We start from the raw sequence: 57671 nt of genomic DNA, 5'->3' as shown, positions 1-57671 counted from the left end.
TGGTCTTTACCAACGAGCAATGGCGCGCGCTCCTCGGCAGCATGTTCTTCTTCCTGAGCGGGAACGACGAGGGCAACGATCAGCCGCGGTTCCGACCGACATTCAGGTCGCTGTTTTCCTACTTCGCGCGTCGCCAAAACAGCGGCGGGCTCGTCGCACCAACCCAACAAGCGAGCATGCAGCAGGCCTGGGACCAGCAGGTCGCCATATCCTACCTGCTCGGCCTCGATGCCCGTCTCCCGCAGGAGTTCCAGGAAGTCCGCACGCAGGAAAAGGCCATGGCCGAGCTGCGCAAGGCCGCGAAGGAAGGCGGCCTCGGGCGCTATTTCGGGACGGCGGCGGATCTGCGCACCCGGCTGACCATCGCCGAGGCCCGATCGCGGCGCCTCGCCGAACAGCTCGCCTCCTTCAACGTCGTTCCCGAATATGCCGAGTTCGAGCGCGAAGCCTCCGTGCTCACGCGAGACATCTCGGGCCTCAACGACGAGAATACGATCGACCGCGAGCTGATCCTCCAGCTGCGGGACGCTATCAGCAGCGAGCAGCCGCCCGCGGCCAACAACCTCGATCGCCTCTACCGCGAGGCCGGCGTCATCTTGCCGGGCACCGTCGGCCGGCGCTTCGATGAGGTTGCCGCGTTTCACCAAGCTGTGGTCCAGAACCGTCGCGCGCACCTGGCCAACGAGGTCGAAACGGCCGAGGCACGTATTGCCGACCGTGACCGCAGACGCGAGCAGCTCGACGACCGCCGTCGTCAACTTATGGGCATGCTGCGATCGGGTGGCGCGCTGGAGCACTTCGCTCGACTTCAGGAGGAGGCTGGCCGGGCCGAGGCGGAGGCCGAAGGCCTACGACAGCGTCTCGCCACTGCCGAGCGGATCGAGAGCACCAAGGTCGAGCTGGAAATCGAGCGCGCTCGCTTGCTCAAAGCGCTTCAGACCGATCTTCACGAACGGTCGGAACTCATCTCCGAGGCGATCCTCACGTTCGAAGAACTCTCGAACGCTCTCTACGAGAAGGCGGGGAGCCTAACGATCAGCGCGACCCCGAACGGCCCGACCGTTGACGTCCGTATCGATGCCCAGCGAAGCAAGGGGATCACCAACATGCAGATTTTCTGCTTCGATCTGATGCTCGCCGACCTCGCGACCCGGCGCGGAATGGGTCCGGGATTCCTCGTCCATGACAGCCATCTCTTTGATGGCGTGGACGAGCGCCAGGTGGCCAAGGCGCTCCAGCTCGGCGCCGACCACGCGGCGTCGGTTGGTTATCAATACATCGTCACGATGAACTCGGATGCGCTGCCCCGAGATGGCTTCCGTCCAGGGTTCGATGTCGACGCTTTCGTGCGCCCGACCAAGCTCACCGATGCTACCGAAACGGGCGGCTTGTTCGGGCTCCGATTCAACTAATCAGGTCTGCCAGCATGTCGCCGGCAAGCGGTTTGTCCGCGTCACAGAAATCCAGACATCGCCGCCAACCAGCCCTGAAGGGCGCGATCCCGAAAGCCCGGAAGTTGGCTGCCCGCCAACGTCCGCCCCTGCCACGTCCCACCTCCATCTCCACCCTGGCGCGCCCCCGTCCCAAGCTAGCGCCCCCCTCCCTCACCCCTTAAAGGAGAGCCCAGCCCCCCACGCTCCCGGAGCCCCCCATGATCCCCCGCTATTCCCGTCCCGCCATGGTGGCGCTGTGGGAGCCCGAGACCCGGTTCCGCATCTGGTTCGAGATCGAGGCCCATGCCTGCGACGCGCTGGCCGAACTCGGCGTCATCCCGAAGTCGGCGGCCGAGACCATCTGGGCCAAGGGGCGGAACGCGACGTTCGACGTCGCCCGCATCGACGCCATCGAGCGTGAAACCAAGCACGACGTCATCGCCTTCCTGACCCATCTCGGCGAGATCGTCGGGCCGGAGGCGCGCTTCGTCCACCAGGGCATGACGTCGTCGGACGTGCTCGACACCTGCCTCGCCGTGCAGCTCAGCCGCGCCGCCGACATGCTGATCGCCGACGTCGACGCGCTCTTGGCGACGCTGAAGCACCGCGCCCACGAGCACAAGCTGACGCCGACGATCGGCCGCTCGCACGGCATCCATGCCGAGCCCGTCACCTTCGGGCTGAAGCTCGCCCAGGCCTATGCGGAGTTCTCGCGCAACCGCGAGCGGCTCGTGCAGGCCCGCGCCGAGATCGCCACCTGCGCGCTGTCGGGCGCCGTCGGCACCTTCGCCAACATCGATCCCAGGGTCGAGGAGCACGTCGCCAAGGCCATGGGGCTGACGGTCGAGCCCGTGTCGACCCAGGTGATCCCGCGCGACCGTCACGCCATGTTCTTCGCCGTGCTCGGCGTCGTGGCGTCGTCGATCGAGCGGCTGGCGATCGAGATCCGACACCTGCAGCGCACCGAGGTGCTGGAGGTGGAGGAGTTCTTCTCCGAGGGGCAGAAGGGCTCCTCCGCCATGCCGCACAAGCGCAACCCGGTGCTGACCGAGAACCTCACCGGCCTCGCCCGGCTGGTGCGCGGCATGGTGGTGCCGGCGCTGGAGAACGTGGCGCTCTGGCACGAGCGCGACATCTCGCACTCGTCGGTCGAGCGCATGATCGGGCCGGACGCCACCGTCACGCTCGACTTCGCGCTGGCGCGCCTGACGGGCGTCGTCGACAAGCTGCTGGTCTACCCGGCCAACATGCGGAAGAACCTCGACCGGCTCGGCGGCCTGGTCCACTCGCAGCGCGTGCTGCTGGCGCTGACGCAGGGCGGCGTGTCGCGCGAGGACAGCTACCGGCTGGTGCAGCGCAACGCCATGCGGGTGTGGCGCGGGGAAGGCGACTTCCTGGAGTTCCTCAAGGCCGACCCCGAGGTGACGGCCGTGCTGCCACCCGAGGCCCTCAAGCCGCTCTTCGACCTCGGCTACCATACCAAGCACGTCGACACGATCTTCGCGCGGGTCTTCGGCTGACGGCGACACCGGCCCGTCGGCGGGCCGTCCCGCCGTCCGACCGGCGCGACCTCACCGCCGGCCGAGCGGCGTCACGCGCTGCGGCGGACCGGGAGCGTGGGCTCGGCCTGTGCCGCTTCGGGCTCGCGGCACAGCGCCGTCGCCAAGGCCCGGGCCCGCTCGGCCCAGATCTCGGCGCGGCGCGCCTGGGCCTCGCCGCGGTCGCTCGCCACGGCGAGCGCGATGCGGGCCTCGTCGAGGTCGCGGCGCAGCGCCGTGGTGCGGGCCCGCTCGGCATCGAGCGCCGCCCGCAGCACCGCGACGGCCTTGTCCTCCACGGCCGGGGCGGCCACCGGCGGCGGGGCGGGGAGGGCGGCAAGCACCGGGCCGCTCGCCCCTGTCTGTTCGGCCGCGACCTGCTCGGCGAGCACGCCGAGTTCGGCGCGCAGCCGCGCGACATCGAGCCCCTCCACCCGCTCCGGATCGCCGCGATCCGAAGCGCCGCGCGGTGCGGACGGCCGCGGCTCGGGCCGCTCGGGTCCGCGCCACGGCGCCGCGATCGCGGCCGGCTCGCCGCGCTGCGGCTCGACGCCCTCCTCCTCCAGCACGATGGCGTGGAGCGTGGCGAAGAGGGCATCGCCGTCGATGCGGCCGAGGTCGAAACCCGTGCGCCCGGCGATCTCGGCCCAGAGGGCACGGCCCCGCGGCGAATGGCCGATGAAGCTCATCGACCAGTGCGGGAAGCCGCGCTCCTCCACGGGTTCGCATTGCAGCACCGCCACGTCGCTGTGGCGCGGATCGCGCTGGATCCGCTCGAAGGTGGCTTCGACGGCGACGCGCGGGCCTTCCAGCACCTGGGCGAAATAGCCGCCGTTGAACAGCAGCGCGCCCGTCACCCCCACCCGGGCGTTGTTGGCCTGGGACCGCGCCAGGATCTCGGCCACGGCGGAGACGCGGGCGTCCTCGTCCCCCACGAGCAGGTTCCGGCTCGTGTAGACCAGGCGGTAGAGTTCGTTCATCGGAGCGCTTCCGAGGCAGGTTGGAGGACGTGGGCGGCGGCGCCCTGGCGGTCGAGCAATCGCAGGATGTCGGGAGCCGGCACGGGGCGGCTGATGAGGTAGCCCTGGACGTCGGTGCAGCCCTCGTCGCGGATGCGGCGCATCTGGTCCGCCGTCTCGACGCCCTCCGCCACCGTGGTCATGCCGAAGCTGAGGCCGAGGCTCGCGATGGCCCGGATGATGGCGACGCAGTCGGGCTTGGTGGAGATGTCGGCCACGAAGGAGCGGTCGATCTTGATCTTGTCGAAGGGGAACGAGCGCAGGTAGTTGAGGGACGAATAGCCGGTGCCGAAGTCGTCCATGGAGATGCGCAGGCCGAGGTCGCGCAGCGCGTGCAGCGTTGCCAGGTTGGCCTCGTTCTCCTGCAGCAGCACGCCTTCGGTGATCTCGAGCTCCAGCCGCCGCGGCGCCAGGCCGGAACTCGACAGGGCCGACGCCACGACCTCGACGAGCTTGCGGCTCTTGAACTGCGCCGGCGACAGGTTCACCGCCACCGACAGGCTTTCGGGCCAGAGCACGGCTTCCCGGCAGGCAGTCCTCACCACCCATTCGCCGATCGGCACGATGAGCCCCGTCTCCTCGGCGAGGGGGATGAACTCGGCCGGCGACACCATGCCCCGCGTCGGGTGGCGCCAGCGGATCAGCGCCTCACAGCCCACCAGCCTGTCGGTCGACAGGTTCATCTGGGGCTGGAAGTGCAGCTCGAACTGGCGCAGCGCCAGCGCCTTGCGCAGGTCGAGCTCGAGTTCCCGCCGCGCCCGCAGGCGCTCGTCCATGACGGGCTCGAAGAAGCGGAACGTGTCGCGCCCGTCGGCCTTGGCCCGGTAGAGCGCGAGATCGGCATGGCGCAGCAGGTGCTCGGGCGGCACGGCGTCCGGGCCGGCGAGGCTGATGCCGACGCTGGCCCCGATGGCCACGAGGTGGCCCTGCACGACATAGGCGCGCCCCAGCAGGTCGACGATGCGCCGCGCCAGCACTTCGGCCTCGCCCGCATCCGCGACGCCGACCTGCAGCACGGCGAACTCGTCGCCCCCCAGCCGCGCCGCGCAGTCCCCGTCCCGCACCACGGCGCGGAGGCGCTGCGCCACCACCCGCAGCACGGCATCGCCGAGTTCGTGGCCGAGCGTGTCGTTGACGTGCTTGAACCGGTCGAGGTCGATCGCCAGCACGGCGAAGGGCGTGCCGGTGCGGGACAGGCCGGCATGGGCCTCCTCGAGGCGCCGGCCGAAGGCGGCCCGGTTGGCGAGGCCCGTCAGCGTGTCTTCGGAGCCGCCGGCCGCGGCGCGGCGCGCTGCGGCGCGGCTCGCCGCCTCCTCGATCGCCACCGACCAGCCGCCGTCGGGCAGGGGCGACAGGTCGAGCGAGACCGGCATCGGGCCGAGTGCCGCGTCGAAGGAGACGGGTTCGCGCCCGCGCAACGCATGGCGAAGGTGGGCGGCCAAACGGCGGCGGTCGTCCCGCCCGCCGGCGGGCGGACCCAGCAGCCTGAGCACCGGGCGACCCACCACCCGTATCCCGACCGCGATGCCGAGGAGGCGGTGGGCTTCCCGCGAGCACAGCGCCACGCGGCCGTCCTGCCCCACCAGGATCAGCCCGTGGCGCAACGACTCGACATAGGCCGACAGCGCGGCGGCGTCGGGCAGGCTGGCGGCGGCGACGCCGCCGGGCCCGGCACCATGCAGGACCTCGCCATCGCCCAGGACCGGTATCACCCCGTGCATGCTGATCGCGCCCCGCTTCCGACGACGGGGCCGCGGCCCCTCGCGACAGCGAGGCTAACGACCTACGTCTGAAGAACACGTTACGCGATTGTAAAAACCATCGACAACTTATGATAAATTGATGAAATCCTGGGCATGGACCATTGCGATGCCGTGCCACCGATGAATTGAACCCAATAGGTCGAAGAACGGCCGGCGCTGCAGGCGAGCCTCGTCGCGGCCCGGCGCGAGGCGGCCGGGCCGAAGACGCTCCCGCGAGCCCGGACGGAAAAGCAATGCTGTCGGGCTCGCGGATTCCGTTACGGCACCGTCAGTCCATCGGGGCGTAGCGGCCGCCCTTCCAAACGTCGATCTCGTAGACGATGCCCTCGGCATCGCCCTTCTTGTCGAAGCGCAGCGGGCCGATCACGGTGTCGATCGGGGCGGAGCCGCGCAGCGCGGCCGTCACGGCCTTGCCGTCCGTGCCGCCGGCGCGCTTGACGCCTTCGGCCAGGGCCTGGATCGTGGCGTAGGAAAACAGCGTGAAGCCGTCCGGCACGATGCCGTCGGCCTTGAAGGCGTCGAGCACCCCCGCGGCTGCGGGCTTCTTCGACGGGTCGGGCGGGAAGGGGAAGATCGTCCCCTCGCTCGCTGCGCCCGCGATGGAGGCGAACTCGGGCGCGGCGAAGCCCGAGGTGGTGACGAAGACGGGGTGGAAGTGCTGGTCGGCGGCCTGCCGCAGGATGAGCCCGCCTTCCGGCGGATAGCCGCCGTAATAGACCGCCTCGGCCCCAATGGCCTTGAGCTTGCTCACCACGGCCGAATAGTCCTTCTCGCCCGGGTTGATGCCCTCGCGGAACGCCACCTTGCCGCCATGCGCCTCGAAGGCGGCGCGCACGCTGTCGGCCAGCCCCTTGCCGTAGGTGCCCTTGTCGTCGACGAAGGCCACGACCTTCCCCTTGAAGCGCTCCGCCATGAAGCGGCCCATCAGCTCGCCCTGCACGTCGTCGCGGGTGTAGACGCGGAAGATGTCGCTCCAGCCCCGGGCGGCTGCGGTGTCGGTCAGCTTGGCGCTGACGGAGGCCGGCGACATCATCACGGTTCCGGCTTCGGCGTAGATGGGCGAGGCCGCGATGGAGGCCGCCGAGCAGGTGTGGCCGTCGACCAGCGTGATGCCCTCGCCGACGATGCGGTTGGCGACCGAGATGGCCTGCTTGGGGTCGCAGGCATCGTCCTCGATGTCGAGCACGATGCGGCGCCCGCCGACGCCGCCCGCGGCGTTGATGGCCTTGGCGGCCTGCCGGGCGCCCGCCACCACCTGGTCCCCCGCCGTCGCCACCGTGCCGGTGCGCGGCACCGCGACGGCGATGCGGACGTCGTCGGCCGCGAGGGCTGCGGCAGGGGCGGCGAGGGCTGCGGCGGAAGCCAGCAGGGTGGAGGCGAGGAGGAGCGGGATCGGTCTGGTCATGCCCGGCACGATAGGGCCTGCCGGGCCGTCGTTGAAGCGGGGCTTCCGCCGGGGCCTGTGGATGGCGCCGCCGGGCCGGGGCGGATGCGTCGAGGGCGGAAGCGTTCCGGGCCGAGGCGGCCCGGCGCGGGAGGACGGGCCCCGTCAGGGTCTGGCGCTGAAGCGCGACGGTGCCGGCACGCCCGCCGACGACATCGCGGGATGCCGCGGCGACGTCGGAGCCCAGGGCATGCCTTCACCGTCTCTCATTCGACGACGAGTTCGCGCGGCCCCTCGGTCAGCGCCACGCGGGGCACCAGCAGGGACAGGAGCAGCGTCAGCACCGCGATGGCGAAGATGCCCCAGAAGGTCACGTGCAGCGACTGGCCGAGGGCGCCCCGCACGGCATCGGCTGTCTCGGCGAGGCTGTCGGGCGCGTCGAGCAGGCGGCGGAGCTGGTCGGAGCTCACCGAAGGGCCGGTGGCCGGATGGGCGAGGCCGTAGTTGAGCACCGTGCCGAGAACTGTGGCGCCGAGCGTCGAGCCGAGGTTCCGGGCGAAGATGTTGGAGGCGGTGGCGGAGCCGCGCTGCGCCCAGGCCACCGAGTCCTGGATGATGACGATGGCGGCCGTGGACAGGAAGCCCATGCCGAAGCCCATCACGGTGGACCCAAGCCCCGCCAGGACCGGCGACGAGGTGGCGCCCAGCACCACGAAGGCCACGGCGCCCACCGGCAGCAGCACGGCGCCGAGCAGCAGCGTCGGCCGCAGGCCGAAGCGCACGAAGTTGCGCGCCGCCAGCGTGGCGCCGATGGGCCAGCCGAACACCATCATGGTCAGGGCGAAGCCCGCCACCAGCGGCGACTGGCGCATCACGCCCTGCACGAACATCGGCAGAAAGGTTGTGAGGCCGATGATGGTCATGCCGGACAGCAGCGTCGCGGCATTGGCGGTGAGGATGGGGCGCTGCGCCCAGAGCCCGAAATCCAGCATCGGGTCGGCGGCCCGCCGCTCCTGCAGCACGAAGAGCACGGTGGCGGCGACGAAGACGAGGCTTGGCCACAGCGTGGCGGCGTCCGACGTGCCGGCCTCGGTCAGCGCCATCATCAGGGACGCGATCGCCACCGTGAACAGGGCCGCGCCCGCCACGTCGACCGACCGCGCCTGCCGCTCGACCCCCTCGTGCAGGAACAGCACGAAGCCGGCTGCCGCGATGGCGCCGATCGGCAGGTTGATCCAGAAGATCCAGGACCAGGAGATGTGCTGGATGATGAGCCCGCCGGCGAGCGGCCCCAGCACCGACGAGATGCCCCACACGGAGGCGAGGTAGCCCTGGATCTTGCCGCGCTCGTGCGCCGAATAGAGGTCGCCCACCACCGTGATGCCGATGGGCTGGATGGCGCCGGCGCCGACGCCCTGGATCAGCCTGAACACGATGAGGGACGGCATGGACCAGGCGAAGCCGCAGAGCAGCGACCCCACCAGGAACACGGCGATGCCGACCAGAAGCACGGGGCGTCGTCCATAAAGGTCGCTGAGCTTGCCGAACACCACGGTCGTGGCGGTCTGGGTCAGCAGGAAGGCCGAGAACACCCAGGCGTAGAGGTGGAGGTCTCCGAGCTGGCCGGCGATCTGCGGCATGGCCGTCGATACGATCGTGGCCTCGATGGCGATCATGAACATGGCCGCCATGACGGAGGCCAGGACCAGCGGGCGGTGGGTCTTGGATTTGTCGGACATGGGACTGGGTTTAGCGTCGGATCGCGACCTTTGCAGGGGCGGCGGCGGGCCCGGGGTTAAAAATGCTTTTAACCTTCGCAGGCTCGCCCCGGGAACCGCTGGGACGCGGCACGGGCTTTGTAATAGGCTCGGCATCCCGGCCGGGGGCGGCGACGCCGCCGTCGGGAGCGGAGCGGGTGCCGCAGGGGCACGGCCGGCGCGGACGGGAGTGCGGCATGAGTGACAGGGCCGATGTCGTGGTGCTGGGCGCCGGGATCGTGGGCGTCTCGGCGGCGCTGCACCTGCAGGAGCGGGGCCGCGACGTGGTGCTCGTGGAACGGGCACCCAAGGCCGGCATGGGCACCAGCTACGGCAATGCCGGGCTGATCGAGCGGTCGTCGATCTACCCCTACGCCTTCCCGCGCGACCTCGCCTCGCTGGCGCGCTACGCCCTCAACCGCACGACGGATGCGCATTACCACGCTTCGGCGCTGCCGGGACTGGCGCCCTTCCTGGTGCGGTACTGGTTCAACTCCTCGCCCAAGGGGGTCGAGCGCATCGCCCGCTCGGCCCGCCCCCTCATCGAGCGCTCGCTCGCCGAGCACGAGCGCCTGATGGCGGCTTCGGGCAGCACGGGCCTCATGCGCAAGGTCGGTTGGATCAAGGGGTTCCGGACGCCGCGCAGCTTCGACAAGGGCCTGCGGGATGCCGAGCGGCTGCGCGGCTTCGCGCTCGAGATCGACACGCTCGACGCCGCCGGCCTCGCCGAGCGCGAGCCGCACCTCGCCGCCGGCATGATCGGGGCGCTGCATTTCCGGGATCCCGGAGCCGTGTCCGACCCCGGCGGGCTGGTCGAGCGCTACAACGCGCTCTTCCTCCAGCGCGGCGGCCGTTTCATGAAGGGCGATGCCGCCACGCTCGAGGAGCAGGCGCCGGGATGGCGCGTGAAGACGCGCGACGGCTGGCTTCAGGCCCGCGATGCCGTGGTGGCGCTGGGGCCGTGGTCGGACCTCGTCTACCGCAAGCTCGGCTACCGCCTGCCGTTCGGCATCAAGCGCGGCTACCACCTGCATTTCCGGGCGCGCGGCAACGCCGTGCTGAACCACCCGGTGCTCGACGCGGACGGCGGCTATCTCCTGGCGCCGATGGACCGCGGCATCCGCCTCACCACGGGTGCGGAATTCGCCCGCCGCGAGGCCCCGATGACGCCCGTGCAGATGGAGCGGGCCATCCCCAAGGCCCGCGGCCTGTTCCCGCTGGCCGAGCCGCTCGAGGACATGCCCTGGATGGGCTCGCGTCCCTGCCTGCCCGACATGCTGCCGGTGATCGGGCGGGCGCCGAAGCACCAGGGCCTGTGGCTCGATTTCGGCCACCAGCACCACGGCCTGACGCTGGGACCGGTGTCGGGCCGGCTCCTCGCCGAGATGATGACCGGCGAGACGCCCTTCACCGATCCTGCGCCCTACCGGATGGAGCGGTTCGGCTGGCACGGGCCCGATAACCTCACCGTGTCCGAGGCCGCCGGCGCCGGGACCGCCCCGGCCCGTCAATAGACGTCGAGCTGGAAGCGCTTGTCCTTCTTGAGCTGGCTCACGAAGGCCACGGCCTCGTCGGTGGTCTTGTTGCCGGCGGTGGCGGCGATGTCGACCAGCGCGGCTTCGACGTCCTTGGCCATGCGCTTGGCGTCGCCGCAGACGTAGACGTGGGCGCCGTCCTCGAGCCAGCGCCACAGGTCGGTGCCGACCTCGCGCATGCGGTCCTGCACGTAGAACTTCTGGCCGGCGTCGCGCGACCAGGCGAGCGACAGGCGGGACAGCACACCCTCCTTGCGCATCTCCTCGAGCTCTTCGCGGTAGAAGAAGTCCGTCGCCGACTTCTGGTGGCCGAAGAACAGCCAGTTGCGGCCCGGCGCCTGGGACGCCTTGCGCTCCTGCAGGAAAGCGCGGAACGGGGCGACGCCGGTGCCGGGCCCCACCATGATGACGGGTTTGGCCTTGTCGTCGGGCAGGGCGAAGTTGTGCGCCTTCTGGACGTAGACCTTCAGCGCCTCGCCGGGCTCGACGGAATCGGCCAGCCAGGTCGAGGCGACGCCGGTGCGCTTGCGCTTGTTGATCTGGTAGCGGACGGCATCCACCGTCAGCGACAGCCCGCCGAGGTTCAGGTTCGGCGACGACGAGATGGAATAGAGGCGCGGCTGCAGCGGCGACAGCGCGTCGACGAAGGCTTCCGGATGGGGGCGGACGTTGGGGAATTTGTGCAGCACCGCCAGCACGTCGAGCTGCGCGGCGTCGCCGTCCGGGTCCTCGCCCTTGGCGAGGGCGCGCGCCTTCTCGCGGCTCTTGCCGCCCGAGATGTAGGAGAACAGCTCGAACAGCGAATCGGGCGCCAGCCCGAGGTCCACGTCCTCGCGCAGGACCTGGCGCAGCGTCTTGCCGGCGATCTCGGTCAGGTGCGAGGCGCCCAGCATGGCGATGATCTGGTCGACGAGGCCCTGGTTGTTCTTGGGGAACACGCCGAAACTGTCGCCGACCACGTAGCTGACGCCGCTCTGCGACAGATCGAACTCGACGTGCCAGGTGTCCTTGGCGGAGCCTTCCTGGTTCAGCCGGCGGCGCGACTTGAAGACCGCCGTGGCGGGCGCCTCGCGCGACGTGCCTGGGATGACGTCGGCCTGGGCGCTCTCGACGGCGCGCGACTTGCCGCCCTCGGCCGCGCCGACGTCGGCGGCGGTCTTGTCGCCGTTGATGTCGTTGAGCTCGACCGCGAGGCCTTTCAGCAGGCGCGCCGTGACCTTGCCGCCCGGGGCGCACAGGTTCAGCCGCTCCTCGTTGTGCAGGAAGATGGCGTTGGCATAGTCGGCGCAATTGTAGCCGCATTGCCCGCAATCCTGCTGCGCCATGGCGGCCATGAGCCGCGGCGCGATCGGCCGGTCCTTGGCCATCTCCATGCGGGCGTCGGGCTCCATGGACGGGTCGTGCCAGGGCGCCTCGTCGTTGGTGGCCAGGATCGGCCCGTCGACCGTGGTGGCGGCGGAATCGTTGGACGCCGTCGGCGGCCCCTCGGCCGCCATGGCGGCGACGGAGGCCGAGAAGAAGCCCGACAACCAGGAGCGCTGCTCGGGCGAGAACGGGGCGGTGTCGGGGATCGTGACGGTGATCTGCGGCGCGGCGCTCATGCGGGCATCCCTTCAGCGAGGCTCTTCAGGGCCTCGACCTCGTGGCGGTTGGCGAAGCTGTGGAAGCTTTCCGTCGGCTCGGCGCGGTGCGCCAGATAGGCCTTGAGCAGGGCCTCGACGCGCGCCGGCGCGTCCTCGGCCTTGGTGTCGGGGTAGATCATCTTGGCGATCGAAGCCTCGGTGCCGAAGCCGCCGCCTACGTGGATGTTGTAGCCCGGCACGGTGTCGTCGTCGCCGATCGGCACCTTGACGCCGATGAGCCCGATGTCGCCGATGTAGTGCTGGGCGCAGGAATTCGGGCACCCCGTCAGGTGGACGTTCACGGGCTGGTCCATCGGCACGCGCGGCTCGATGTGGGCCACGATCTCGTTGCCGTTGCGCTTGGTGTCGGCGTTGGCGAACTTGCAGCCGAAGGAGCCCGTGCAGGCCACGAGGCCGGCGCGGATCGTGGACGCCTCGGTGTCGAGGCCGACGGCCCTGACGGCGGCGCGCACGGCGTCGACGTCCTCGTCGCGCACGCCCGACAGGAGGAAGTTCTGCCAAACGGTCAGGCGGATGTCGCCGTCGCCGTGGCGGCGCGAGATCTCGGCCACGGCGCGCATCTGGTCGGTCGACAGGCGGCCCGCCTCCAGCACGACGCCGACGTAGTTGAGGCCCGCCTGCCGCTGCGGGTGGACGCCGATATGGCCGAGCCGGTCGTAGGCGGGGCGGGGCGCCACATGGGCGGCGTCGAGCCGGGTGAGCTTGTCGCCGAGCTTTTCCTCGACGGCGGCCAGGAACTTGTCGAAGCCCCAGGCGTCCAGCACGTACTTCATGCGGGAATGGTTGCGGTTGGTGCGGTCGCCGTGCTCCGACCACACCCGGATGATGGCGTCGGCGATCCTGATGCAGTCGCCGGGCGGCAGCACCACGCCGGTGTCGCGCGCCAGGTCCTTGTGGCCCGAGATGCCGCCGATGGCGAGGCGGTAGTAGACGCCGGCCGGGATCGGCGCGCCTTCCATCACCCGCACGGCCTGGAAGCCGATGTCGTTGGTGTCCTCCAGCGTGGCGATCTTGCCGGCGCCGTCGAAGCTCACGTTGAACTTGCGCGGCAGGTTGTACATGACGCGGGTGTTGAGGATGTGGTGGTGCCAATCCTTGGCGTGGGGCCGCGTGTCGAGGAGTTCGTCGGGGTCGATCCCGGCCGTGGCGGAGCCCGTCACGTTGCGGATGTTGTCGGCACCCGCCCCGCGCGGGATGATGCCGACATCGGCGAGCCCTTCGAGGAAATGCGAGCCGCGCTCCGGCTGGATCTCACGGACCTGGAGGTTGCAGCGCGTCGTGACATGGGAATAGCCGCCGCCGTCGCGGTCGGCGAGGTCGGCGATGGCGGCGAACTGCCAGTGCTTCAGGATGCCGTTGTGTACGCGCATGCGGCACATGTAGCTGTCCTGCGCCGGGCCCACGTAGAAGAGCCCGTGGTAGCGCCAGCGGAAATTGTCCTCCGGCTTCGGGCGCGCCCCCGTGAGCGCGACGGCCTTCAGCCTGTCGTAGGATTCGAACGGGTGTTCGGCCCGCTTCCACTTCTCCTGGTCGGCCAACTTCTTGCCGGCCGCGACCTGCCGGTCCTGGGCCTTCAGCTGCTCGGCGTCGGGCCCGGTCGGCTCGGCCGCGGCGGCGCTGGCGGGCGCCCGGCCGATCGACCGCATGGCGCCGAGGCCGGAGGCGAAGCCGTCCAGCCAGTGCTTCTGGTCGGAGGTGAAATCCATGCCCATCCTGTCAACCCTGTGCGGCTGGCGCCGTCGGTCGCGCGGCGTCCGCCGTCCGGTCCCGGCGGGCCGGACCGGACGGGCGATCGCCCGGAGTGCCCCCCGGTCGGCGGTCGCGCGCGCGGCGTGCCGTGTTGCATGATCCCTGCCGGCACGAGACTCGGGACCCGGCATTCGGCGCTAGGACGAGCAAGCCCTATGCCAGCCCCGGTCAGGCGGGCGCCGGCCCCGGCTGCCCAAGGGTCGATCAGACTGCCGCCGTTCCCAGGTCGGCGGCTGCCCAACCGGCGGGCATTGATTGTCGGACAATATGTGCCTGGGCTTTACGGCCGCGACCGATGGCCGTAATCCTGGCCGCGTCCGATGCGCGCCGAACCGAGCGCCGCGGCCGGGAGCAGACACGTGACCACCGCCATCCCCCTCACCGGCATCTTTCCCGTGGCCCCGACGCCCTTCAAGGCGAACGGCGACCTCGACCTCCCCGGCAAGCGCCGGGTGATGGACTGCATGGTCGATCAGGGCGTCGACGGCATCTGCGTCCTCGCCAACTATTCCGAGCAGTTCGCCGTCACCGATGCCGAGCGCGACCAGCTGGTCGAGGCCAGCATCGACCAGGTGGGGGGCCGGGTGCCGGTCATCGTCACCTGCTCGCACTACGCCACCGCCATCGCGGCGGAGCGCGGGCGCAAGGCGGCGGCCTCGGGCGCCGCCATGCTGATGCTGATGCCGCCCTATCACGGCAACGGCCTCAGGGCCGACGAGAACCTGATGGTGGAGCATTTCGCCCGCATCGCCGACGCCGCCAAGCTGCCCATCATGGTGCAGGACGCGCCGTTGTCGGGCGTGGCGCTGTCGGTGCCGTTCCTGGTGCGGCTCGCCAAGGAAGTGCCGCTGGTCCGCTACTTCAAGGTGGAGGTGCCGCAGGCAGCCGCCAAGCTGCGGGCGCTGATCGCGGCCGGCGGCGACGCCATCGAGGGCCCGTGGGACGGCGAGGAAGCCATCACGCTGATGGCCGACCTCGACGCCGGCGCCACCGGCACCATGACGAGCGCGCTGCTGCCCGACCTCATCAAGCCCATCGTCACGGCCCATCTCGCGGGCGACCGCAAGACGGCCGCGGCGCTCTACGCCAAGTGCCTGCCGCTCATCAACTACGAGAACCGGCAGTGCGGCCTGCGCGCCGCCAAGACCGTGATGATGGCGGGCGGCGTGATCGACAGCGACCACGTCCGCCATCCCTTCGAGCCGCTGCATCCCGCCACCAAGGCGGGCCTGCTCGAGATCGCCGAAACGCTGCAGCCGTTGGCGCTCCGCTGGGGCAAGTGATTCCTGACCGGTGACGGCGGGACAGTGACGCCGGACCTTCCCGCCTTCGCGGGCCGCTGGCTCGTCGTCGTGGCCCATCCCGACGACGAGGTGCTGGGCTGCGGCGCGCTGCTGTCGCGGCTCTCCGATGCCGCCGTCGTCCACGTCACCGACGGGGCGCCGCGGAACGGCGAGGACGCGCGCCGGCACGGTTTCGACACGCCGGCCGACTACGCGGCGGCCCGCTGGCGCGAAGCCCGCCATGCCCTGGCGCTGGCCGGCGTGCCGGCGGATCGCCACCACGGGTTCGGCGTGGCCGACCAGGGGGCCGCCTTCGCCCTCGCCGATGTGGCGCGCCGCCTCGTCCCGCGCGTGGCGGGATGCGACGCCGTGCTGACCCACGCCTACGAGGGGGGGCACCCGGACCACGACGCCGTTGCCTTCGCCGTCCACGCGGCCGTGCGGCTCGCCGGCGGCGCCACGCCGGTCTTCGAGATGCCCTTCTACCACGCGGCCCCCGAGGGCTGGGCCAGGCAGCTGTTCCCGCCCGGCGGGGGCGCCGAGCATCGGCTCGCCCTGTCGCCTGCGGAGCTGGAGCGGAAGCGCCGCATGGCGGCCTGCCACGCCACGCAGGGCGCCACGCTGGCGGGCTTCGCGCTCGACCGCGAGCTGCTGCGCCGGGCTCCGCCGCACGACTTCACCCGCCGGCCCCACGGCGGCGACCTGCTCTACGAGCGCCACGGCTGGGGCCTCGACTGGGCCGGATGGCTGGCGGCGGTGCGCGCCGCCGAGGCGGACCTCGGCCTCGCCGGCGCCGCGCCGTGAGCCTCACGGTGCTGAGCGTCTCCTATCCGCTGGCGCGCGTCTCGCCCGACAGCACCGGCGGCTCCGAACAGGTGCTGGCGGCGCTCGACCGGGCGTTGGTGGCGGCCGGCCACCGCTCGGTCGTGGTGGCGCCCGAGGGATCGCACGTCGCCGGCGACCTCGCCCCGATCCCCTGGGCGGCGGGGACGCTCGACGACGCCGCCAAGGCCGGGGCCCAGGCCGCCAACCGGGCCGCCATCGCCGGGGTGCTGGCGCGGACCCGCGTCGACCTCGTCCACCTGCACGGCATCGATTTCGCCGCCTACCTGCCGCCACCTGGCTCGCCCGTGCTGGCGACGCTGCACCTGCCGCCCGCCTGGTACGGCGCCGATGCGCTGAGGCCGGCGCGGCCCGGCACCTTTCTCAACTGCGTCTCGGCCGCCCAGCACGCCGCCTGCCCACCGTCGCCCGCCCTCGTCGCCCCGATCGAGAACGGCGTGCCGGTCGGCCGCCTCGCCGCGGCCCGCCACGCCCGGCGCGGCTTCGCGCTGGTGCTGGGCCGCATCTGCCCCGAGAAGGGCATCCATCTCGCATTGGAGGCCGCACACCGGGCGGACGTGCCGCTTCTGGTGGCGGGCGAGGTCTACGGCTACGCGGCCCACCGCGCCTACTTCGAGGACGAGGTGCGGCCGAGGCTCGACGCGCGGCGGCGCTTCCTCGGGCCGGTGGGCTTCGCCCGCAAGCGCCGGCTGCTCGCGGCGGCGCGCTGCCTGCTGGTGCCGAGCCTCGCCGCGGAAACCTCGTCGCTCGTGGTGCGCGAGGCCGCCGCCTGCGGCACGCCCGTCGTGGCCTTCCCCAACGGCGCGATCGCCGATGCCGTCGTGGAGGGGGAGACCGGCTTCCTCGTCACGGGTGTCGACGCCATGGCGGCGGCGATCGGGCGCGCCGGCGCCATCGACCCCGAGCGGTGCCGTGCCGAGGCGCGCGCGCGCTTCGACGAGGCCGACATGGCGGCGCGCTACCTCGCGCTCTACCGACGCCTCGCCGGGGCAGGGCCATGACGGCGGTGCTGCGCGCCGAGGTGCTGACCGATGCCGCGGCCCTCCACGCGCTCGAAGCCGAGTGGTGGGACCTGTTCGGCCGCTGCCCGGCCGCGACGCCGTTCCGCTCGCCGGCCTGGCTGCTGCCCTGGTGGGACGGCTTCGGGCCGGGCCCCCTGCGCACCGTGGCGGTGCGGCACGGACCGCGGCTGGTTGCGCTGGCCCCGCTCTACCTCGAGGTCGCAAGCCGGCGGCTGCTGCCCCTCGGCATCGGCCTGTCGGACGACCTCGACATGCTGGTCGCGCCCGACGTCGGGGCCGAAGTCGGTACCGACCGCGCCCCCGATGTCGGCGCGGTCGTCCTCGCCGCCCTCGCGGCGCTCGACGGCTGGGACCTGCTGTCGCTCGAGGAACTGCCGCCGGAATCGCCCGCCCTGGGATGGCGCGTCCCGGCGGGCTGGGGCGACGATCGCGCCGAGCAGAGTCGCTGCCCCGTGCTCGCCTGGGGGGACGACGCCCCCGCCATCGGGGCCGTCGTCCCCCCCGGCAAGCTGCGCAAGCTGCGCATGGCCCGGCATCGGGCCGAGCGCCGCGCCGCCGTCGTCGAGACCGCCACGCCCGCCTCGGCGCCCGACCACCTCGACGCCCTGTTCCGCCTGCACGCAGCCCGTTGGCAGAGCCGCGGCGAGGCGGGCGTGCTCGCCGACCCCACCGTGCAGGCCTTCCACGGCGCCGCGGTGCCGCGCCTCGCCGCCGCCGGCCTGCTCTACTCCACGCTGCTGCGCATCGACGGCAGGGTGGCGGGGGTGTTCCACGGATTGCGGCGCGGGTGCCGCCTCTACGCCTATCTCGGCGGCCTCGACCCGGCCTTCGCCTTCGAGAGCCCCGGCACGGTGCTGATGGGCCACGCGCTGGAGACGATGATGGCGGATGGCGCCGGGGAGCTGAACCTGCTGCGGGGCCGGGAAGCCTACAAATACGAGTGGGGCGCGATCGACCGCGTCAACCTGCGGCGCTTGCTGCGCCGGGGCTCCGCCCCGTGAGCCTCGCCGCCGCGCTGCTGGGGCGCCTGCGCGGCGACGTGCCGCCCAACGTCGCGCTGATGCACCTCCTCATGGCAGCGCCCTCGCGGGATGCGGCCGAGCAGGCGCTGGCGGAAGCGGGGCTGGCGGCGGCGGAGCTGGCTGCGGCGGAGCTGGCGGAAGGCGCGGGGCGGGGCCTCGCCGAGGTCGCCCGCCTGTTCGCCGCCCATCCCGACGCTTGGCGCACCGTCCATGCCGTCGCCGACAGCGTCGACCACGCGCCGGACCTCGCCTCGCCCGAGGCGACGCTCGCCCATTGGCGGGACGGTTTCGACAGGCTCGCCGCGGCGTCGCCGGAAGCCGGCGTCGCCCTCTACGCGCTCGGCGATGCCGGGTTGCTGGCGCAAGCCACGGCGGAGGTCGTCGGGACGCTCGAGGCCTGGGGCCTGCTCGGGCCGGAGCGCGACGCGCTCGACCTCGGCTGCGGCATGGGGCGGTTCGCGGAGGCGCTGGCGCCGCATCTGCGGGGCGTGCTGGGGATCGACCTTTCCGCCGGCATGGTGGCGGAGGCGCGACGGCGCTCCCGCCACGGCAACGTGCGCTACGCGGTCGGCACCGGGCGGGACCTCGACGGCGTGGCGGACGGGTCGCGGCACCTCGTGCTGGCCGCCGACGTCTTCCCCTACCTCGTCGAAGCCGGGCTCGCCGAGCGGCACGTCGCCGAGATCGCGCGCGTGCTGCGGCCGGGCGGCGCGGCCGTGATCCTCAACTATTCCTACCGGGGCGATCCCGCCGGCCTCACCGCCGCCGCGGCGCGGCACGGGCTGTCGCTGGAGCGGGCGGGCGATCGGCCGTTGCGGCTGTGGGACGCGACCGCCTTCGTGCTGCGCCGCCCCGCCTGACCGCCGGCGGGGCGGGGCGGGACGACGGAGCGGCATGTTCGCGGAGCGGAGCCGCGTGAAGCCGGCCGGTAAGCCGTGTCAGCCGATCGCGTCGGCAGCCCGTCGGAGCGCGAGATGGATGCGCCGTTCCCAGCCCTGACCGGTGGCCTTGAAGCGCGCGACGACGTCGGCGTCGACCAGCAGATGGTAGGGGGCCGTCAGGGGCGACTGGGTCGCCGGGCTTGGCGTCCAGACCCCGCGCGCGAAGTCCTCGTCGGTCAGTTCGGGAATCTCTTCATATTCCCGGTCCGAGATCACGTGGGCGTCGATCCGTTCCAAATCGAGCGGAATATCTCTCTTGTTCCCGTCCATTGGCTTTCCTCATCGAGATGACGTGGCGAGCCTCGCCGCGCTGCGTCCAGACGACGATGACCATGCGGTCACGCAGGAAACCGACGCTGATGACGCGCTCCTCGCCATAGTCCCGCCGTCGATCAGGAATGTCGACGGTTCCGTTCTCGAACACCTCGACCGCCGTGTCGAAATCGAGCCCTCGATCCAGGAGGGTGTCGTCGCGTTTGCGCGGGTCGAAGGTGATCGCCATCCCGGTAGGTTTGATGCCGTCACCGATGAGTCAAGGCTATTCGGTGAAGACTGGGTAGAGCGACGCGATGAGCAGCGCGCCCATCGTCCAGTTGAAGGCGCGCAGCACGGCCGGCCGCTGCAGGGCGTGGCGCAGGGCCGTGCCGAACAGGGCCTAGGAGGTGATGCAGGGCAGGTTCACGATGCCGAAGACCAGCGCCACCAGCAGCACCGTGCGGGTGTAGTCGCCGGGGTCGGTATAGGTGGCGACGCCGGTCAGCGCCATGATCCAGGCCTTCGGGTTGACCCATTGGAAGGCGGCGGCCTGCAGGAACGTCATGGGGTCGCCGCTCGCCCCGGTCGGCTTCAGCGGTGCCGCCGTGGCGAGCTTGACGGCGAGGTACACCATATAGGCGGCCCCGACCCATTTCATGGCCACGAGCAGCACCGGGAACCGGGCGAAGATGCCGGCGAGGCCGAGTCCCACCAGCACCACCATCAGGGTGAAGCCGAGCGCGATGCCGAACATGTGCGGCAGGGTGCGCCGCACGCCGAAATTCACGCCCGACGTCATCAGCATGAGGTTGTTGGGACCGGGCGTGATCGAACTGACGAAGCAGAAGATCACCAGGGCCCAGAGCAGCGCGCCGGTCACGGGATCACATCCCGTCCGGTCCGCGCGAAATGGCCGCCACGCCGGTGCGCGACACTTCGACGAGGCCGACGGGGCGCATCAGCTCGACGAACTGGTCGATCTTGGAGGGCGAGCCGGTCAGCTCGAAGGTGAAGCTCTCGGTCGTGGCGTCGACGACGCGGCCCCGGAAGGCTTCCGACAGGCGCAGCGCCTCCATGCGGTTCTCGCCCTTGCCCCGCACCTTCACCATGGCGAGCTCGCGCTCGACGAAATGGCCCTTGATGGTGAGATCGGTGACGCGGTGCACCGGCACGAGCCGTTCCAGCTGGTGGCGGATCTGCTCCACGGCCTCGGGCGTGCCGGAGGTCACGATGGTGATGCGCGACTGGTGCTCGGCATGCGCCACTTCGGCGACCGTCAGGCTCTCGATGTTGTAGCCACGCCCCGCGAACAGCCCGACCACGCGGGCCAGCACGCCGGGCTCGTTGTCGACGAGCACCGACAGCGTGTGGGGCTCGGTGTTGGAGGTGGCCAACGCCGACGAATAGGGCGAGGGCGGGGAGGCGGGCGGCGGCGTGAGCGCGTTCATGGGGTGTCTCGGTCGGTGGAGGTGGCGCCCTTCTCCCCTCCGGGGAGAAGGTGGCCCGGAGGGCCGGATGAGGGGTTCTCGGGTGCGGGTATGCGGAAGCGGTCGTGAGGGGTGAGACGCTTCTCGACCGCGGCCAGAATGGTCTCGCAGACGTCGGCGATCCCGCCGGCGACCTCATGGTTCCAGAACCGGAGGACGCCGAAGCCTTGGCTCAGGAGGAAGGTGTCCCGGAGGTGGTCCCGGAGGCTCTCCGCATGTTGCGAACCGTCGAGTTCGACGATCAGCATCGCGTCACGGCAGGCGAAGTCTGCGAAGAAGGGACCGACAGGCAGTTGCCGGACGAACTTGTAACCGCCGAGGCGGCGGTCCCTGAGCTTGCTCCAGAGCCAACGCTCGACATCGGTCATGTCGCGCCGCAGGGAGCGGGCGCGTCGGGTGGCCGATGCTGGACGTTCCATGCCCCCCGATCCCCTCATCCGGCCCTTCGGGCCACCTTCTCCCCGGAGGGGAGAAGGGCGGCGCTTCCCCGCGTCAGACCCGGCTTCGCCGGGCCACCTTCTCCCGTTTCACGGGAGAAGGAGCATCAGCTAGACCAGCATCTTGCCCTTCTCGTCGATGACGGCGCCGAGGTCGGGGGCGCCCCAGTCGTCGATGCCGGTGGGGAGGAGCATCTCGTTGTGGGCCTTGCCCGACGGGATCATCGGGAAGCAGTTCTCTTCCCGCTCCACCACGCAGTCGAAGATCACCGGGCGGGGCGTGTCGATCATGCGCAGGATCGCGGCGTCGAGCTCCCCCGGGTCGTCGCAGCGGATGCCGACGCCGCCATAGGCCTCGGCCAGCTTCACGAAGTCGGGCAGGGCTTCGGAATAGCTTTCCGAGTAGCGCGAGCCGTGCAGCAGCTCCTGCCACTGGCGCACCATCCCCATGTAGCTGTTGTTGAGGATGAACACCTTCACGGGCAGGCGATACTGCAGCGCCGTCGACATCTCCTGCATGTTCATGAGGATCGAGGCTTCGCCCGCCACGTCGATGACGAGCGCCCCGGGATGCGCCATCTGCACGCCGATGGCGGCCGGCAGGCCGTAGCCCATGGTGCCGAGCCCGCCCGACGTCATCCAGCGGTTGGGCTTGTCGAAGCCGTAATGCTGGGCGGCCCACATCTGGTGCTGACCGACCTCGGTGGTGATGTAGGTGTCCCGGTCCTTCGTCAGCTCGTAGAGGCGCCGGATGGCGTGCTGGGGCTTGATGGTGGTGCGGGAATTGGTGAAGCCGAGCGAGTTGCGGCGGCGCCAGCCCTCGATCCGCTCCCACCAGTCCGCCAGGGCGGCGCGGTCCGCCCCGTGGCCCTCCGAGCGCCACAGCCGCACCATGTCGTCGAGCACGAAGCCGCAATCGCCCACGATGCCGAGATCGACCTTGACGACCTTGTTGATCGACGACGGGTCGATGTCGATGTGGATCTTCTGCGAGCCCGGCGAGAAGGCGTCGAGCCGCCCGGTGATGCGGTCGTCGAAACGGGCCCCGACGGCGATCATCAGGTCGCAATCATGCATGACGTGGTTGGCTTCGTAGGTGCCGTGCATGCCTAGCATGCCGAGCCAGTTCGGCCCCGAGGCCGGGTAGGCGCCGAGGCCCATCAGCGTCGACGTCACCGGGAAGCCCGTCAGCGCCACGAGTTCGCGCAGCAGCTTCGAGGCTTCCGGACCCGCGTTGATGACGCCGCCGCCCGTGTAGAACACCGGCCGCTTGGCCGCCGCCATCATGGCGACCGCCTGGCGGATGCGGTCCATCTCGCCCTTGACCACCGGCTGGTAGGTGCGGTGGACGATGTTCTGCGGCCCCACATAGGTGCCGGAGGCGAACTGCACGTCCTTGGGGATGTCGATGACGACGGGACCCGGCCGCCCGTGCGACGCGACCCAGAAGGCCTCGTGCAGGATGCGGGGCAGGTCCTCGATGCGGCGCACGAGGTAGTTGTGCTTGGTGCAGTGGCGCGTGATGCCGGTGGTGTCGCACTCCTGGAACGCGTCCGAGCCGATGAGGTGGGTCGGCACCTGGCCGGTGATGCAGACGAGCGGGATCGAATCGAGCAGCGCGTCGGTCAGCGCCGTCACGGCGTTGGTGGCGCCGGGCCCCGACGTGACCAGCAGCACCCCGACCTTGCCGGAGGAGCGGGCATAGCCTTCGGCCGCATGGCCGGCGCCCTGCTCGTGCCGCACCAGCACGTGCTTGACGTTGGGATGCTGGAACAGGGCATCGTAGATCGGCAGGACGGCGCCGCCGGGATAGCCGAAGATCGTGTCGACGCCCTGGTCCTCCAGGGCGGCCACGACCATCTCGGCGCCGGTCATCTGTCTCGACATGGGGAAGCTCCAGGCTCAGATCGTCAGGAATTTGGGCAATAAAAAAGGCCCGCGAGGGGCCTGGGTATGCGCCGAAAGCGGATGCCGAGACGTCAGTCTCGATCCGCTCCAGGCGCCAGAATTACGATAAGGTTCGTCGACATCGCCGCCACACTCGCTGCTATCGCAAAAGGGCTAGCACCGGTCGCAGCCGTCGTCAAGCGCCGGATCGGGTGCGGATCCGGCGCTGCCCCGCCTCAGTTCCGCGGCCATGAGAAGTCGTCGGCCCGCCCGGGCCGGGGCGTCGCGGGTTCGGCGGCGGGCGGGGCGCCCTGCGGGGGCGCGAGGCTGGCCAGTTGCCCGTCGGGCGCCGTCGGGGCGGCGGTGAGCGGCAGCACCGGGCCGGCGGCGGGCCCGCTCGCCGGACCCGGCCCGGCCGCCGGTTCGGGCTGGCCGGCGGCCCGGGCGGCTTCCCGCCGGATCTGGGCGTTGACGTCGATGTCGAGGGCCGCATCGAAGCCGCGGGCGCGGTCGATGGTGAGGCTCGCGACGTCGTTGGCGCTGGCCGCGGCCGTGGAGCGGCCGAGCCGCGCGACCTCGGGCGCGAGGAAGCTGGCGAGCTTGCGCGCGCCGGCGCGGGTGAAGCCGAGCCCGTCCGCCCGGCGCAGCTTGACGGTGGCGCCGTCGACGTCGGGGCCGACCGGGCTGTAACGGCCGGCATCGTCGGTGAAGCCGTCGAAACTGTCGACGTAGCTGGCGCCGTCCTTGGCGGCGCGATCGCGGATGATGCCGTTCTGGCGCACGAGATCGGCCGACAGCGTGGCCGAGCGCACCGCCGGCAGGCCCATCCACACGAGCGGGACGCCGGCGTCGCGGAACAGGGCCGAGATGGCGTCGACGCGCTCGCCGTAGAGCCGCGCCCAGCCGGGCGTGCCGGGCTCGAAGCGGCCCGAGGCGTCGGACAGCGGGTCGCGGTCGTCGGTCCCCACCATCATCACGGCGAGGGCCGGACGGTCCGGGCGCGCCAGGCGCTCGCGGATCGTGCCGAGGGACTCGGCGTAGCCGGGACGCGTGAGCCCGAAGGCGTCGCCCGTCGTGCGCGCCACCACGACGGTCGGGTCGGGATCGAGCCCGTCGGCGAGGGCGGTCGCGAAGCGGTCGCCCACCACCAGCACGAGGGGCGGCGCCGGTCCGGGCCTGGCCGCGGGGCGGCCGGGTGCAGCCTCGCCCGCCGGGCGGCCGGCCGCAGCCTCGGCCGCCGCCGCCGGCGAAACCGCGCCGGGCAGCACCGTCGCGGCCAACAGCACCGTCGCGGCCGAAAGTGCCCGCGCGGCGGGCGCGGCCCATCCCGCGCGGGGGCGGCTGTCGATCATGCGTGTCACGGGACCCTGCAGCTCAACCAAGCCCGGTCCTCACCGGGTCTGCGCCACCGTAGCGCCGGGCCAGCGACCCTTCAACGGACCCCAGCCGGCGATGCGGTCGCCGAGCAGGCAGACGCCGAGCGCATAGGAGGTCGCGTTGTTGTAGCTCTTGATGACCTTGAAGTTGGGCGTGACGAGGAAGGCCGGCCCGGCCGCGCCCGCGGGGCGGAGCAGGGCGGCGCGGCCCTGGCGCGGCATCTCGCCCCCGTCGGCCCGGCGCAGCCCGCGGTCGGCCCAGGTGGCGAAGGGCACGTAGTGGTCGGGCGGGCTCGCCATGCCGCCGCCCGGCAGCACCACTTCGTAGCCCCAGGTCTCGCCCGGGATCCAGCCGTGCTTGCGCAGGAAATTGGCGGTCGACCCCACGGCATCGGGCACGCTGGTCCAGATGTCGCGCCGCCCGTGGTTCTCAAAATCCACCGCATAGGGCTTGAAGTTCGAGGGCATGAACTGCGTCTGGCCCATGGCGCCCGCCCAGGAGCCCATCATGTGGGCCGGGTCGACGTGGCCTTCCTGCAGGATCACCAGGGCCTTGATGAGTTCGGTGCGGAAATAGGCGCCGCGGTAGCCCGCATGGGCCAGGGTCGCGAGGGAGCGGATGACGTAGTCGTTGCCCGTGTAGGTGCCGTATTTCGTCTCGAGCCCCCACACCCCCATGATGATGTAGCGGTCCACGCCGAAGCGGTCCTCGGCCTTGGCGAGCCAGCGCGAGAAGGTCGCGTATTTCTCCTTGCCGAGCGCGATCCGCTTCTCCGACACGGCGGTGTCGAGGTATTCGCCGACGGTCTTGCGGAACTCGGCCTGGCTGCGGGTCTTCTCGATCACCGCCGGGTCCGGCGTGACGCCCAGGAAGGCGGCGTCGAAGGTCGCCCGCGACACGCCGTGGGCCCGGGCCTCGGGCCAGAGCGACCGGACGAAGGCGTCGAAGTCGACCGTGCGGGCCGCGGCCGCCCGGGCCGGCACCGGCGCGGCCACCGCCAGGGCGGCCTCGGTGGCGGCGAGCCCGAGCACGGCCAGGACGGCGCAGCGCAGCTTCTTCGACGTGACAGACCTCGCCATGACGGCACCCCGGATGTCCTGCGGCCGCATGTCCGGCCCTGACGGAGCCTAGGGCGGCACCGGTTGACAACCCGTTCACCATGCCGCGGTAAGAGCCTCCCGATCGAGGCGGCGAGGACGGCGGAATGGTGGTGGATCGACGCAACATCCTCGATGCTGCCTGGCGAGGCGCCCTGGTGCTGGGCGTCGCCGCGGGAACGGCCGGGCGCGCCCTCGCCCAGGCCGGAAGCCTGTTCCCCTTCACGGCCGACGACGGCCGTCAGGTCTACAACTACCGCCTGCCGTCCGACCTCTCGACCGAGGGCCTGCCCGGGGTGGTGTGGACCGGCGCGCAGCACCCCGACGTGATCCTGGTCGAATATTTCGACTACAATTGCCCGTTCTGCCGCAAGGCCGAGGGGGACCTCGACGCGTTGCTGCGCATGAACCCGGGGCTGCGGCTCGGCCTCGTCAACAACCCCATCCTGAGCCTCGGCTCGGTCCAGGCCGCCAAGGTGCAGCAGGCCGTGCTGCGCGGCGCCGGGCCCGCCAAGGCCTATGCCTTCCACCAGGCCGTCTACGCCAAGCCCGGCCCCATCGACGGCCCTCTCGCCCTGGCTGTGGTGGGCGAGATGGGTCTCGACGCCAAGGCGGTCGAGGCCGCCGCCGACCTGCCGCAGGTGGGCGCCGTCATCCGGCGCCAGGTGGACCTCGCGCGCTCGCTCGGCTTCGAGGCGACGCCGTCCTTCTCGCTCGGCAACATCGGCATCCTGGGCTACCCGGGCCCGGACGCGATGCAGAAGGCCGTCGCCGACATGAAGCGCTGCGACAAGCTCGCCTGCGGCTGACCCGGCGCGGGCGCGCCGGCTCGGGTCTCGGAGCCGGTTCCGACCCGGGCCCGGATGCCGTCCGCAACCGCCGACGGCATCACCTCCGTTTCCGGGGTTACGCGCGATCGTCCAGGGACGTTCAGCCCCCGAGCCGGTCGCGATAGAAGGCGTCGACCGCCGCGGCGGCGCGGTCCGGGTCCTCGCGGTGGGGGAAGTGGCCGAGCCCGGTGAAGGGTTCGAAGTCGAGATCCGCGAAGGTGTCGCCCAGCGTGTCGCCCCAGGCGGCGGGGAGGATCGGGTCGCGGTCGCCCCAGCGCACGCAGGTCGGGACCGCGATGGGCGCCGGCTTCGGCGCCTGGCCTTCGAGCATGCGGATGCGGTCCGCACCCTGGCTGATGTACCAGTTGAAGCCGCCCTGCAGGTTGCCGGGCTTGGCGAAATTGTCGGTGAAGCGCTCGACCGTGTCGTCGTCGAAGGCCGCCGGGTTGCCGCCCGCCCAGTGGCGCAGCATCGTGCCGATATAGGTCCGGATCGTGTCGCGCGAGGCCCCCACCAGCTCGGCCGCCAGCGGCAGCTGGTTGAAGCTCTGGTACCAGATCTCCTTCAGCATCGCGGGCGCGCCGCCGCGCGGGCCGATGCCGGGATGCGGGCAGTTGAAGAAGAACAGGCCGGCGAGCCGCTCCGGTGCCAGCCGGGCGAGGCTTTGGGCCGCGTAGGCGCCGACGTCGTGCGACACGACCCCGACGCGGCCGAGCTTCAGCGCGTCGAGCACCGCCAGGGCGTCGCCGGCATGAACGCCGGGGCCGACCTCGGCGGAGCGCCCCTCGGGGTGCTTGTCGCTGTCGCCGAAGCCGCGCAGGTCCGGCGCCACGCAATCGTAGCCCAGCGCCGACAGCCGCTCCATCACGGGCGACCACGTCCACCAGAACTCCGGCCAGCCGTGCAGGAACAGCAGCGTGCGGCCGTCCCCGGTGTCGCGGCCGCCGGCCTCGGGACGCTCCAGCGCCTCGAGCCGGGCGACGTGGAGGCGCGTGGTCCCGTGCGTGACGGTCTCGTGCTTGGGAGGAAGGATGTCCATGGCGCTGGGTTCCCGTGCTCGCCGGTGGGCGATCGGAGGTCCCAACGTGCGAGACGCCGTTTGGGGACCGTCCATGCCGTCACGAAACATCCGGGCAGGCGCGGCGGCGCGTCCCGCGGCGGCGCGTCCCGCGGCGGCACGGATCGTGAAAGGGTGGCGGGCGCCGGCCGTCGTCGTCGCGTGCCGGAGCCGCATCCTTGAGCAGTCCCCATCCCGTCCGCGCCACTGCCGAAGGCCGCCGCCTGGCCGAGATCGCCGATGGCGTCGCGTGGCGGCGTTGGGGGCCCTACCTCGGCGAACGGCAATGGGGGACGGTGCGCGAAGACTACAGCGCCGAGGGGGACGCCTGGGGCTCCTTTCCGCACGACCACGCGCGCTCGCGCGCCTATCGCTGGGGGGAGGACGGGCTCGCGGGCTTCTGCGACGACCAGCAGCGCTGGTGCCTCGGCGTCGCGCTCTGGAACGGGCGGGACCCGATCCTGAAGGAGCGGCTCTTCGGCCTCGCCAACGGGGAAGGCAACCACGGCGAGGACGTGAAGGAGGTCTACCACTACGCGGATGCGACGCCGACCCATTCCTACAACCGCTTCGTCTATCGCTACCCGCTGGCGGCCTTCCCCTACGCGGAGCTGACGGCCGTCAACGCGCGGCGCGGCCGGGACGAGCCGGAATACGAGCTGCCCGACACCGGCGTGCTCGAGGGCGGCGCCTTCGTCGACGTCACGGTCGAATATGCCAAGGCGGGGCCCGAGGACCTGCTGATGCGGGTGTCGCTGCGCAATGCGGGGGCGGCCCCGGCGCGGCTGCACGTGCTGCCGCAGCTCTGGGCGCGCAACACCTGGTCGTGGGCCGGCGATGCGGAGCGCCCCAGCGCCGGCCGCACCAGCATGGAGGCGGCATCCGCCAAACGCGCCTGGATCAGCCCGGCGAGCGACGGCTCCGTCCTGGCGCAACGGCCCGAGATGCCGGCGCGGCGCCTGTCGATCGACCGGGCCGTGCCCTGGCGCTTCACCGAGAACGACACCAACCGCCCGCTGCTCTTCGGCGAGGAGGCCGAGGGGCCCTTCAAGGACGGCATCAACGCCCTGGTGGTCGAGGGGCGCGAGGATGCCGTGACGGGTTCGGGCAGCAAGGTCGCCGCCCATGCCGTGCTGACGCTGCCGCCCGGCGGCGAGGCCGTGCTGCGGTTGCGCTTCCGCCCCGCCGCCGATGCCGCCCGGCCCTTCGCGGATTTCGACGCGACGATGGGGCTGCGGCGCCACGAGGCCGACGCCTTCTTCGCCGCCCTGCAGGAGGGCATCGCCGATCCCGCCGCCCGCGCCGTGCACCGGCAGGCGGTCGCGGGGCTGCTGTGGTCCAAGCAGGTCTATATCTTCGACGTGCCGGTCTGGCTGAAGGGCGACCCCGTCAACCCGCCGCCGCCCGCTTCCCGCCGCCGCGGCCGCAACGCCGATTGGGAGCACCTCACCAACGCCGACGTCATCCTGATGCCGGACAAGTGGGAATACCCCTGGTACGCCGCCTGGGACCTCGCCTTCCACTGCGTCGCCATGGCGCCGGTCGACGGTGCCTTCGCCAAGGACCAGCTGTTGTTGCTGCTGCGCCCCTGGTACCAGCATCCCAACGGCCAGCTGCCCGCCTACGAGTGGAACTTCGGCGACGTGAACCCGCCCGTCCACGCCTGGGCCGCCTTCCGGGTCTTCGAGATCGACCGCGCCACGACCGGCGTGGCCGACACCGCCTTCCTCGAGCGCATCCTCCACAAGCTGATGCTCAACTTCACCTGGTGGGTGAACCAGAAGGACGCCGGGGGCCGCAACATCTTCCAGGGCGGGTTCCTCGGCCTCGACAACATCGGGCCGTTCAACCGCTCCGAACCCGTGCCGGACGGCGGCATCATCGACCAGGCCGACGGCACGGCCTGGATGGCCATGTATGCCCTGAACCTGCTGCGCATCGCGCTCGAACTCGCGCAGGTGAACCGCGCCTACGAGGATATCGCGACGAAGTTCTTCGAGCACTTCATGGCGATCGCCGGCGCCATGGCGCATATCGGCGCCGACGGCGTGTCGCTGTGGGACGATGCCGACGGCTTCTTCTATGACACGTTGCGCCAGCCGGACGGCCATCACGTGCCGCTGCGGCTGCGCAGCATGGTGGGGCTGATCCCCATCTTCGCCGTCGAAGTGCTGGACGAGAGCGTCTTCGCCAAGCTGCCGGACTTCACCCGGCGCCTGCGCTGGCTGCTCAAGTTCAGGCCGGAGCTGGCCGCGCTGGTGTCGCGCTGGAACGAGCGCGGCGAGGGGGAGCGCCACCTGCTCTCGCTGCTGCGCGGCTCGCGGCTGAAGCGGCTGCTGCGGCGGGCGCTCAGCGAGACCGAGTTTCTGTCCGATTTCGGCCTGCGCTCGCTGTCGAAGGCCCACGGCGCCGAGCCCTTCATCCTCGACCGGGGCGGGGCGCGCTACACCGTGGAGTATACGCCGGGAGAATCGACCAGCGGCCTGTTCGGCGGCAATTCCAATTGGCGCGGCCCCGTCTGGATGCCGCTGAACTTCCTGCTGATCGACGCCCTGCGGCAGTTCCACAGCTATTACGGGCCGGAGTTCACGGTCGAATGCCCGGTCGGCTCGGGGACCATGCTGGACCTCGGCGAGGTCGCCGACGAACTGGCCCGCCGCCTCGCCCGCCTCTTCGTGGGCGAGGGCGGGGGCCGGCCGGCCGCCCTGGCCCGGGCGGCGGCGCGCGGCGGCGTGGTCGAGAAACACGGCCTCTTCCACGAATATTTCCACGGCGACACCGGCGAGGGGCTCGGCGCCTCCCACCAGACTGGGTGGACGGCGCTGGTCGCCAACCTGCTGATGCGGCGCGCGCCGTGACGGTTCGGGAGGGGCGCCGCCGTTACTTCACCACCAGCCGGGCCACCTGCCAGGCCGAGCGGCTGTAGAAGATCTGGCTCTTGAGTTCGGGCTCGCTGTCGTAGGGATAGACCACGAAGAGCGGACCCTTGTCGCGCACCGGCATGTATTCACCGTTGCGCTTCAGTGCCAGGATGGCGTGGTGCTTGGCGAAGTCCTCCATGGGGATCTCGGTCGTGTAGTCGTTCAGCGCATAGGCGACGACGCGCTGGCCCTTGGCGCCCACGTCGGCCATGAGCTTGTCCATGGGCACGCCCTCGAACGTCATGGGGCCCTGGTACCAGGGCGTGCTCGTCACGATCGTCACCATGCCGAGCTTCTCCAGCATGGCGCGGTCGAACTGGGCGGTGTCGCCGCTGTTCGTCTCGGAGATCTGGCCCGAGATCGTCAGGATCGGCTTGCCGGTCGGCGCCGGCAGGGTGCCGGCCCGGGCCGCCTGCCCGGCGGGCAGGGCCATGAGCAACAGGAGTGCCAGAGATGCGCGCTTCATCTGGGAGTTGAACATCGGTGGTGTCCTCGATATTGATTCCGCTCTCAGGAGTCGGACGGATTTGCTAAAGAAACGTTTTTGCACCGGCGAATCCATTGATGTCACAGAACCGATGTCAATGTAGGAAACGCAATCTTCACGAGTCTCTGTGTTCCTACTCAAAGCGACAGCGCTGAGGGTTGATGCCGTGAACAACATCGTCGAGGCCGTGGCGGCTGCGAGCCTGGGTAACCAGGCGATCGCCGGATATATGCGGGAGTCCGATAAACTGGCGATGCGCGACGCTGCGGCGCGAAAGCTCGAAGAGCTGTTCGACGTGCTGATGATCGACCATCGCAACGATCACAATACGCGCGACACACCGTCCCGCGTGGCGAAAATGTTCGTCGAGGAGATGATGAAGGGGCGGTTCTCCTCGCCGCCCAAGATCACCGACTTCGACAACGTCGAGCGGTGCGAGCAGCTGATCGTGACGGGCCCGATCGAGGTCCGGTCGACCTGCGCCCACCACCTCATGCCGATCTTCGGCCACGCCGTGATCGGCATCCTGCCGGCGCCGGACGGCAAGATCATCGGCCTGTCGAAGTACGACCGCATCGTCGACTATTTCTCGTCGCGGCTGCAGATCCAGGAGGAGCTGGTGAAGCAGATCGAACGCTTCATCGTCGACAACACGGCGCCGCGCGGCCTCGCCGTGCGGATCAGCGCCGTGCACATGTGCAAGAGCCATCGTGGGGTGCGGGCGTCGCGGGCGAGCCGCATGGTCAACACGACCTATTACGGCGACCTCGCCAGCGATCCGCAGCTCAAGTCGGAGTTCCTGCAGGAATGCGCCATGCTGGAGCGCAGCGCCGGTTGAGCGCGCCGACACTGGAGCGCCTTCGCCTTCGGCGAATTCGCTCCAGCTCTCGAATGGCGAGCAGTTCCATCGGCTTGGAGTCGCCAAGGCGACTCGGAGAAAGCCGATACTGCTCTAGCGGAGGGTCACACAGGTGAACCAGCTCTTCGATCCCGCCGGCCTCGAGGTCGATCCCGCCGCGGGCGGGATCTATCGCTCGACCAAGACCTACGACCACAACGAAGGGCTGTCCTGCACCTTCCGCCAGTGGCGTGCCGGCCATTCCCATTGCCGGCTTCTGCACGGCTACGCGCTGGCCTTCAAGTTCGTCTTCGCGGCGCGGGAGCTCGACGACCGGCACTGGTGCTTCGACTTCGGCGGGCTGAAGCCCGTGCGCCAGTGGCTGCACGAGATGTTCGACCACACGCTCCTGGTGTCGGAGGACGACCCCGAGCGCGCGCGGCTCGAAGCGCTCGGCGCGGCCGGGCTGGCGGATGTGCGCATCGTTCCCGCCGTGGGCTGCGAGGCCACGGCGCGGATCGTCCATGCCAAGGTGGGCGAGATGGTCCGCTCGGCGACGCAGGGCCGCGTGTGGCTGGAAAGCGTCGAGGTCCGCGAGCACGGCGGAAACTCTGCCCTCTTCTCCCCCGCCTGAGAGAGGCGAGCCGCCGCCATGTCAGGAGCGACCCTCGACCTCAGCGTGCCGCGCCGGCGTGACGTTTGGTCGATCAGGACCGGGAAGTTCGTCTTCTTCGGCGCCATGTGCGTCCTGCTGGCGGCTGCCGGTCTGGTGTCGTCGTTGATCTCCCAGCGCCAGGACGCGCTGAAGCAGGTGTCTCGCTACAACATCTGCTGGCTGGCCAGCCAGGCCAACGGGGAGTTCGGGCGCCTCGAGGAGCGCATCGCTTCCGCCGCGGTGCCGGGCTCGGGCGTCGATGCCGACGAGGTCGGGCTGCGCTACGACGTGTTGGTGAACCGCGTGTCCGTCATGGCGCAGGGCGAGTTCCACGCCTTCACGATGCTCGACCCCGACGACGAGGCCACGGTGCGGGACCTCGCCATCGCGGTGACGCGGCTGCAGCCGATGATCGACCGGATCGACAAGCCCGGCGTCGGCCGGGCCGCCCTCGCCGTCATGGAGCCGCTCGACGCCCGCCTCGTGGCGCTCGCGGCTTCGGCCAACCGCTACGGCAGCGAGAAGGTCGCCGAGGACCAGCGCGAGCTCGTGCGGCTGTTCTGGATCTTTTCCGCCGTCGTGGCGGGGCTCTTCACCTTCGGCACGGCCCTGCTCCTGGCCGTCGGCTGGCACAACCGCCAGCTCCTGCGGGCCCGGGACGGGCTGAACACGCTGGCCCGGGACCTCCGCCGCGCGTCCGACGGGCTGGAGCGCGCCAACGGCGAGGTCAGCACGGTCAATGCCGAGCTGCAGCAGCGCAACGAGGTCCTGCAGCGCCGCGACCGCGAGATCGGCATCCAGAACGCGCGGTTCGACGCGGCCCTCAACAACATGTCCCAGGCGCTCTGCATGGTGGACGCCGGCGAGCGGCTGGTCGTGTGCAACCAGCGCTTCTCCGACCTCTTCGCGCTGGCCCTGACGCCGGTGCCCGGCATCCTGTTCTCCGACCTCATCGCGCGGAGCCGGGACCCGAACCTGTCGAAGCTGCATGCCCGCCACCGCCAGCTCCAGGCGCGCGGCATCGCGGCGGGCTTCGTCCAGGACGACGACGAGCACCGCATCGTCTCGGTGTCCCACCAGCCCATGCCGGACGGCGGCTGGGTCGCCACCTACGAGGACATCACCCAGCGGCGCCGCGACGAGGCGCAGATCACCTACCTCGCCCATCACGACGGGCTCACCGGCCTCGTCAACCGCTTCTTCTTCGGCGAACAGCTCGACGCCGCCATGGCCATGGCCGAAACCGGCGGAACCTCCTTCACGGTCATCTGCCTCGACCTAGACGGGTTCAAGAACATCAACGACAGCTTCGGCCACCATGTGGGCGACGCGCTCCTGCGCGAGGTCGGCCGACGGCTCGGCCATGCGGTGCGGGAGGGCGATATCGTGGCGCGGCTTGGCGGCGACGAGTTCGCCATCCTGCAGCTCCGCGGCGAGTCCGGGCCGAGCGGCAAGGCCCTGCCCGACAGGCTGCTGCACATCCTCGGCGAGCGCTACGACATCGACGGGCTCGTGCTCTTCGTCACGGCCAGCATCGGCGTCGCTAGCGCGCCGGGCGACGGGGCGAGCGGCGACGAACTCATGAAGAACGCCGACCTCGCGCTCTACCAGGCCAAGCTGCGCGGCAAGAACCAGGCGCTGGTCTTCGAGCCCGACATGGACGCGGCCCGCCAGTCGCGCCGCGCCCTCGAGATCGACCTCAGCCTGGCGCTGACCAACGGCGAGTTCGAGGTGTTCTTCCAGCCGCTCGTCTGCGCGCGCGCCATCTCCATCGTGGGTTTCGAGGCGTTGCTGCGTTGGCGCCACCCGGTGCGGGGCCTCGTGTCGCCCGCCGTCTTCATCCCGGTCGCCGAGGAGATCGGCCTCATCGGGGAGATCGGCGCCTGGGTGCTGGGCGAAGCCTGCGCGCAGGCGGCGCGCTGGCCGCGGGACCTGTCGGTGGCGGTCAACCTGTCGCCGGCCCAGTTCCGCTCGCGGGACCTCGTCGGCACCGTCAAGGACGCGCTGCTGCGCTCCGGCCTGAAGCCGACGCGGCTCGAACTCGAGATCACCGAAAGCGTGCTGCTGAGCGACAGCGACGGCTCGCTCGCGGCCCTGCACGAGCTGCGCAGCTTCGGCATCCGCATCGCCATGGACGATTTCGGCACCGGCTATTCGTCGTTGAGCTACCTGCGCCGCTTCCCCTTCGACAAGATCAAGATCGACCAGTCCTTCGTGCGCGAGATGTCGACGCGGCCGGATTGCATCAAGATCGTGCGCTCCATCGCGGCGCTGGGGGCGAGCCTCGGCATGACGACGACGGCCGAGGGCGTCGAGACGCCCGAACAATTCGCCCAGCTCCAGGCCGCGGGCTGCGACCAGGTGCAGGGCTATCATTTCGGCCGACCCGAGCCCGTCGGCCGCATGATCTTCGAACTGTCCGCCCCCACCCTGCAGGGTCTCGCGGCCGCCTGACCGCCGCCGGCATGCCCCGCCAGTGCGGGGCCGCCGCCGACACGCGCCGGCTCCGTGACACCGGCCGCTTCGAGGGCTCCGGCGTGCCGCTACGCCACGCCAATCGCGTAAAGGTCGTGGATGTGGAGGATGCCCACCACGGTCCCGTCGGGGTCGACGACCGGCAGGACGCTGCGGCGCTGCCCGTTGAGCAGGGCGAGCGCCTGGGCCGCCAGGGCCTCGGTGCCGATCGTCAGGGGATGGCGGCTCATGACCTCCTCGACCCGGAGCGCCATCAGCCCCGGGCCCATGTGGCGGCGCAGGTCGCCGTCCGTCACGATGCCGGCGAGCCGCCCGCCGGCATCGTCGACGCAGATGCAGCCGAAGCGCTTGCCCGTCATCTCCATCACGGCCTCGGCCATGCCGGACCCCGCCGTCACGCGCGGGACGGCGTCGCCCACATGCATCACGTCGCGCACGTAGGTGAGCTGGCTGCCGAGCTTGCCGCCGGGGTGCAGCGTCTTGAAATCCCGGGCCGAGAAGCCGCGCGCCTCCAGCAGCGCCACCGCCAGCGCGTCCCCCATGGCGAGCTGCATGGTGGTGGAGGTCGTGGGGGCGAGGCCGTTGGGGCAGGCCTCCTCGCTCTTCGGCAGCGTCAGGCACAGGTCGGCCTGGCGGCCCAGCGCGCTGTCGGGGTTCGACGTCACCGCCACGAGCGGCAGGGCGAAGCGCCGCGCATAGGTGATGACGGCGGCGAGTTCGGCCGTCTCGCCCGACCACGACAGGGCCAGAACGGCGTCGTCGGCGTGGATCATGCCGAGGTCGCCGTGGCTGGCCTCGGCGGCATGGACGAAGAAGGCCGGCGTCCCCGTCGACGCGAGGGTGGCGGCGAGCTTGCGGCCGACGTGGCCGGACTTGCCCATGCCGGTGACGACGACGCGCCCCCGGAGGCCGAGGAGCAGGGCGACGGCGGAGCTGAACTCGTCGCCGAGCCGCGGGGTGGGGCCCGCCAGCGCCGCCTCCAGCGCCGCGATGCCGGCCCGCTCCAGCCGCAGCGTCCGCAGGGCGGAGACGATGGCGGGCGACACGGCGGGACCGGGGACGGGCAGCGACATGCCGGCCCCATACCACCGCGGCGACCGCATTGCACGCCACGACGACACGCCCCGACGCGCGGGCCATGCGGCGCCGCGGCCTGCCGCGCAACCGGGCGTTAACCATGCCCCGTCAATGTTCCGGTCATCGCTGCAGGTCTCCGGAAAGGGCGGGCGCCACGTGTCTTCGAGGAATCGCCGCCCGGCCGGATGCGGATGGATGCTGCAGGTCGCCGGCCTCGCCGCCGCCGTCGCCGCGGTGGCGCCGGCCTCCGCGCAGCAGACCAGCGGCGGCCTGTCCACGACCATCCCGTCGCTGCGCGGATCGGTCGACGGCGCCGCGGGCGGGGCCGCGGCCGTCGGCGGCGACCTCGACGCCGCCGGCGCTCCGCCGCCCGCCCTGCCGGGCGCCGACCCGGCCGGCACGTCGGCGGCCGGCGGCACGCCCGCCGCTCGGCCGCGCGGCCGTTTCGCGCCGCCCAAGGGCACCGCCAAGACCGAGGACCGTGTCAGGAGGCCGCGTGTCGGGCCGCCGCCGCTGCCCGAACTCCAGGCCTATCCGGCCTCGCTGCGGCTGCGCGGCTCCGGCGCCGCCATCGACACGGTGGGCGACGCGCTCCGCCCCGGCCCCACGGTGGCGGCGCTGCCCATCACGGCGCGGCTGCGCACCCGCATCGACGACACGCCCTTCGACGCGATCGGCTACGATGTCGGTTCGCTGCGCCTCACCCCCTACGTCACGCAGAGCTTCGGCTTCGATTCGAACCCGGACCAGATCCAGACCGGGCTGCGCCCCTCCGCCTTCGAGCGGACCGAGGGCGGCTTCGGCCTCGCGTCCCAGTGGTCGCGCAACCAGCTGACCGCCAGCTTCCACGGCGGCTACGACGCCTTCTTCTCCGCCCCCGAAGCCAACCGCCCCGACGCCGTTGGCCTCGCCGACTACCGCTTCGACGTCGACCGCGACACGACCCTCGATGCCGAGGCCCGCTTCGCCCTCGACACGCAGCGGGTCGGCTCGCCCGAGGTCGTCAACGGCGCCCAGGGCCGCCCCCTCATCTCGACCTTCGGCGGCGCGGTGGGCGGTGCGGAGCAGTTCGGGCGGCTGGACCTCGCGCTCCACGGCTCGCTCGACCGCACCGCCTACGACAATGCCCAGGGCACCGGCGGCGTCCTGCAGGACCTCGCCAGCGAGAACTTCAACGATGCCGGCCTGCGCCTGCGCGCGACCTACGAGATGACGCCGGTGCTGCGGCCCTTCGTGGACCTCTTCGCCGACGACCGCCTGCACGACAGCGACCTCGACTACACCGGCTACCGACGGGATTCGGTCGGCGCCACCGGGCAGGTCGGCTCGACGTTCGAGCTGACGCGCCTGTTGTCGGGCGAGGTTTCGGCCGGCTACGGCGGCCGCAGCTACGAGGACGCGCGGCTGAAGAGCATCGCCAGCCCGGTGTTCAACGGCGCACTCAGCTACGCCGCGACGCCGCTGACCGCCATCAGCTTCCGCGCCGCCACGAGCTTCGACGAGACCACGGTGGCGGGGGCGTCGGGCACCGAATCCAGGTCGGTCACGCTGGAAGTCACCCACGCGCTGATGCGCAACCTCACCATCACGGGCGCGATCTCGTATCTCAATACCGAATACGTCGGCGTGCCCATCACGGAGAACACCCTGTCCGAGACGCTCAAGGCCGAGTATCGCCTGTCGCGCTCGCTCGTCGCCACCGCCAGCTTCAACCACGAACGGCTGAACAGCACGTTGGCGGGCGCGAGCTTCGGCCAGAACGTGGCGCTCTTGGGACTGCGCTGGCAGCGGTGAACCGCCCGGGGTAGGGGTGGCGCCGATCGCTGCCACGGAGCCGCCCCATGTCGCTGCATTTCACGCCGGCCGAATTCGCCGCCCGCCAGGCCCGCCTTTCGGCGGCGCTGGCCGAGCGGGATCTCGACGGCCTGCTGCTGTTCTCGCAGAACAGCATGTACTGGCTGACCGGCTACGACAGCTTCGGCTTCTGCTTCTTCCAGTGCCTTTACGTCGGCGCGGACGGCCGCAGCGCGCTGCTGACCCGCTCGGCCGACCTGCGGCAGGCGCAGCGCACCTCCACGCTGACCGACATCCGCGTGTGGCGCGACGGCGCCGCCGCGGAGCCGGCCCGCGACCTCGCCGCCATGCTGGCCGACCTCGGCCTCGCGGGCCGGCGGCTCGGCGTCGAGTTCGGCGCCCACGGCCTGCCCTATGCCGATGGGCTGAAGCTCGCGGCCGCGCTCGAAGGCCGCGTCGAGACCCGCGACGCCACCGCCCTGATCCCTTCGCTGCGGGTCGAGAAGTCCGCCGCCGAGATCGCCTACGTGCGCCGCGCCGCCGCCCTCTCGGACGCGGCCGACCGCGCCGCCGTGGACCTGCTGGCGCCCGGCGCCGACGAGGCCGCCATCCTGGCGGCGCAGCACGCGGCCGTCTTCGGGGGCGGCGGCGAGGAACCCGGCAACCCGTTCATCATCGGCTCGGGCGGGGACGCGCTGCTGTGCCGGTCGAAGGCCGGGCGCCGCCGGCTCGATGCCGACGACCAGATCACGCTGGAATTCGCGGGCGCCTACCGGCACTACCACGCCGCCATCATGCGCACCCACGTGGTGGGGCGCCCGCGGCCGTTGCACGCCGCCTACCACGAGGCGGCTCGCGAGGCGCTGCGGGCCTGCGAGGCCGAGCTGCGGCCCGGCCGCACCGCCGGCGACGTCTTCGCCGCCCATGCCGGCGTGCTCGACGCCCACGGGCTCGGCGCCCACCGGCTCAACGCCTGCGGATACAGCCTCGGCGCGACCTTCGCGCCGTCCTGGATGGACGCGCCCATGTTCTACGACGCCAATCCCTTCGTCGTGCCGGCGGGCGGCGTCTTCTTTCTCCACATGATTCTCATGGATTCGGACAGCGGCACCGCCCTGTGCCTCGGACGCACCTCGCTCGTCACGGCGGCGGGGGCCGAGCCGCTCAACGCCCCCGACCTCGCCCTGGTGGTGCGGTGAGGCCACGGCGACCCGAGCCCCGCCTCCTCGACAGGGCAGGGCAACGCCCCCCTGCGACGCGTTGTTCCAGGACCATAACGCTGATATGACGCCCCTGCCTCGGATCCGGTCGGATGCCGTGGCGGACCGAACGCCCGGGCCGCGCGACGGCCGGGCTCCAGATCACGGGCGACCGCGCCGGTCCTGCCGATCCGCTGAGAGGACAATATGGCTGGCATCAAGATCCTCCCTGGCAACTCCAACGGTCCGCTGGCCGAGGCCATCGCCGCCTACCTGAAGGTGCCGCTGACGCGCTGCGTGGTGAAGCGCTTCGCCGACATGGAGATCTTCGTCGAGATCCAGGAGAACGTGCGCGGCGAGGACACGTTCATCGTCCAGTCGACCGCCTACCCGACCAACGACCACCTGATGGAACTGCTCATCATGACGGACGCGCTGCGGCGCGCCTCCGCCCGGCGCATCACCGCGGTGGTGCCGTATTTCGGCTATGCCCGGCAGGACCGCAAGGCCGGTCCCCGCACCCCCATCTCGGCCAAGCTCGTCGCCAACCTGATCGACCGGGCGGGCGTCGACCGCGTCCTCACCGTCGACCTCCACGCCGGCCAGATCCAGGGCTTCTTCGACATCCCCACCGACAACCTCTTCGCCGCTCCCGTCATGGTGCGCGACGTCACCGAGCGGTTCGACTGCGCCAACGTCATGGTGGTGTCGCCGGACGTCGGCGGCGTGGTCCGGGCCCGGGCCCTGGCCAAGCGGATCGACGCGCCCCTCGCCATCGTGGACAAGCGCCGCGAGCGGGCCGGCGAATCGGAGGTGATGAACATCATCGGCGACGTGAAGGGCCGCTCCTGCATCCTGCTCGACGACATCGTCGATTCGGGCGGCACGCTGTGCAACGCCGCCGACGCGCTGCTGGCCCAGGGCGCCACGGACGTCTCGGCCTATTGCACCCACGGCGTGCTGTCGGGCGGCGCAGTGGCGCGCATCGCGGGCTCGAACCTCAAGGAACTCGTGCTCACCGACACGATCCGCGCCACCGAGGCCGTGCGGGTCGCCAAGAACATCCGGGTCATCTCGGTCGCGCCGCTCATCGGCGAGGCGATCGGGCGCATCGCCCAGGAAGCCTCGGTGTCGAGCCTCTTCGAGAATGCCGCGGTGGCGGGCGTCTATGCGCCGCCGGCGCCCTCTCCCATGCAGCACCAGAAGAGCCCCGTCGTGCAGGCCCTGCCGCGCGCCGCGGCCGCTGGCGGCTGACCGCCGGCCTCCCAGGCCGCCGCGCCGTCGCGCTCCCGCCCCGCGCGCTCCCGCCCTTGTCTCGTCGCCGTCCCCAGGCCAGATAGCGCCAGGACGGGCGCAGGGCGGGCGAGGGCATGCAGGACAGGGTGGATGTGGCGGTGATCGGGGGCGGCGCCGCCGGGATCGCGGCGGCGCGGCGGCTCCTCGACGAACCGGGGCTCTCGGTCCTGCTGATCGAGGCCAAGCCCCGTCTCGGCGGGCGGGCCCTCACGGTCGGGGGCGACATGCCCATGGACCTCGGCTGCGCCTGGCTCCACAGCGGCCTCACCAACGTGTGGACGGCCATCGCCGACGCCGAGGGCTTCACGGTGGACCGCCGCCCCGCGCCCTGGGACGAGGAGGAGCGCGACCTCGGCCTCACGCCCGAGGAGCAGGCCGGCTACGTCGACGCCGTCGAAGCCTTCCGCCAGCGGGCCGAGGAGGCCACGGCGCGCGGCGCCGACGGGCCGCTGTCCGACCTCGTGCCCGCCGGGAGCCCCTGGCGCGGACTGCTCGACGCGGTCTCGACCTATGTGAGCGGCGCCGAACTCGACCGCGTGTCGGTGCGCGACTCGGGCGACTACCGCCCCGGCGAGGGCGACGACTGGCGCGTCGCCGAAGGCTACGGCCGCCTCGTGGCGCACCATGGGCGCGACCTGCCGGCCGTGCTCGACACGCCCGTGACGCTGATCGACCATTCCGGCGCCGGCCCGGTGCGCATCGAGACCCCGCGCGGCACGGTGGAGGCCGGTGCCGTGGTGGTGACGGCCTCGACGAGCGTGCTGGCGGCCGAGGGCCTGCGGTTCCGCCCCGGCCTGCCCGGCAAGGTGGAAGCCGCGGCCCTCCTGCCTCTCGGCTCGGTCGAGAAGCTCTGGCTCGGCGTGTCCGACCCCGGCCTGTTCCCCGCCGAAGACTATTGCCTGGGGTCGAGCGCGACCGCCCGCACCGCCGCCTACCATTTCCGCCCCTTCGGCCGGCCGATCGTGGAATGTTTCATGGGCGGCGACCTCGCCCGCGACCTGTCGCGCGCCGGCACCGCGGCGGCGCTCGATTTCGCCCGCGGCGAGTTGCGCTCGCAGCTCGGCGGGGAGGCCGCCCGGGCGGTGACGCCCCTGCACCTCACCGGCTGGGGCCGGCAAGCGCACATCCTGGGCGCCTATGCCTATGCGATGCCGGGCTCGGCCGGCGCGCGGGCGCGGCTGGCGGAGCCGGTCGACGGGCGCCTGTTCTTCGCCGGGGAGGCCACCCACCCGACGCGGTTCACCACGGCGCACGGCGCCTATGAGTCGGGCGTTTCGGCTGCCGAAGCCTTGCTGGCGGCCCGGGCCAAGGGCGGCAGGGCTCAGGACGGCGGGGCCCGGGCCGGCAAAGTCTAGGCCGGCACGAGGCCGTCGGCGTCGACGAGCTGGACGCCGCTGGCCCGCAGGGCGGCGCGGGCGGCGTCCAGCGTCGTGCCGCCGCCCGGCGCCGGGGCCGCGATGGCCCGGCAGGCGTCCTCGACGACGACGACGTCGTAGCCCAGCGCCCGCGCGTCCTGCGCCGACCAGAACACGCAGAAGTCGAGGGCGAGGCCGCAGAAGAACAGCCGGCGGAAGCCGCGCTCCTTCACCCAGCCGCCGAGCCCGGTCAGGCTCGTGCGATCGTTGTCGCGGAAGGCGGAATAGCTGTCGATCCCGGGCCGGAACCCCTTGCGCACGATCGCCTCGACCCGGTCGAGCGGCAGGTCCCGGTGCAGCGCCGCGCCCGCGCTGCCGATGACGGCATGGTCGGGCCAGAGGACCTGGTCGCCGTAGGGCAGGGCGATCGTGCTGAACGGTGCCGCCCCGTGGGTCGACGCGAAGGAGACATGGCCGGCGGGGTGCCAGTCCTGCGTGGCGAAGGCGTGGGCGAAGACGTCGCGGGCGAGCCGGGCGGCGATCGGCACCACGGCGTCGCCCCCGGCCACCGGCAGCTCCCCGCCCGGCATGAAGGTCGGTTGGATGTCGATCAGGCCCAGCACGTCGGTTTCGGGGTCGATGCGGATCATGCGGCGGGGCTCCTGGAGCCTGTCGGGCTGTTGGTGACGCGGGGATTGGACCGGAGCCGGCGAACAGGCTCGCAGCGTTGGGCTGGCGTGTGTCGGCACCAGCATGACACACGCGCGGGGCTGCGGGGGTGCACGAATCCGGTCGATGGGTGCGGATCGAGCTGTCTCGCTGGGGCAGGCCGCCCCTGGACGGAGCGGGACGGGCAGCGGGCTCGTCGTCGAGGCCCTGTCGTGGATGGCGCGGACGGGCGGCCCGTGGCGCGACTTGCCCCAGCGGTCCGGCAAGCGGGTTCCGGCGTTCCGGCGTGTCGGCGACTGGCGCTCACCGCTGCGTCGCGCGACCTGGTGCGCGGACCTCCCCATCGTCGACCACGTGGGACAAGGGGGCCGAGGAGAGCGTCATGGGCTCGGGACGTCGATGCCGGGTCGACGTTCGAAGGCGCGGCGCCGGAGGGGTGGCCGAGGACGTGCCGTGTTCAGGCGTCGGCTCGTGTCAGGGGGGTGTCAGGCGAAGCCGGTTCGGGTCGTTGGGGCGCGATGGTGAGCCGCTGCCGAGGTTGTCGCCCCACGTCCACCGTCGGGCCCGCATCCAGACGTCCATCACAGGATGCTTCTCAGGGGGCCCGAGCGCGCGGGTTGGAGGTGGCGACCTCGCGCAGGAACCCCGTGGCCGAGCGCCCGGTGATCTTGAGCCTGTAGTTGATCAACACCGTCGCTCGGCCGTTGGGCAGCACTGCCGCCAGCACGAACAGCGCGGCAAGGCCCAGCTTGTTCTTGGCCTCCAGACGCTCGTCGGTGAGCCTCACGAGGAGCGGCACGAGGCAGGACAGCGACGGGCGGCGGCCCGAGACGACTTCGAGGTAGAACTTCCGCTCACGCGTCACGAAGACGTCGTGCGGGTCGAAGAGGTCGCCCTCCCAGCCCAGGCGACGCGCGACGACCTTGAGGTGCTCCATGCGCTTGATGAAGCGCTCGACGTTGTTGCGGATGCCGACGGCGTCGGACTTGTGGACCGTGTTGGCGACATTGCGGCCGTGCACGCGGTAGCAGCCGAGCTCCTCCGACACGCTCACGACGTCGCCCGTGAAGGGCGCGGCATAGAGCAGCACGCCGTCGACGTAGCGCTCGTAGTCGATCTCCCGGATGAGGTCGGCGACGTCCCGCCGGAACACGTTGCCGGAGGTCGGCGGGCTCCGGTACACCCCGGTCTTGGCGACGCGGACGGCGAGCGCCTCCCTTTCCCGGTAGTCGTCGAGGGCCGGCACGGCCCCGCTGATCCATTCGCCCCGCGCGTCGATGCGGGTCAGGGCGAACTGGAGCTTGGCGACCTCCGGGTCGAGCCGCGACAGGATCGCATCGAGGGCTCCGGGTTTCAGCTTGTCGTCGGCGTCGAGGAACAGGACGTGCGGTGCGGTCGTGAGGTCGAGCCCGGCGACACAGGCGCCGATCGCGCCGCCGTTGGAGATCCTCACGGCGCGCACGCCGGCGTCGCTGATCACGCTCCAGGACCCGTCCGTCGAGCCGTCGTCGATGACGATAAGCTCGCAGTCGTCGCGCAGTTGCGAGGCCACGCTGGCTATCGCCTCGCCGACATAGTCCCCATAATTGTAGCAGGGGACAATGATGGCGAGCTTAATGGTTTGGGTCATCAAAATTACTTGGCTCTCGTGAACGCGTTCTCGGGAACTGGTTGTGTCTCGGATTATGCAGCCCGCTTCTCCTTTGGCAAGCGCCCCGGCATGTGATGCAGGCTGGCGCCCTCACCTGGGTATCAAAGGATGGTCCCTTGCAAACAACCGTCCGGTAAGCTGGCCCCGCTGGGTCCTGGATGGTTCAATGTCGATCCGTTTTGAATCGGAAACCGACGATGACTGCGACATTCCACCGATGTGACGTCATTCTGACGCTGTAGAACTCTAGACGTCAGTAGACGGCAGAGTCAGCTGCAAGACGATGCTCTGGATGTCACGTCGAGACACTCGTGACGCTGACGCATGACTGTTGTGGAATCCTGCCATCATGAGCGGCTTAAGGCCATGGCGTGGTGCGAGAACAACGGCCCGCAGTGCGTGTTCGGCCTCGCCGACCAGGTCCGCCTCGTGCTGCACATCGCCGCCTTTTGGTCCATGCTAGACGTCAGGGATACCTTCCCTAACGTCCGCGACCTTGCCAAGGCTGAATCCAACAGGCTGCGCCTTCGCCCTCTCGACGTCGTCTCCAGGATCGTGGAATCCCGGCCCCGCCTGCGCATCGCCTGGGCAGCCGCCGGCCCCGCGGCCGATGTCAGCGCCGGCCTGTCGACGCGGTCGGAGTCTCCGCCGACGAGCTATTGAGGCTTCACGGCCAGCCCTCTCCGGGTCGGTGATCTCAGGCTTCCGAGGCGCCGCACCAACGCGAAGGCCGTCGCCACCTCGCCGCGCAGGGCCGGTCCGGCGACGATGGAGAGCGCTGCCGCGTAGACCAGGCCGCCGACCGCGAGCGAAGCCGCGAGGTTGGCGAGACCGTCCCCCATGCTCAGGACCGCGTAGGCCGCGGCGCCCGCCACCAGGGAGGCGAGCAGCGGGCCCCGCTGGGCTCCGAAGGCACCCCCGAGCCCCTCCGTGAGAGAGCGAGGCACGGACGCCGTGAGCGCGAATGTATGGACGAGGAAGATCGCGCCGACGACCCACGCGGTCCCGACAGCGCCAAGCCACGGAGCCAAGGCCACGGCCCCGATCCGGGCGGCGGCTGCCCAGAGGGCGGGGACAGTGGCTCGCTTGGTCAGGTCGTTGCTCATCAGAATGGCGTCGTTGAGCCCCGCGATGGCGAGGATCGCATAACCGACGACGATCGGCTGGAACAGCGGGGCGGCCGTCGTCCACTTGGGGCCAAGCACGAAGGGGAGCAGCCGCGGGGCCGCGACCGCCGCGAGAACCGCGGCCGGGATGAGGAGGGCGGACAGCACCGTGACGAGCCTCGCGTGGAGGGAACCCACCGTGTCGCGGTGGCCGCGGATCGCATGGGCATAGAGGGCGCCGATCGGCGGGTTCGTGACGACGTCACAAGCGAAGCGCGAGGCCTGGTTGGCGATGGCGTAGGAGCCCAGGAGCCGCGCGCCAAGGACGTGTTCGAAGAGGGCATTCTCGGCCGATCGCGCCACGAGTTCGCCGAGGCGACGCGACAGGAGGGCGCTTCCCATGGCGAGGTGACCGTGCAGGGCGGATAACTTGAACTCGAGCGTGGGGGCTTTGAACGCGATGAGGTTCACGACGACGGCGCGGACCGCGTAGGTGGTCAAGTACTGTCCGGCGAGGCTCCACACGCCGAAGCCGAGCACGGCGAGCGTGACGGCGACGACGGCCGACGAGAGCGCGCTGGCAATGTCGGCCCAGGAGTGAAGCGTGAGGTTGCCGCGCCCGGTGATCCGGGCGACGCACGGCACGGAGACCGCCATCAGCGGAAGCGACAGGGACAGCAGCATCATCAGGCCGACGAGCTTCTGCTGCCCCGTGACCGCGGCGAGGACCAGGCCGGACCCGGCGACGCCAAGCGCCATGGTGGAGAAGCTCGCGAGCAGCACCCAGTAGGCGGTCGACCACACGAGGGTGTTGGACTCGTCTTCCCGCGCGAGCGAGGTGCCGATCCCGCTCTCCGCGACCATGACGAAGAACATCACGGTCGGCTGCGCGAGGGCGTAGAGGCCGTAGTCCAACGGGTTGAGAAGGTGGGCCATCACCGGCAGCATGACGAGTTGGGTGACGGCCTTGACGCCGTTCGCGATCCACGACGCGGCGGCGTTGAGGGCGAACTGGCGCTGTCCGTCGCGTAACGGGGCGGCAGGCGGCTCGGCCTTGATCGCTGCTGCTGTCGCTGCTTCGGCGACAGCCTTCTCGACCCGCGCGATGGCTTCGTAGAGGGCCGCGCATTCCCGCGCGATATCCGCTTCCGCAACCGGCGGTTCCATGCGCCGAAGCTGGTCGACCAGGGCCGCCAGGGCGCGTTCATAGATAGCCCGCCGGGTCTCGATGGTCGACTGTGCCAGGCCGGACACGGCCCGTTGGACTAGCGGATGATAGTCGAGCATTCTGCGTTGAGACCATCCAAAAACCGGTCTGTCAACGCGGCTCGGCCGGTCGATCCGCGATGATCGGACGCCCCCCAAGGGTCGGTGGAGTGCCGAAGTCGTGGTCTGCTGCCTCGAAGGCTTCGTCGCGCCGCGAACCGCTACGGCAAGCTTGCCCGGAATGCGACTTCGACTGTCGCCCTTGCCGCCATCGTCGCATTCCGATGCCGATGGGATGCTGGCCCGAGGCTGTGTGGACGGATAGTCCCGTGCACAGGCCTGCGACGATTGCGACGGAAGATCGATGGGGTTTTTCGACCTCGCCTCACATCGGAGAGCGATCCGCTCGAGGCGTTTCAGTCGACCGATGCCGCGCTCGATGCGGGCCCGGCGTCCGAAGTCTGTCCGGGCGAGGGAGGACGGCTCGATCGTGTCGCGGGTTCTGCAGAACGGGCACGTGATCGGACAGCGGGTGGTGCGCCTTCCATAGGGTGTCCGTCCGGCCCGGACCGAGGGAACCGGGGCCGCGGCGCTACCAGCCCTGCGCCATCCGGGCCACCGGCGCGCGCGGCCGGGCGAGGGCGCGGCCGACGTTGACGAGGTAGGACCGGAACAGGTCCGCCGGCAGGCCTCCGCCCTCGACGTGCGTCATGGCCGAATCGTCGTCGTTGCCGAGCCAGACCCCCGCCACCATCGGGCCCGCATAGCCCACGAACCAGGCATCGCGGAACGCGTTGGTGGTGCCGGTCTTGCCGCGTGCGCCGCCGATGTCGGCCCGGCGCCCGGTGCCGTCCGCCACGACGGCGCGCAGCGCCCGGTCCAGCATGGCGACGCAGCGGGCGCTGAGGGCGGGCTCCGGCAGCGTGTCGCGGTGCCAGGACAGGATGCGCCCGTAATGACCCACGATCCCCCGCACGGCATGGGGCTCGACCGGGTAGCCGCCGTTGGCCACGGTCGCCAGCAGCGCCGTCATGGCGAGCGGGCTGGCGGTGAACTCCCCGATGGCGATGCCGCCGTCCCGCGGCAGCGCGCCGGCGAGGCCGAGCTTGGCGGCGCGGGCCGCCACGGCGCCGGAGCCGAGCGCGCGCTCGAGCCCGAACATCGCGGCGTTGCGGGACAGGCGGAAGGCGTCGCCGAGGCTGATCGTGCCGAGGTAGCGGTCATCGGCGTCGCGGGGCCGGCCGCCGGGCTGCGCCAAGTCCTCGACGGCTGAATCGAGGTCGCGGCCCTGCTCGCAGGCTTCGGCCAGGACCAGGACCTTGCCGAGCGAACCCGGGGAGCGCCGCGCCCGCTCGGCGCGATCGAACTGGTCGACGGCATAGTCGCGCCCGCCCATGAAGGCCTGGATGGCGCCCGTCCGGTCGAGCCCGACGAAGGCGGCCGCCCCGGCCCCGGCCCGGGCGAGCCTGTCCGCCGCGCCGTCGAGCGCCGCGACGGCGGCGTCCTGGCGCAGCGCGTCCACCGTCACGTAGGCCCGGAAGGCCCCCACGGGGGCGCCGAGCCGCTTCACCTCGCCCGCCACGGCGTCGCGCAGGTAGCCGCAGCCGAGGTCCGGCAGGTCGCGCGTGCCGCGATGCTCGCGCTCCCGCAGCGCCGCGGCCGGGATGACGCCCTGGCGCACCAGGGCCTGCAGCAGCGCCCGCGCCCGGGTTCGGGTCCGCGCCACGGTGCCGGGATCGCGGCTCGCTATGTCGTTGCGCGGGCTCGCCAGCATCACCTCGATCAGCGTCGCCTCGGGATAGTCGAGCTCCGAGGCGGCCTTGCCGAAGTAGAATCGCGACGCGGCTTCGAGGCCGAAGATGCCGTGCTGGAAGGGCAGGTGGTCGAGGTAGGCGGCCAGCACCTCGTCGCGGGTGAAGCGCCGGCTGACACCGACCGCCCAGGGGATCTCGTAGAGCTTGCGGACCCAGGCGCGGTCGCCGGGCTCGAACATGAGGTTCTTCACGAGCTGCTGCGCGATGGTCGAGCCGCCCCGCGCGCGGCCGCCGACCGCCGACGCCACGGCGCCGGCGAGGCCGCGCAGGCTCAGCCCGAAGGGCTCGGTGGCGAAGCCGCGGTCCTCGGCGCCCAGCAGCACGGCCCGGAACTTGGGCGACAGGTCGCCGATCGACACCCGCAGCGGCAGTAGGCACTTCAGTTCGAAGCCGTCGCCGACGCGGTCGCGGACGATCTCGCCCGACGTCATCATGGCGGCCATCTGGTCGCGGCTCGGGGCGCTGCGCCCCGCCAGGGTGAACCACCCCCAGACCAGGGCCGCCGCCGAGACCGCCGCCAGGGCGGCCCATTTCAGGCAGATGAGGACGAACCGCGTCAGCACGGGAACCGCCTTCTTCGGCGCCGGCCCGCCCGGAAACCGGGGCCGGAGCCGGCGCAACGCAGCAGGTGGGGGGCTGTCGGCGGCGCACAATCGGCGGGGACCGGCGCGGTAACGGTTTATTTATCGTCTTGCCCGGACGGCGAGGCCGCGCTTCCGCCACGATGGCGGGGCAGCGCCGCCCGCCGGGGAACCGCCGCCGCCGCCCCCCGTTGTCCCGAAGCATCAGGGAGGACGCCATGGCCAACGACGCGCAAGACCGCGCCGACCCCGCGCGACAGACGGTGGCGGGGACGCCACCGGTCGCCGTGGCGACCGACGAGACGGACCGGCTCATCGCCTCCGACAAGGTCGCCGGCACCGAAGTCTTCGGCCGCGACGGCCAGCGGCTCGGCGTCGTCTACAACTTCATGGTCGACAAGGTGACGGGCCGCGTCGCCTACGCCGTCATGTCCTTCGGCGGTTTTCTCGGCCTCGGAGAGCGCTACCACCCGCTGCCCTGGGAAGCCCTGACCTACGACCCGGCGCGGGGCGGCTACGTGGTCGACGTCGACCCCGCGCGGCTCGACGCGGCACCCAGCTTCATGGATGGCGAGGACCCGTGGGGCGACCCGGAACACCGCCGCAACGTGTTCGGCTTCTACGGCTTCAACTACGGCCTGTGAGGGAGCACCATGACCGCGATCCGAAGCACCCCCATCCGAAGCGCCATGCGACGTGTCTGGATCCCACGTGTCGCCCTGGCGGCCGCGGCTCTGGCCCTCGCCGGCGGCGTCGCGGCGGCCCAGACCTCGGCCCCGGCGCCCGGCGCGGCTCCCCGGACCGACCTCGCCACCAAGCCCGGCACGTTGAGCGACAAGCTCGGCGCCACCAACGGCGTCATCAAGCCGACCGGCAACGTCGATCCCGGCATGGGCAAGGCGGCGCCCAGCACCGGCACCACGCCGGTGATCCGGCCCGGCGACGTCCCGCCCCAGACCGGCAAGGGCGGCTCGCCCTGACGTCGGCGGGTTCGCCGGCGACGGAGCCGCAGGGGTCGTGACAGCGGGGCCGGGCGGTGGCAGGGTCGGCACCATGGCCGATTCACCCGCCATCCCGGTCGACACGATCGAGCGGCAGCGCCGCGCGTCCCACCCCGCCACCTCGGCCTGGGTGTCGGCCAATGCCGGCTCGGGCAAGACGCACGTGCTGGCGCAGCGCGTCCTGCGCCTCCTGCTCGCCGGCGTGGCGCCCTCGCGCATCCTGTGCCTCACCTTCACCAAGGCAGCGGCCGCCAACATGTCGATCCGCGTGTTCCGCGACCTCGCGGGGTGGACGCGGCTCGACGACGCCGCCCTGCGGGCCGCCATCGCCGAGACCGGCGCGCCGGTGCCGACGCAGGCGGGGGGCGCGGCGGCGCTCGACGAGGCGCGGCGGCTCTTCGCCCGCACGGTGGAAACGCCGGGCGGGCTCAAGATCCAGACCATCCACGCCTTCTGCGAGCGGCTGCTCCACCTCTTCCCCTTCGAAAGCAATGTCCCGGCGCGGTTCGAGGTGCTGGACGACCTGCGCGCCGCCGACCTGCTGCTGCGGGCGCGCGAGGTCGTGCTGGCGCGGGCGCTGCGCGAGCCCGGCTCCACGCTGGGCCGCGGCCTCGCCGCCCTCACCGGCCAGGTCTCGGTCACGACCTTCGAGGGCCTGATCGGCGAAGCGCTGGGCCACCGCCATCTCGTGCGCGACGCCCTGCGCGAGGCGCGCGACTACGACGGCCTGCTCGGGAGCCTGCGGGGCGCGCTCGGCCTCGCCCCCGGCGAAACCCCCGCCACGGTCGCGGCCGCCATGGTCGAGGACGGCATGCCCTGGGCGGACTGGGCCGCGACCGCCCGGACGCTCGGGGCGGACGGCGGCGGCCCCGGCAAGACCGGCAACCGCCTGATGGCCGCCTTCGACGCGCCCGAGGGCCGCCAGGCCGAAGCCTACCTCGACGTTTTCCTCACCGCCAAGCGCGAGGCCCGGGCCGCCACCTACCTGCCGAAGTCGCTGCGCACCAAGGAGCCGGCGCTCTGCGACGCGCTCGATGGCGAACAGCTCCGCCTTCTCGGCCTCGTGGCGCGCCGCAAGGCCGCCGAGACGGCCGAGCGCACCGCCGCCCTGATGGCGGTGGCGGGCGCCATCCTCGACCATTACGACACCGCCAAGCGCCGGCGCGGCCTCCTCGATTTCGAGGACCTCGTCGAGCGCACCCGCAACCTCCTGGCGACGTCGAGTTCGGCCTGGGTGCTGTACAAGCTCGACCGCGGCATCGACCATATCCTGGTCGACGAGGCGCAGGACACCTCGCCCGAGCAATGGGAGATCCTGCGCGCCGTGTCGGACGAGTTCTTCGCGGGCGCGGGCCGCGGCCCGCAGAACCGCACCTTCTTCGCGGTGGGCGACGATAAGCAGTCGATCTACTCGTTCCAGGGCGCCCGGCCCGACATGTTCGACACGATGCGGCGCCATTTCGCCGACCGGGCCCTCGGCGCCGAGAAGCCATTCGCGGGCGTCGACCTCGTCCTGTCGTTCCGCTCGGCCGCCGCCGTGCTGCGCGCCGTCGACCGCGTCTTCGCCCATGGCCCGAACGGCCGCGGCCTCACCCACGACGATGGCGGTCCGCAGCCCCACGTGCCGCTGAAGAAGCTGCCGGGCCTCGTCGAGGTCTGGCCCGCCGTGACGGCGCAGCCCCAGCCCGAGCCGGGCGACTGGAAGCTGCCGGTCGACGTGGTGGAGCCCGGCGACCCGCCCGTCGTGGTGGCGCGCCGCATCGCCGACGCCATCCACCAGCTGTGCCGTCCCGGATCGGGCGAAACCGTCGAGGACAACCGGACGCGCGGTCGCCGCCCCGTGCGGCCGGGCGACGTGATGATCCTGGTGCGGTCCCGTAACAGCTTCTTCGAAGCCGTGATCCGCGCCTGCAAGGAGCGCGGCGTGCCGGTGGCGGGGGCCGATCGCCTGGCCCTGACCCAGCATATCGCCGTGATGGACCTCGTGGCGGCGGGCCGGGCCGCGCTGAGCCCGGCCGACGACTTCACCCTGGCCTGCGTGCTGAAATCGCCGCTCATTGGCCTCGACGACGACGACCTGATCGCGCTGGCGCCGGGCCGCACCGGCACACTGGTGGCGGCGCTCGGCACCTCGCCGGAGCCGCGCCACCGGGTCGCGCATGACCGGGTCGAGCGCTGGCGCAGCCTGTCGGCCTGGCTGACGCCCTTCGCCTTCTACACCCGCCTGCTCGGCGCCGACGGGGGACGGCGGGCCCTGCTGGGCCGGCTCGGCCCCGAGGCGGGTGACGCCATCGACGAGTTCCTGGCGCTGACGCTGGCGCATGAGCGCGACGGCGCGCCCTCGCTGATGGCCTTCCTGGCGCGCCTCGACGGCGTCGACCTCTCGATCAAGCGCGACATGGAGGCGGCGGGCGACGCCGTCCGGGTCATGACGGTCCATGCCGCCAAGGGACTGGAGGCCAAGATCGTCTTCCTGCCCGACACCTGCGCGGTGCCGAGCGGCCGGCACGACCCGGCGCTGTTCGGGCTCGACGAGCGGCCGGGCGCGGCCGAGAGCGGCCTCATCGCCTGGTCGCCGCGCGGCGACGCCGACGCCGAGCGCGTCGCCGAAGCGCGCCGGCTGACGCGGCAGCGCGCCGTCGAGGAGCACAACCGCCTGCTCTACGTGGCGATGACGCGCGCCGAGGAGCGGCTCGTCATCGCGGGGTTCTGCGGCGAGAAGGGGCCGGGCGATGGCTCCTGGTATGCCATGGTCGCGGCGGCCGACCTGCCGCTCGACCCGGCGCCCGCCCCGTGGGACCCGGCCGAGACCGTGATGCGCATGTCGGATCCGATGCCGGACGGGGCCGCCGCCGCGGGGGCGCCGGTGCCCGGGCCGGCGCCGGTGCCCGATCTGCCGGACTGGCTGCTGCGCCCGCCCGCCGTCGAGGAGGAGCCGGACCTGCCGCCGGTGCGCCCGTCGAACCCGCTCGGCGCCGCCGACCAGGCCGGACCCACGGCCTGGCCCTACATCGACCGCACCCGCAGCACCGACCGCAAGCAGGCCGCCGCGGCGGGCCGGCTGATGCATCGGCTGCTGCAATACCTCCCCGACGTGCCGTCCGAACGCCGCGCCGCCGCCGCCGAGCGCTTCCTCGCCGCCCAGGGCGCGACGCTCGACGCCGACCGCCGCGCCGCCCTGCAGGCCCAGGCCCTGGCGGTGTTGGACGACCCGGCGCTGGCACCGCTCTTCGGGCCGCAGTCGCGCGCCGAAGTGGCGGTGACGGCGGCCGTGCGGCTGCCGAGCGGACGCGTCGTCGACGTCACCGGGCAGATCGACCGCATCGGCGTGACCGACGACGCCGTCCACGTCGTCGACTACAAGACCGGCACGCCCGGCGACCTGACGCCGAAACAGGTCCTCCAGCTCGCCCTCTACCGCGCCGCCATCGAGCCGCTCTACCCCGACCACCGCATCCGCACCCACCTCGCCTGGACGGCCAGCGGCGACGTGGTGGAGGTTTCGGCCGGGGAATGCGCCAACGCGCTGGAAACGATGGGGTAGGGCGGCGTCGCGTCAGACGGTGTGGCGCCGGTGGACGTGGCCGCCCTTCATCACCAGGAGGATGTTGCGCCGAGGGTCGGCCAGCACCGCGATGTCGGTGAGCGGCTGCCCTTCGACCACGAGCAGGTCGGCGCAGGCGCCCGGCGCCACGACGCCGATCTGGCCGGCGAGGTGGCAGAGCTCCGCCCCGACCGTGGTGGCGCTGGCGAAGATCTCGGCCGAGGGCAGGGCCCGCGCCCGGATGGCGAACTCCTGGTTCTGTCGGACATGGGCCTCGCCCAGCAGGTCCGTGCCATACGCCATGGTGACGCCGGCATCGCGCAGGATCGACAGCGAGCCGAGGCCGTTCGCCCGCACGGCCTCGATCTTGGCGATGGAGGCCGGCGGCAGGCCGAGGCGCTCGCCGTCCTCGGCCAGGGCCTCGTAGGTCACCAGCGTCGGCACCGCCACGGCCCCGCGCTCGGCGGCGAGCCGGGCCGATGCGGCGTCGATGTTGTTGCAATGCTCCAGCGAATGGACCCCGCAGGCGAGGGCGCGCTGGATCGCGTCGGCCGTGTAGAGGTGGGCCGAGACGTAGGTCTGCGCGTCGCGCGCCTCTTCCACGATGGCGGTGAGTTCGGACGCCGAATAGCCCTGCCAGGCGATGGGGTCGGTGGGGCTCGACACGCCCCCGTTGGCCATCACCTTGATGAACCGCGCGCCCTGGCGCAGCTCCTGGCGGCAAGCCCGGCGCACCTCGTCGACGCCGTCCGCCACGCGGCCGAGCGCCCCGTAGTTGCGGCCCCAGCGGGTCGCGTCGTGCGTGTCGTGGCGGGGGCGGTTGTCGGCATGGCCGCCGGTCTTCGACAGGGCCTTGCCGCAGGCGACGACGCGCGGGGCCGGCACGAGGCCCTCGGCGATGGCGTCCGACAGGGCGGGCGGTGCGCCGCCGACGTCGCGCACCGTGGTGAAGCCGCGGTCCAGCATGCCCCGCATGATGGGCAGGGACCGCAGGATGGCGAGCGCGTCGGGAAGCTGCGCGTTGGTGGTGAGGTCCATTGTCGAGGCCACGACATGGACGTGGCTGTCGACGAGGCCCGGCATCAGGGTGCGGCCGCCGAGGTCGATCACCTCGCGGTCGCCGCCGGTCGACCGCGCGTCGACGTCACGGATGATGCCGTCCTCGACGAGGACGTTGCCCATGCGGGGCTCGGCCCGCGTGGCGTCCGTGATGGCGGCGTTGAGGAACAGGGTCTGCATGGGGGCTCCCTCCTTCGGGGCGGGTTCAGGCGGTGCGGTGGGCCGGGGCCTCGGGGGCGAGTTCCTCGGCGGTGATCTCCTCGAGCGAGCGGTTGCGCGTCGAGACGCCCATCAGCATCACGGCGAGCGCGCCGGCGAGCAGCACCACCGTGGTGGCGCCGAACACGCCCGCGAAGCCGAAGTTGGGATAGAGCCAGCCGACGAGCAGCGGCGACGCGATGGCGCCGATGCGCCCGATCGAGGAGGCCGTGCCCATGCCGGTGGCGCGGATGGCGGTCGGGAAGATCTCGGGCGTGTAGGCGTAGATGCCCGCGTAGGTGCCGTTCATGAAGAACGACAGGCACACGCCGGCTGCCGTCACGGTCCCGTCCGAATGGCTCAGCGCCAGGGCTACGGCCGACAGGCCGCCGAGCACCATGTAGGACGCGATGGTGGCCTGCCGGCCGATGCGCTCGTTGAACCAGGCCGCCGAAAAGTAGCCGGGGATCTGGGCGGCGAAGATCGCGATGGAATAGCCGAAGCTCTTGGTCACCGTCATGCCGCTCTCGACGAGCAGGCTCGGGATCCAGGTGAAGAACGCATAGTAGCTGAAGGTGATCGACAGCCACATGATCCAGCTCATCGCCGTGATGCGGGCGAGGCCCGGACGCCACAGCGCGGCGAGCTGGCCCGCCACCGAGGCGCGGGGCGGCAGAACCGCGGCGACGGCGGGCAGGGCGGCCGGGGCCGGCAGGACGTGGCCGGCGCGGCGCGCATCCTCTTCCATCCGGGCCACGACGGCCTCGGCCTCGACCCGGCGGCCGACGCTGGCGAGCCAGCGCGGCGATTCGGGCAGCGCCCGGCGCCACCAGAGCAGCAGCAGCACGGGCGCGGCCGTCAGGGCCAGCACCCATCGCCACGCCCCCGGCGCGGCCGGCACGGCGAAGTAGCCGAGCAGAGCGGCGGCGAAGAACCCGAAGGAGAAGAAGCCCGCCAGCGAACCCGTGAAGCGGCCGCGGTAGCGCGCCGCAACGAACTCGGCGAGGAACGGCGCCACGATGGCGGATTCGGCACCGGTGCCCATGCCCGCCACGATCCGGCACCCGAGGAAGAAGGTCCAGTCGCCCGCGAAGGCGCTCACCAGCGAGGCCACGCAATAGAGCACCAGCGCCCAGACCATGACGGCCCGACGTCCGATGCGGTCGCCCAGCAGGCCGGCAAACAGCGCGCCGAAGAAATAGCCGATGTAGGTGGCGCTGCCGAGGAACCCCACCTGCACGCTCGACAGCGACCACAGTGGGCGCAGCACCGGCAGCACGAACGACACGACGGCGAGGTCGAGGCCGTCGAATGTGTAGCCGAGGCCGCCCATGAGGAGGAGCTGGCGGTGGAAGCGGCCGAAGGGCAGCCGCTCGATGCGGGACGACAGGTCGGTCACGGGACCTCCGGGTTCGGGACAGGGGGTGAGTGGTGCCGACCGGCGTGGGACGGCCCGGGGATGTCCCCGGCGCCGGCGGAGCGCGCGAACAGGGCGCGCAGATGCGCCTTCCAATGGTCCAGCATGGCGGCGAAGTAGCTCTCGTCCGGCTTCAGCACGCTCTGCGCCACCATCCCGCGCATGAGGCAGAGCGTGGCGTTCAGCGTGACCTGCGCTTCGGCGGGATCGAGGTCGTGGGCGTCGGACACCGAGCACCACAGGGCGTCGAGCGCGGCGTGGAAGTCGCGCACGACCGGCAGCAGGCGCTCGCGGAACGGGGCGTTGTGGCGCGCCTCCGGCAGGTATTCCATCGTGACGTAGAAGAGGCCGCCCGCCATCAGGGCCCAAAGGTGGTCGACGAGTTCGTCGGGCCCGCGCCTGCGGCCGCGGCCTTCGGCGAGGAAGACCCGCAGCCCCTCCGTCACGCCCGCCAGATCCTGCGCCACGGACCGGACGACGAGGTCCTCCTTGCTGGCGAAGTGATGGGTCAGAGCCCCCCGCGACACGCCGGCGGCGGCGGCGGCGTCCGCGGTGGTGAAGCGCGAATAGCCCCGATCCAGCAGCAAGCGGATCGTCGCGCGGTGCAGCGCCGTGCGCGTCTCGTCGCTGCGTTCGTCCTGGCTGCGGCGGGGGCGTTGAGGCATGGGATCCCGAGACGGTGGCGGCGCGGAGGCTAGCCGCAACTTACAAACAGGCAAGCCTGTATTGTTATCGTCGGGTGCCTGCCGATCGGGCAGCGGCAGGCGACAACGGCTTCCTCTTGAGCCGTGCAGGGCCGCGGTGGTTCGGGTGGCCCGGCAGAATGGCACCGACGGGGCTGGACTCGACCTCCATTCCGGTGCGAGCCTGCCGGAGCGGGCCGCTCGCCACGGGAGGATCCGTCATGACCAACGTGCTCGGTGCGGCGCTTCGGGCAGCGCAGGACCTGGTCGCCCTGCAGCGAAGGTCGGTCGGCGACGGAAGACGGGAGACCTCGGGACGCTGGTCGTTCCGCGCTTTGGTCGGCTCCTCTCCTACCGTATCGTCGACGATGTTGGCATCGTCGCCATCGTGACCTTGCGTCATCCGTCGCGCGCGCGACCGCGTCACGAAGCGTGAGCTGCAACGGCGGAAGCGCTGCAGCCCCGCTGGGCCAGCTTGAGTCCCATTCCCCTCCGGAGCCCCATCGTCCCATGCCCATCGCCCGCCCGCTGATCGCCGCCCTCCTGACCCTCGGCCTGTCGGCCGGCTTCGCCCAGGCCCGGGACTGGAGCCACGTCCGCATCGCCACGGAGGGCGCCTATCCGCCCTTCAACTCCACGACGCCCGACGGCCGCGTCATCGGCTACGAGCCGGACCTGCTCAAGTCCGTCTGCGACCGGCTCAAGATCACCTGCGACACGATCGTGCAGGACTGGGACGGGCTGATCCCCGGGCTGAAGGCCGGCAAGTTCGACGCCATCATGTCGGGCATGAGCATCACGCCCAAGCGCCTCGAAACCATCGCCTTCACGGTGCCGTACAGCCAGAGCCCCACCACTTTCGCGGTGGTGGCCGACAGCCCGCTCGCCAAGATGGCGCTGACGGGCGCCGACCTCAGCCTCGCCGACAAGGACGCCGCCGCCGCGAAGCTCGGGCCGCTGCGGGACGCGCTGAAGGGCAAGACCGTGGGCGTGCAGGTGTCGACCATCCAGGCCGACCTCATGGCGCAGTACCTGCCCGGCGTCGAACTGCGGAGCTACAAGACCAACAACGAGGTGGCGCTCGACCTCCAGGCCGGCCGCGTCGACGCCTGGATCGGCTCGCAGACCAACCTCAGCGCCAGCGTCAAGGCCACCAAGGGCGAACTCGTCTATGCCGGCCCGCTGTTCCGCGACGGGCTGCTGGGCCAGGGCTCGGCCATGGGCCTGCGCAAGGAGGACGCCGATCTCAAGGTCCTGCTCGACAAGGGCCTCGCCGAGGCCATGGC

Annotated in this window: 47 protein-coding genes (2 of these 47 running past the window's edge); 23 read left to right on the top strand and 24 right to left on the bottom strand. The window is 71.6% G+C overall.

Features of this window, described 5'->3' with window-relative positions; translation table 11 throughout:
• Together D3272_RS14390 and purB are read left to right on the top strand one after the other, a co-directional pair.
• On the top strand, window positions 1–1412 hold the 3' portion of the coding sequence (locus D3272_RS14390; protein ID WP_129219887.1) for an ABC-three component system protein. It extends 355 nt beyond the left edge of the window; the window shows 1412 of its 1767 coding nt (coding positions 356–1767); its start codon lies beyond the left edge, outside the window; the stop codon is at window positions 1410–1412.
• 239 nt (window positions 1413–1651) lie between these two features.
• Window positions 1652–2953, top strand: a complete 1302-nt coding sequence (purB, locus tag D3272_RS14385; RefSeq protein ID WP_129219886.1) for an adenylosuccinate lyase — start codon at window positions 1652–1654, stop codon at window positions 2951–2953.
• Window positions 2954–3024: 71 nt separating this feature from the next.
• Here the strand turns inward: purB and D3272_RS14380 are convergent, their stop codons facing one another.
• The 4 genes from D3272_RS14380 to D3272_RS14365 form a co-directional block, all read right to left on the bottom strand.
• Window positions 3025–3951, bottom strand: a complete 927-nt coding sequence (locus D3272_RS14380; protein ID WP_129219885.1) for a BLUF domain-containing protein — start codon at window positions 3949–3951, stop codon at window positions 3025–3027.
• Entirely contained in the window at window positions 3948–5702 is a 1755-nt protein-coding gene (locus D3272_RS14375) for a putative bifunctional diguanylate cyclase/phosphodiesterase (protein ID WP_245496574.1), read from the bottom strand. Before D3272_RS14375 ends, D3272_RS14380 begins: the two co-directional genes overlap by 4 nt.
• 319 nt (window positions 5703–6021) lie before the next feature.
• Window positions 6022–7158, bottom strand: coding sequence for a branched-chain amino acid ABC transporter substrate-binding protein (locus D3272_RS14370; protein ID WP_129219883.1), 1137 nt, complete (start codon window positions 7156–7158; stop codon window positions 6022–6024).
• A gap of 245 nt (window positions 7159–7403) precedes the next feature.
• Window positions 7404–8876 carry an MDR family MFS transporter gene (locus tag D3272_RS14365; protein WP_129219882.1) on the bottom strand — a complete coding sequence of 491 codons (1473 nt, stop codon included), beginning with the start codon at window positions 8874–8876 and terminating at the stop codon, window positions 7404–7406.
• A 215-nt stretch (window positions 8877–9091) separates the two neighbouring features.
• Here D3272_RS14365 and D3272_RS14360 point away from each other — a divergent pair, with 215 nt between their 5' ends.
• Window positions 9092–10408 (top strand): NAD(P)/FAD-dependent oxidoreductase, encoded by a 1317-nt coding sequence (locus D3272_RS14360; protein WP_129219881.1) that lies wholly within the window; start codon window positions 9092–9094, stop codon window positions 10406–10408.
• Here the strand turns inward: D3272_RS14360 and D3272_RS14355 are convergent.
• Both D3272_RS14355 and D3272_RS14350 read right to left on the bottom strand, forming a co-directional pair.
• Complete coding sequence (locus D3272_RS14355) at window positions 10402–12030, bottom strand: sulfite reductase subunit alpha (RefSeq protein ID WP_129219880.1); 1629 nt, start codon at window positions 12028–12030, stop codon at window positions 10402–10404. The two genes, D3272_RS14360 and D3272_RS14355, sit on opposite strands and share 7 nt — an antisense overlap.
• Window positions 12027–13784 (bottom strand): NirA family protein, encoded by a 1758-nt coding sequence (locus D3272_RS14350; protein ID WP_129219879.1) that lies wholly within the window; start codon window positions 13782–13784, stop codon window positions 12027–12029. Before D3272_RS14350 ends, D3272_RS14355 begins: the two co-directional genes overlap by 4 nt.
• 396 nt (window positions 13785–14180) lie before the next feature.
• Here D3272_RS14350 and D3272_RS14345 point away from each other — a divergent pair, with 396 nt between their 5' ends.
• From D3272_RS14345 to D3272_RS14325, 5 genes are read left to right on the top strand one after another with little or no spacing between them, the layout of a single operon-like run.
• On the top strand, window positions 14181–15104 hold the full coding sequence (locus tag D3272_RS14345) for a dihydrodipicolinate synthase family protein (protein ID WP_245496573.1): 924 nt from the start codon (window positions 14181–14183) through the stop codon (window positions 15102–15104).
• Window positions 15105–15128: 24 nt separating this feature from the next.
• Window positions 15129–15908, top strand: coding sequence for a PIG-L deacetylase family protein (locus D3272_RS14340; RefSeq protein WP_129219877.1), 780 nt, complete (start codon window positions 15129–15131; stop codon window positions 15906–15908).
• Window positions 15905–16948, top strand: a complete 1044-nt coding sequence (locus D3272_RS14335) for a glycosyltransferase (protein ID WP_129219876.1) — start codon at window positions 15905–15907, stop codon at window positions 16946–16948. Before D3272_RS14340 ends, D3272_RS14335 begins: the two co-directional genes overlap by 4 nt.
• Window positions 16945–17970: a GNAT family N-acetyltransferase gene (locus D3272_RS14330; RefSeq protein ID WP_129219875.1), complete on the top strand. Its 1026-nt coding sequence runs from the start codon at window positions 16945–16947 to the stop codon at window positions 17968–17970. Before D3272_RS14335 ends, D3272_RS14330 begins: the two co-directional genes overlap by 4 nt.
• Entirely contained in the window at window positions 17967–18851 is an 885-nt protein-coding gene (locus D3272_RS14325) for a class I SAM-dependent methyltransferase (RefSeq protein WP_245496572.1), read from the top strand. The genes D3272_RS14330 and D3272_RS14325 overlap by 4 nt, the downstream gene beginning before the upstream one ends.
• Before the next feature lie 78 nt (window positions 18852–18929).
• On the opposite strand, the gene D3272_RS14320 is transcribed toward D3272_RS14325, so the two are convergent.
• The 8 genes from D3272_RS14320 to D3272_RS14285 form a co-directional block, all read right to left on the bottom strand.
• Entirely contained in the window at window positions 18930–19148 is a 219-nt protein-coding gene (locus tag D3272_RS14320) for a BrnA antitoxin family protein (protein ID WP_165361356.1), read from the bottom strand.
• The gene (locus tag D3272_RS14315) at window positions 19126–19434 is read right to left on the bottom strand and encodes a BrnT family toxin (RefSeq protein ID WP_129219873.1); all 309 of its coding nucleotides are present in this window, start codon (window positions 19432–19434) and stop codon (window positions 19126–19128) included. Before D3272_RS14315 ends, D3272_RS14320 begins: the two co-directional genes overlap by 23 nt.
• 153 nt (window positions 19435–19587) lie before the next feature.
• Window positions 19588–20067 carry a LysE family translocator gene (locus D3272_RS14310; RefSeq protein ID WP_342634183.1) on the bottom strand — a complete coding sequence of 160 codons (480 nt, stop codon included), beginning with the start codon at window positions 20065–20067 and terminating at the stop codon, window positions 19588–19590.
• A gap of 4 nt (window positions 20068–20071) precedes the next feature.
• Window positions 20072–20635 (bottom strand): acetolactate synthase small subunit, encoded by a 564-nt coding sequence (ilvN, locus tag D3272_RS14305; protein WP_129219872.1) that lies wholly within the window; start codon window positions 20633–20635, stop codon window positions 20072–20074.
• Entirely contained in the window at window positions 20632–21093 is a 462-nt protein-coding gene (locus D3272_RS14300) for an endonuclease domain-containing protein (protein ID WP_129219871.1), read from the bottom strand. The genes ilvN and D3272_RS14300 overlap by 4 nt, the downstream gene beginning before the upstream one ends.
• Window positions 21094–21222: 129 nt before the next feature.
• Window positions 21223–22998 (bottom strand): acetolactate synthase 3 large subunit, encoded by a 1776-nt coding sequence (locus tag D3272_RS14295; protein WP_129219870.1) that lies wholly within the window; start codon window positions 22996–22998, stop codon window positions 21223–21225.
• Between the two features lie 236 nt (window positions 22999–23234).
• The gene (locus tag D3272_RS14290; RefSeq protein ID WP_129219869.1) at window positions 23235–24350 is read right to left on the bottom strand and encodes an SGNH/GDSL hydrolase family protein; all 1116 of its coding nucleotides are present in this window, start codon (window positions 24348–24350) and stop codon (window positions 23235–23237) included.
• A gap of 39 nt (window positions 24351–24389) precedes the next feature.
• Window positions 24390–25454 (bottom strand): lytic murein transglycosylase, encoded by a 1065-nt coding sequence (locus D3272_RS14285; RefSeq protein WP_165361355.1) that lies wholly within the window; start codon window positions 25452–25454, stop codon window positions 24390–24392.
• 125 nt (window positions 25455–25579) lie between these two features.
• On the opposite strand from D3272_RS14285, the gene D3272_RS14280 reads away from it, so the two are divergent.
• Window positions 25580–26281: a DsbA family protein gene (locus D3272_RS14280; RefSeq protein ID WP_129219867.1), complete on the top strand. Its 702-nt coding sequence runs from the start codon at window positions 25580–25582 to the stop codon at window positions 26279–26281.
• A 121-nt stretch (window positions 26282–26402) separates the two neighbouring features.
• Here D3272_RS14280 and D3272_RS14275 read toward each other — a convergent pair whose 3' ends face one another.
• The gene (locus tag D3272_RS14275; protein ID WP_129219941.1) at window positions 26403–27335 is read right to left on the bottom strand and encodes an alpha/beta fold hydrolase; all 933 of its coding nucleotides are present in this window, start codon (window positions 27333–27335) and stop codon (window positions 26403–26405) included.
• A 203-nt stretch (window positions 27336–27538) separates the two neighbouring features.
• On the opposite strand from D3272_RS14275, the gene D3272_RS14270 reads away from it, so the two are divergent.
• On the top strand, window positions 27539–30217 hold the full coding sequence (locus D3272_RS14270; protein WP_129219866.1) for an MGH1-like glycoside hydrolase domain-containing protein: 2679 nt from the start codon (window positions 27539–27541) through the stop codon (window positions 30215–30217).
• Between the two features lie 22 nt (window positions 30218–30239).
• Here the strand turns inward: D3272_RS14270 and D3272_RS14265 are convergent, their stop codons facing one another.
• On the bottom strand, window positions 30240–30746 hold the full coding sequence (locus D3272_RS14265; protein ID WP_346432577.1) for a putative pterin-binding protein: 507 nt from the start codon (window positions 30744–30746) through the stop codon (window positions 30240–30242).
• A gap of 187 nt (window positions 30747–30933) precedes the next feature.
• On the opposite strand from D3272_RS14265, the gene folE reads away from it, so the two are divergent.
• The 3 genes from folE (at window position 30934) to D3272_RS14250 (ending at window position 34714) form a co-directional block, all read left to right on the top strand.
• A complete protein-coding gene (gene folE / locus D3272_RS14260; RefSeq protein WP_129219864.1) occupies window positions 30934–31605 on the top strand; it encodes a GTP cyclohydrolase I in 672 nt (223 codons plus the stop codon).
• Window positions 31606–31738: 133 nt separating this feature from the next.
• Entirely contained in the window at window positions 31739–32239 is a 501-nt protein-coding gene (locus D3272_RS14255; RefSeq protein ID WP_245496571.1) for a 6-pyruvoyl trahydropterin synthase family protein, read from the top strand.
• An 18-nt stretch (window positions 32240–32257) separates the two neighbouring features.
• Entirely contained in the window at window positions 32258–34714 is a 2457-nt protein-coding gene (locus D3272_RS14250) for a putative bifunctional diguanylate cyclase/phosphodiesterase (protein WP_129219863.1), read from the top strand.
• A gap of 89 nt (window positions 34715–34803) precedes the next feature.
• Here D3272_RS14250 and D3272_RS14245 read toward each other — a convergent pair whose 3' ends face one another.
• A complete protein-coding gene (locus D3272_RS14245) occupies window positions 34804–35808 on the bottom strand; it encodes a KpsF/GutQ family sugar-phosphate isomerase (protein ID WP_129219862.1) in 1005 nt (334 codons plus the stop codon).
• 199 nt (window positions 35809–36007) lie between these two features.
• Here D3272_RS14245 and D3272_RS14240 point away from each other — a divergent pair, with 199 nt between their 5' ends.
• From D3272_RS14240 to D3272_RS14225, 4 genes are all read left to right on the top strand, one after another.
• A complete protein-coding gene (locus tag D3272_RS14240) occupies window positions 36008–37606 on the top strand; it encodes an outer membrane beta-barrel protein (RefSeq protein WP_129219861.1) in 1599 nt (532 codons plus the stop codon).
• A 47-nt stretch (window positions 37607–37653) separates the two neighbouring features.
• Window positions 37654–38805 (top strand): M24 family metallopeptidase, encoded by a 1152-nt coding sequence (locus tag D3272_RS14235; RefSeq protein ID WP_129219860.1) that lies wholly within the window; start codon window positions 37654–37656, stop codon window positions 38803–38805.
• A gap of 207 nt (window positions 38806–39012) precedes the next feature.
• Window positions 39013–40059 (top strand): ribose-phosphate pyrophosphokinase, encoded by a 1047-nt coding sequence (locus D3272_RS14230; RefSeq protein WP_129219859.1) that lies wholly within the window; start codon window positions 39013–39015, stop codon window positions 40057–40059.
• A 116-nt stretch (window positions 40060–40175) separates the two neighbouring features.
• Window positions 40176–41456 (top strand): flavin monoamine oxidase family protein, encoded by a 1281-nt coding sequence (locus D3272_RS14225; protein ID WP_129219858.1) that lies wholly within the window; start codon window positions 40176–40178, stop codon window positions 41454–41456.
• Here the strand turns inward: D3272_RS14225 and D3272_RS14220 are convergent.
• Complete coding sequence (locus D3272_RS14220) at window positions 41453–42106, bottom strand: nicotinamidase (protein ID WP_129219857.1); 654 nt, start codon at window positions 42104–42106, stop codon at window positions 41453–41455. The genes D3272_RS14225 and D3272_RS14220 overlap by 4 nt on opposite strands.
• Before the next feature lie 614 nt (window positions 42107–42720).
• Window positions 42721–43755 (bottom strand): glycosyltransferase family 2 protein, encoded by a 1035-nt coding sequence (locus tag D3272_RS14210; RefSeq protein WP_129219855.1) that lies wholly within the window; start codon window positions 43753–43755, stop codon window positions 42721–42723.
• Between the two features lie 345 nt (window positions 43756–44100).
• Here D3272_RS14210 and D3272_RS14205 point away from each other — a divergent pair, with 345 nt between their 5' ends.
• Window positions 44101–44439 (top strand): transposase, encoded by a 339-nt coding sequence (locus tag D3272_RS14205; RefSeq protein WP_129219854.1) that lies wholly within the window; start codon window positions 44101–44103, stop codon window positions 44437–44439.
• Here the strand turns inward: D3272_RS14205 and D3272_RS14200 are convergent.
• Entirely contained in the window at window positions 44433–46169 is a 1737-nt protein-coding gene (locus tag D3272_RS14200; RefSeq protein ID WP_129219853.1) for an oligosaccharide flippase family protein, read from the bottom strand. The two genes, D3272_RS14205 and D3272_RS14200, sit on opposite strands and share 7 nt — an antisense overlap.
• 511 nt (window positions 46170–46680) lie before the next feature.
• Window positions 46681–48465, bottom strand: coding sequence for a transglycosylase domain-containing protein (locus D3272_RS14195; RefSeq protein ID WP_129219852.1), 1785 nt, complete (start codon window positions 48463–48465; stop codon window positions 46681–46683).
• Window positions 48466–48701: 236 nt separating this feature from the next.
• Between D3272_RS14195 and D3272_RS14190 the strand changes: the two genes are divergently transcribed.
• The 3 genes from D3272_RS14190 to addA all read left to right on the top strand — a co-directional run bounded on the left by D3272_RS14190 (window position 48702) and on the right by addA (window position 53028).
• On the top strand, window positions 48702–49127 hold the full coding sequence (locus tag D3272_RS14190) for a PRC-barrel domain-containing protein (RefSeq protein ID WP_129219851.1): 426 nt from the start codon (window positions 48702–48704) through the stop codon (window positions 49125–49127).
• A 45-nt stretch (window positions 49128–49172) separates the two neighbouring features.
• Window positions 49173–49463, top strand: a complete 291-nt coding sequence (locus D3272_RS14185) for a hypothetical protein (RefSeq protein ID WP_129219850.1) — start codon at window positions 49173–49175, stop codon at window positions 49461–49463.
• A 73-nt stretch (window positions 49464–49536) separates the two neighbouring features.
• Entirely contained in the window at window positions 49537–53028 is a 3492-nt protein-coding gene (gene addA / locus D3272_RS14180) for a double-strand break repair helicase AddA (RefSeq protein WP_129219849.1), read from the top strand.
• A 12-nt stretch (window positions 53029–53040) separates the two neighbouring features.
• On the opposite strand, the gene D3272_RS14175 is transcribed toward addA, so the two are convergent.
• From D3272_RS14175 to D3272_RS14165, 3 genes are read right to left on the bottom strand one after another with little or no spacing between them, the layout of a single operon-like run.
• Window positions 53041–54267 (bottom strand): metal-dependent hydrolase family protein, encoded by a 1227-nt coding sequence (locus D3272_RS14175; protein ID WP_129219848.1) that lies wholly within the window; start codon window positions 54265–54267, stop codon window positions 53041–53043.
• A 25-nt stretch (window positions 54268–54292) separates the two neighbouring features.
• A complete protein-coding gene (locus D3272_RS14170; RefSeq protein ID WP_129219847.1) occupies window positions 54293–55684 on the bottom strand; it encodes an MFS transporter in 1392 nt (463 codons plus the stop codon).
• Entirely contained in the window at window positions 55681–56367 is a 687-nt protein-coding gene (locus tag D3272_RS14165; RefSeq protein WP_129219846.1) for a TetR/AcrR family transcriptional regulator, read from the bottom strand. Before D3272_RS14165 ends, D3272_RS14170 begins: the two co-directional genes overlap by 4 nt.
• Before the next feature lie 239 nt (window positions 56368–56606).
• Between D3272_RS14165 and D3272_RS27340 the strand changes: the two genes are divergently transcribed.
• Both D3272_RS27340 and D3272_RS14160 read left to right on the top strand, forming a co-directional pair.
• Window positions 56607–56777: a hypothetical protein gene (locus D3272_RS27340; RefSeq protein ID WP_165361354.1), complete on the top strand. Its 171-nt coding sequence runs from the start codon at window positions 56607–56609 to the stop codon at window positions 56775–56777.
• 118 nt (window positions 56778–56895) lie between these two features.
• Window positions 56896–57671, top strand: partial view of a transporter substrate-binding domain-containing protein gene (locus D3272_RS14160; RefSeq protein WP_129219845.1) — the 5' portion only. It continues 61 nt past the right edge of the window; the window shows 776 of its 837 coding nt (coding positions 1–776); it begins with the start codon at window positions 56896–56898; its stop codon lies off the right edge, out of view.

Origin of the sequence: Lichenibacterium ramalinae, from assembly GCF_004137085.1 — a bacterium.
Lineage (GTDB): Bacteria > Pseudomonadota > Alphaproteobacteria > Rhizobiales > Beijerinckiaceae > Lichenihabitans > Lichenihabitans ramalinae.
This window is presented reverse-complemented; position numbering and strand designations above follow the sequence as displayed.

Coding starts and splice junctions, on each gene's coding strand:
- purB (WP_129219886.1), top strand. CDS start 1,652: ATGATCCCCCGCTATTCCCGTCCCGCCATGGTGGCGCTGTGGGAGCCC.
- D3272_RS14380 (WP_129219885.1), bottom strand. CDS start 3,951: ATGAACGAACTCTACCGCCTGGTCTACACGAGCCGGAACCTGCTCGTG.
- D3272_RS14370 (WP_129219883.1), bottom strand. CDS start 7,158: ATGACCAGACCGATCCCGCTCCTCCTCGCCTCCACCCTGCTGGCTTCC.
- D3272_RS14365 (WP_129219882.1), bottom strand. CDS start 8,876: ATGTCCGACAAATCCAAGACCCACCGCCCGCTGGTCCTGGCCTCCGTC.
- D3272_RS14360 (WP_129219881.1), top strand. CDS start 9,092: ATGAGTGACAGGGCCGATGTCGTGGTGCTGGGCGCCGGGATCGTGGGC.
- D3272_RS14355 (WP_129219880.1), bottom strand. CDS start 12,030: ATGAGCGCCGCGCCGCAGATCACCGTCACGATCCCCGACACCGCCCCG.
- D3272_RS14350 (WP_129219879.1), bottom strand. CDS start 13,784: ATGGGCATGGATTTCACCTCCGACCAGAAGCACTGGCTGGACGGCTTC.
- D3272_RS14330 (WP_129219875.1), top strand. CDS start 16,945: ATGACGGCGGTGCTGCGCGCCGAGGTGCTGACCGATGCCGCGGCCCTC.
- D3272_RS14315 (WP_129219873.1), bottom strand. CDS start 19,434: ATGGCGATCACCTTCGACCCGCGCAAACGCGACGACACCCTCCTGGAT.
- ilvN (WP_129219872.1), bottom strand. CDS start 20,635: ATGAACGCGCTCACGCCGCCGCCCGCCTCCCCGCCCTCGCCCTATTCG.
- D3272_RS14300 (WP_129219871.1), bottom strand. CDS start 21,093: ATGGAACGTCCAGCATCGGCCACCCGACGCGCCCGCTCCCTGCGGCGC.
- D3272_RS14295 (WP_129219870.1), bottom strand. CDS start 22,998: ATGTCGAGACAGATGACCGGCGCCGAGATGGTCGTGGCCGCCCTGGAG.
- D3272_RS14290 (WP_129219869.1), bottom strand. CDS start 24,350: ATGATCGACAGCCGCCCCCGCGCGGGATGGGCCGCGCCCGCCGCGCGG.
- D3272_RS14285 (WP_165361355.1), bottom strand. CDS start 25,454: ATGGCGAGGTCTGTCACGTCGAAGAAGCTGCGCTGCGCCGTCCTGGCC.
- D3272_RS14280 (WP_129219867.1), top strand. CDS start 25,580: ATGGTGGTGGATCGACGCAACATCCTCGATGCTGCCTGGCGAGGCGCC.
- D3272_RS14265 (WP_346432577.1), bottom strand. CDS start 30,746: ATGAAGCGCGCATCTCTGGCACTCCTGTTGCTCATGGCCCTGCCCGCC.
- D3272_RS14250 (WP_129219863.1), top strand. CDS start 32,258: ATGTCAGGAGCGACCCTCGACCTCAGCGTGCCGCGCCGGCGTGACGTT.
- D3272_RS14245 (WP_129219862.1), bottom strand. CDS start 35,808: ATGTCGCTGCCCGTCCCCGGTCCCGCCGTGTCGCCCGCCATCGTCTCC.
- D3272_RS14240 (WP_129219861.1), top strand. CDS start 36,008: ATGCTGCAGGTCGCCGGCCTCGCCGCCGCCGTCGCCGCGGTGGCGCCG.
- D3272_RS14235 (WP_129219860.1), top strand. CDS start 37,654: ATGTCGCTGCATTTCACGCCGGCCGAATTCGCCGCCCGCCAGGCCCGC.
- D3272_RS14230 (WP_129219859.1), top strand. CDS start 39,013: ATGGCTGGCATCAAGATCCTCCCTGGCAACTCCAACGGTCCGCTGGCC.
- D3272_RS14225 (WP_129219858.1), top strand. CDS start 40,176: ATGCAGGACAGGGTGGATGTGGCGGTGATCGGGGGCGGCGCCGCCGGG.
- D3272_RS14220 (WP_129219857.1), bottom strand. CDS start 42,106: ATGATCCGCATCGACCCCGAAACCGACGTGCTGGGCCTGATCGACATC.
- D3272_RS14210 (WP_129219855.1), bottom strand. CDS start 43,755: ATGACCCAAACCATTAAGCTCGCCATCATTGTCCCCTGCTACAATTAT.
- D3272_RS14205 (WP_129219854.1), top strand. CDS start 44,101: ATGACTGTTGTGGAATCCTGCCATCATGAGCGGCTTAAGGCCATGGCG.
- D3272_RS14200 (WP_129219853.1), bottom strand. CDS start 46,169: ATGCTCGACTATCATCCGCTAGTCCAACGGGCCGTGTCCGGCCTGGCA.
- D3272_RS14190 (WP_129219851.1), top strand. CDS start 48,702: ATGGCCAACGACGCGCAAGACCGCGCCGACCCCGCGCGACAGACGGTG.
- D3272_RS14185 (WP_129219850.1), top strand. CDS start 49,173: ATGCGACGTGTCTGGATCCCACGTGTCGCCCTGGCGGCCGCGGCTCTG.
- addA (WP_129219849.1), top strand. CDS start 49,537: ATGGCCGATTCACCCGCCATCCCGGTCGACACGATCGAGCGGCAGCGC.
- D3272_RS14175 (WP_129219848.1), bottom strand. CDS start 54,267: ATGCAGACCCTGTTCCTCAACGCCGCCATCACGGACGCCACGCGGGCC.
- D3272_RS14165 (WP_129219846.1), bottom strand. CDS start 56,367: ATGCCTCAACGCCCCCGCCGCAGCCAGGACGAACGCAGCGACGAGACG.
- D3272_RS27340 (WP_165361354.1), top strand. CDS start 56,607: ATGACCAACGTGCTCGGTGCGGCGCTTCGGGCAGCGCAGGACCTGGTC.